Consider the following 56505-nt stretch of genomic DNA (forward strand, 5'->3'; position numbering starts at 1 on the left):
ATCCGCGCGCCGGGGAGGGGCCGGCGCGCGGATCGCCGGACGACGCGACGGCGGCTTGGCCTGATTTCGGGGCATTTACGGCACCTTACTGCAAGTCCGCCCCGGAGCCTGCCGCTGGCGGCGGGTCTCGGGGCGCCGGTCCGTTTGCGCCGCCGCGCGGCCGCCGCCCTAGGCACGGGCGCACGCCCGGATCGGCGCTTACCGGTCCTGCGGCAATCCGCGGGCGCGAAGCTCGCGTGCGTCGCGCGCATCGCGCGCGGCCTCCAGCCGCGACACCGAGGCGGCGACCCGCCGCGCGATTTCGGGGTCGGGCACGCCCTCGCCGCGCAGCCGCGCGACGACCGCCTTGCCCCTCGCGTCCAGCGGTTGCGTGAACACAAGCCCGTCGAGCGCGTCGTAAGGGACCGCCGCACACGCGGCCAGCGCTTCCATCCGCCGGGCATGTCCCGGCTCGGCCGCGAGACGCCTCAACTGCGCCGCATGCCATGCGCGCCCGTTGCGGTGCAGCGCCGCGAGCGCGGGGTCGCGCAGGTAGCGGGCCACGCGGTCGCGCACCGCGGGCAGATGCCCCAGAAGGTCCCCGCGCTCGGTCTCGTTGCGGTCGAAGATGCCGAAATAGACGGCATCGTACTTGTCGTGCTTGGCGTTCACGTTGCCCCTGAGCTGGCGCAGCAGGAACGCCTCGCGGCTCTTGACCGCGAAGTGGGCCAGTTCCACGAGGGAGTAGCCCAGCGTCACAGCGGACGAACGCCACATGCCCTCCATGAATTGCCGCGTCATCGGACGGCCCGACCCGTTGACCCAGTCGAACGCGGCGAGGCGGGCCGCCCGCGCGGGGTCCGTCCCTGCGCCCTTCAGCGTCGGGCGATGGATGCCGAGCCGCATGTCCGAGAACGGCCGGAACAGCGTCTTGACGCCCCAGCCCCTGCGGAAGTCGTCGGGCGCGCCGCGCGTGTAGCTTTCGAGGACGAGGCCGGGATCCCAGTCGGTCAGGCCGCACGACCCCATGATCCGCCACGTGATCACGATGCCCTCCGTCCCCTCGGGGACCGCCGCGATCAGGTCGGGCAGGCGGCGCCCGCCGACCTTCACCGACACGAACTCGTCCGCGTCCAGCACCATGAGCCAGTCGGTCTCGAGGACCGCGCGGTCCTTCTGCGCGGCCTTGAGTGCGCTGGGCTGCGGCTTGCCGCCAGGCGGCACGGGATTGTCCCGCCGCAGGACCGGGACGCCGATGCGGGCCAGCCGGTCGAGCATCGCGTCCGTGCCGTCCCGGCAATCGTTGGTATAGACCACGATCCGGTCGAAGCCCACGACCTCCTGGAAGGCGATCCATTCCAGAAGCGAAGGCGCCTCGTCGCGCATCATCGTGAGCGCTGTGATCCGCTGGCCCATGCCGGGATAGAAGCCCGAAGCGTCTTCGCCCGCAAGAGAGGCGCGGGCGCGGCGGCTCACTCCTCGAGGGCGGCGCCCGGGTCGATGCCGATCTCCCGGCACATCCTCCAGGTGTAGGAGTTCTCGAGCGGCGCGTGCTTTCGCCACCACGGCCGCGTGCCGTTGGTGTAGAGATGCACCGACACCGTCGCCTCCGTGAACCATCCCTCCACGCGCCCGTGCGGGTCGTAGAACACGTCGTTGAGCTGGAACGGCACGGGATAGAGCGTGTCCGGCGCCATCGCGCGGTCCGCGTCGCCGGTGCGGCGGGCGAACCATGTGAAGGCCTGCGGCCCGAAGGCCGTGCGCTCGGTGCGGTAGATGCGGACGGCATGGGGCAGGGCCGGGTCCTGCCGCCCGATCTTGCGGCACTGGTTCCTGTTCCACCAGGGCGGCACCTCGGGGAGGTTCTCGTAGTAGTCGAGAAGCATGGCGACGAGCTCGCAATCCCGCGGCAGGCCGACGACCCCGCAGTTCAGCGCCCCGCGCATCCCGTGGCCCGCGAAGATCCACTCCCATTCGTCGGGGAAGGGCGCGTGGCAGAATGCGTCGCAGTCGATCCAGATCGCGCCTGTGGCCCTTATCATCCGGTAGCGGAACACGTTCGAGAGGTAGGAGGCGGATGTCTGCGCGACGAGATCCATCGGTATGTCCATGATCTCGGAGGCGGGCCGGAGGTCCACGCCCTCGGGCGCGTTGGCGACCTCGCCCGTGCAGTAGAGCGTCACGGGATGGCCGTGTCGCAGGTGCGAGGCGAGGCAGAGCTGGTTGAGGTAGTGGAGCCGGTCGCCGATCCAGAGCGAGGCGACGGGGCGGCGGTCGTGGGCCATGCGGGGCTCCGCGGTGAGTGGGGCGGCGCGTCCGATCTGGCGCGCGGCCAACGCTCGGGCGAGCTTCGTCCATTTTCGGTGGCGTGACAATCGCGTCGCGGGCGTGCGCGCCTCCGGCGGGGCGTATTTGGGGAAAGATGAAGGAGCTGCGGTCCTCGTCAGGTCCCGCGGTCGAATTGCAGGCTGCCCGCGCCGGCGCGGTCCGTCGCCTCGCGGAAACCCGCCTCGTGCAGGACGGGGGCGTAGGCCGCGCGCAGGGCGCGCGCGCCGGCGGCCGAGGCGAAGGGCAGGACGACGCGGGCCAGTGGCGACAGGTCCTGCGCGGCGAGGGCCGGGGGCGGCACCGCCTCGGGACGGGCGAGCCGAAGGACCGTGGGGCGGAATGCGGCGATCAGGGCGGCGAGCCCCGGCGCCCCGGCCCCGCCGCCGTTGGGGGGACCCAGCGGGTCGGCGGTGAGGCGCAGGCGCGGGCCGTCGGCGACCCCGGCCCGTTCGGCGACGCGCCGGGCGAGGGGGATCAGGCCGGGGCGGTCGTCCTGTGCCAGAACGAGGAGCCCGTCGACCTCGGCGAGCGCGCGCAGGGGAATGAAGGCGAGCCCGGTGCCGATGTCGAGAAGGCGCGCGCCCGGCTCGAGATAGGCCGCGATGTTGCGGGCGTGGCGGCGCTCGAAGCGGCCTACGCGGATGGCCTCGAGCGCCGTGGGTTCCAGCACGCGCGGGTCGGCGGGCAGGTCGATGCCCTGGTTGCGCACCCAGTCCGCGATCTCGCCCGGAGCGGTTCCGGGCGGCGCGGGGGCGGGTGGTGCAGGGTTGTGGGGGTGTGGGACGTGGCGGCCCCCTTCGGTCGTGTCCGCGGGCGTGGCGGCCTTCCGTTCGACGCGGGCCATCCGCGCCGCGATGCGGGCCGGGTCGCGGGCCTTGGGCGGGCGCGCGTCGACCTGTTCGATGGGCGTCCTCGACGCGGCGAGGAGGCTTTCGCGGAGCGCCGCGTGGCCGCGGGTCCGCCGCATCGCGGCCAGCCGCACCTCGACACGGGCCTGCGCGGCCTCGTGGAGATCGGCAAGGATCGGGTCGGCGAGGAGGGCCGTCATGACCTCGCGGCGGCGCGGGGCGTGGCGCAGGATGCCGCGATCCTCGGCCTCGTTGCGGTCCTGAAGGGCCCAGTAGGCGGCGTCGTACTTGTCCTTCTTGGCGTTGACGTTGCCCCGCGCCTTGCGCAGGGCGTAGGCGTCGGCGGACTTGAGCGCGTAGTGGTTCATCTGCGCCCAGTCATGGCCGACCGTGCGCCGGATCGAGCGCCATCCGCGGAACCTGAAATACGGCTCCATCGGCCGGCCCGAGCCGTTCAGCCACTTCACGCTGTCGGGGAAGCCTGTGGCGAGCCACTTGTTGCGGATCGAGGGGCGGTGGATGCCGAGCTTCCAGTAGGCGGGATCGAAGCGGAACAGCGTCTTGACCCCCCAGCCCTTGTTCCAGTCGAGGGGCGCGGCCCGGACGAACTGCTCGGTCACGGGCGCGCGGGACCAGTCGGCGATGCCCGACGAGCCGAAGATGCGCCATGTGAGCACGATGCCGTTCGCGCCCTCGGCGACGACGGCGTCGAGCAGGCCGTCGAGCGTGCCCGAGGGGTGGTTGATACACAGGAACTCGTCCGCGTCGCACAGCAGCAGCCAGTCCGAGCGCGCAACGAGAGGGTCGTCCTGCGCGTGGCGGATGGCGGAGGGCTGGGGCTTCATCCCGGCGGGGATCGTGTTGTCGCGGTGATGCGCGAGGCCGAGCTCCTGCAACCGGCGCAGCATCTCGACCGTGCCATCCGTGCAGTCGTTCGTGTAGACGAGGATGTCGGTGAAGCCGACGGCGATGTGGTGGGCGACCCATTCGAGGAGGTAGGGCGCCTCGTCCTTCATCATCGAGACGACCATGACGCGCCCGTGCCGGGAGGCGGGCGCGAGACGGGAAAGGAGGCTATCGTGCTGCACCTGCCCTGCGGGCCCCCGGGGTTCCAAGTTTCACCCGTTCGATAGCACGGCGGCCGGGGCCGCGGCCAGAACCGGCGCCGGTCCCGCCGCGAGCGTGGGCGCGGATGCGTATTTTGGGAAAGATGAAGCCCGGACGATCAGAGCAGGCTGTCGGGCAGCTTCTGTTCGGCGGCGGTGTTGGCGCGGCGGAAGATCAGGGTGACGAGCGTCGAGGTCAGGACGATGAAGAGCGAGTAGAGCGCGCCGACGGCCATGATGCCCTGCTGCTCGGGGCCCGAGAAGGTGAGCGCGATGATCGCGATGGCGAGCGGCCCGTTCTGGATGCCCGTCTCCAGCGCGACGGTGCGCGCGTTCCTGGGATGGAGGCTGAGCGCACGCGCGAAGGCGTAGCCGATGGCGATGCCGAAGACGCCGAGCATGATGGCCACGAAGTAGGTCGCGGGCGTGGTCGTCAGCAGGAACTGCCAGTTCCGGGGGACCCACGAAATCGCGATGAAGGCGATGAAGAAGAGCGCGAGGGCCGATCCCATGAATTCGGTCACCGCGCCCACGTTGGCGTTGATCCGGCGCAGGCCCATGCCTATCGCCACCGGCACCAGCAGGATCAGGAGGGTGATGACGATGTTCTCGCGCGGGATCGTGAGGTCGAGCGCGGAGGCGTAGATCAGAAGCACGATCGGGATCAGGACGACGCCGAACACGGTGGAGGTCACGGTCATCAGGACCGAGAGCGCGAGGTTGCCCTTGGAGAAGTAGGTGAAGATGTTGGAGGTCGTGCCGCCCGGCATGCAGGACATGATGAGAAGTCCGACGGCGATGGGATCCGGCAGGTCGAGGGTGATCGCCATGACGAAGCCGATCAGGGGCATGAAGCCGTATTGCGAGATCACCCCGATGGCGAGGCCGTAGGGGCGCCTGAGCGCCAGCCAGAAGTCGCGCGGCGTGAGCGAGGCGCCCATGCCCAGCATGATGACGAAGATCATGAGCGCGAGGAGCGCCTGTTCGAAGGCCCCGACCATCGCGCGCTACTCCGCCGCCTGCCGGGCGGGCGCCTGCGCGAGCTCGGCCGCGCGTAGGTCCTTGCGGAGGATCTTGCCCACGTTCGACTTGGGCAGCTCGTCGCGGAACTCGACCCGTCTGGGGATCTTGTAGGCGGTCAGGTGCTCCTTGCAGTGCGCGCGGATGTCGGCCTCGGTCAGGCTGCGGTCGCGGAGGACGACGAAGGCCTTGACCGCCTCGCCGCTGCTGTCGTCGGGCACGCCGATGACCGCGCTTTCGAGGATGCCGGGATGGGTGGCGAGGCAGTCCTCGACCTCGTTGGGGTAGACGTTGAAGCCCGAAACGACGACCATGTCCTTCTTGCGGTCGACGATGCGGATGTATCCGTCCGCGTCCATCACGCCGATGTCGCCGGTCAGGAACCAGTCGCCGCGCATCACCTTCGCGGTCTCGTCGGGGCGGCGCCAGTAGCCCTTCATAACCTGCGGGCCGCGGGCCGCGATCTCGCCGGGTTCGCCGTGGGGCACGGGCGCGCCGTCCTCGCCGAGGCAGGCGACGTCGGTGGAGGGCAGCGGCACGCCGATGGAGCCCGACCGCGTCTTGCCGAGCGGGTTGAAGGTCAGGACCGGCGAGGTCTCCGTCAGGCCGTAGCCCTGCAGGAGGGGCCTGCCGGTGATCTCTTCCCAGCGCTCGGCCACCGCGGACTGGAGCGCCATGCCGCCCGCCGAGGCGAATTTCAGGTGCCGGGGCGGCGTGTCGAGGAACCATGGCTCGTGCGCCAGCCCGTTGAAGAGCGTGTTGACCCCGCTCATCCATGTGACGGGGTAGTTCTCGAAGGCGCGGCGCAGGTTGCCGAGCGGCCTGGGGTTCGGGATCAGGAGGTTGCGCCCGCCAAGCGCCCAGAACCCCAGCAGGTTCACCGTGAAGGCGAGGATGTGGTAGAGCGGCAGCGCCGTCAGCGCGACCTCGCGGCCCTTCTCCAGGCCCTCGATCAGCTCGAATGTCTGTTCCATGTTCAGGATCAGGTTGCCGTGCGTCAGCATCGCGCCCTTGGCGACGCCGGTGGTGCCGCCGGTGTATTGCAGCACGGCGACGTCGTCGGGCCCGAGCGAGGCGCTGTAGTCCGAGACCTCGACGTGATCCCGGCTCCGGTGCGCGCGCCCGGCGGCGATGGCGTCGGGCAGGCGGATATGGGCGGTCTCGATCGGCGAGACCGAGCGGTCCCAGTAGCGCTGGACGAGGCCCACGATGCCGCGCGGCATCCGGGGGAAGAACTCGGCCACGCGGGTGACGATGACGTTGGGGATCGGGTGGCCGCGGGTGGCGGCGGGAATCTTGTCGGCGAACATGTCGACGGTGATCAGCGCATGTGGCGCGGCGTCCTCGAACTGCTTGCCCATCTCGTCGGCGGTATAGAGCGGGTTGACGTTGACCAGCACGCATCCCGCCTTGAAGACGGCGAAGGCCGCGACCGGGAAGGACAGGCAGTTGGGCATCTGCAGGGCGACCCGGTCGCCGGCGGACAGGCCCGCCACCTCGCGCAGGTAGATCGCAAGCGCATCCGACATCTCGTCGACCTGCGCGAAGCTGAGCGTGCCGTTCATGCCGTTGGGCAGCACGCAGGTGAAGGCCGGGCTGGCGCGGTAGGTCTCGGCGATCCCGCCGATCAGGTCCGGCAGGATGCGATGGCTCGCGCTTTCGATCACGGGCCGGACGTGCGGACCGTAGAACGCCGTCCAAGGACGTGTTGTATCGGACATGAGGTTCCTCCCTCGAACGCTCACGAAACTCCCTGACGCGCGAGCTTACCCGAAACTTCGCGTCACGGAAGCCGGACGTTGCGGAAGCGTCGGGGTGCGGCGTTCGGCGGCGGCGCGGTTTGCGGTGTCGCCCGGCGGCCGGCGGCCGGGCTCAGCTGCCGCGATAGGTCGAAAAGCCGTAGGGCGACAGCAGAAGCGGCACGTGATAATGCGCCTCGCGCGCCATTCCGAAGCGGATCGGCACAACGTCGAGAAACAGCGGCTCCTCTCCCGCCGTCCCCGTGGCCCGCAGGTAGTCGCCGGCCTCGAATACCAGCTCGTAGGTGCCGGTGCGGAACCTCTCGCGCGGCAGGATCGGCGCGTCGGTGCGGCCGTCGTCGTTGGTGACGGCCTCCGCCAGCGTCTCGCGCACCGTGCCCTCCAGCCGGTGAAGCGTGATGCGCAGGCCCGCCGCAGGACAGCCGCGCGCCGTATCGAGGACATGCGTCGTGAGAAATCCGGCCATTTCTGCCTCCCTGATGCGCGGCAACACTTCCCCAGCCACAAGGCGCTTGCAAGCCCCCGGAGGCTTGGCCAAGTCTCGGGGCGCCGCAGCAGGAGGCGCCGGACATGACACGCTACCCCCGAGACATGACGGGCCACGGCCCGACCCCGCCCGACCCGCAATGGCCGGGAGGCGCGCGGATCGCCGTTCAGGTCGTGGTGAACTACGAGGAGGGGGGCGAGAACAACATCCTGCACGGCGATTTGGCGTCCGAGGCGTTCCTGTCGGAGATCGTCGGCGCCTCCGCCTGGCCGGGGCAGCGCCACTGGAACATGGAATCGATCTACGAATACGGCGCGCGGGCGGGGTTCTGGCGGCTGCATGCCATGCTGAAGGACCTGCCGGTGACCGTCTACGGCGTCGCGACCGCGCTTGCGCGCGCGCCCGAGCAGGTCGCGGCGATGAAGCGGGCCGGCTGGGAGATCGCGTCCCACGGGTTGAAATGGGTCGAGTACAAGGACTTCGCCGTGGAGGACGAGCGCGCCCACATGCGCGAGGCGATCCGCCTCCACCAGGAAGTCGTCGGTGAGCGCCCGCGCGGCTGGTATACCGGCCGCTGCTCGGCCGACACCGTGCGCCTCGTCGCGGAGGAGGGTGGCTTCGCCTACGCCGCGGACGCCTACGCCGACGATCTGCCCTACTGGATGCGCTTCGGCGACAGGGACCAGCTGGTCGTTCCCTACACGCTCGACGCCAACGACATGCGCTTCGCCACGCCGCAGGGCTTCAACTCGGGCGACCAGTTCGAGACCTACCTGCGCGACAGCTTCGACACGCTCTATGCCGAAGGCGCCGCCGGCGCGCCCAAGATGCTGTCGATCGGCCTGCATTGCCGCCTCGCGGGGCGCCCCGGCCGCGCCGCGGCGCTGAAGCGCGCGCTCGATCACATGGCCGCGCATGACGGCGTGTGGTTCGCCACCCGCCTGCAGATCGCCGAGCACTGGGCCGCGACCCATCCCCCGAAATCCGCGCCGCGCCCCTCGGAGATGGACCTCGCCGCCTTCGTGGCGGAGTTCGGCGGCATCTTCGAGCATTCCCCGTGGATCGCCGAGCGCGCCCACGCTCTGGAGCTGGGCCCGACCCACGACACCGCGCTCGGCGTCCATTCCGCGCTCGCCCGCGCCTTCCGCTCGGCCACGCCCGAGGAGCGCCTCGGCGTCCTGCGCGCCCACCCCGATCTTGCCGGCAAGCTGGCCGCCGCGCGTCGCCTGACTGCCGAAAGCACCGCCGAGCAGGCCTCCGCCGGCCTCGACGCCCTGACCGACGCCGAGCGCGCCGAGTTCACTGCCCTGAACGACGCATACACGGCGAAATTCGGCTTTCCCTTCATCATCGCCGTGCGCGACCACGACAGGCAGGCGATCCTCGAGGCCTTCCGCCGCCGCCTCGGCCAATCCGCCGAGGCCGAGTTCGCCGAGGCCTGCGCCCAGGTCGAACGCATCGCCGAGCTGCGCCTTGAGGACAGGTTGCCATGAGCCGGGAGATCCACGTCGAGCCGCTGAACCCCGAGGCCTTCGCGCCCTTCGGCGACGTGCTGGAGGCCGAGGGCGAACCGGATCGGGTCATCAATGGCGGGCTCTGCGGCCGCTTCCACGACCGCGCCGCGCTCGACTTCTCGGATGGGCGCGCGGGCATCAGCCTGTTCCGCTCCGAGGCGCGCGTCCTGCCGTGGCGCCTGGAGATGGTCGAACGCCATCCCGATGGGTCTCAGGCCTTCCTGCCCATGACCGCCGATCCGTTCCTCGTCGTGGTCGCCCCGGATGCGGGCGGCGCGCCGGGCCGCCCGCGCGCGTTCCGCACGGTGCCGGGGCAGGGGGTCAACTTCCACCGCAACACCTGGCATGGCGTCCTGACGCCCCTCTCGCCGCCGGGACTATTCGCGGTCGTCGACCGCATCGGGCCGGGCCCCAACCTGCAGGAGCACTGGTTCGACGAGCCATGGCTCGTGACGGAGCGCTGAGCCCGGCGCTTCATCCTTGCCCTTAAACTCCCGCCGGAGGCTCCCGTCCCCGGCCCCGGGGCGTCTTTCGCCCGCCCGGTCCGCTCTCAGACCGGCACGACCGTCGCAAGCCCCCGGTCCACGGCCGTCTCGACGATCGCGGCGGCAACGGCGAGGTCCTGAAGCCCGACGCCTGTCCCGTCGAACAGCGTGATCTCGTCGGCCGAGGTCCGGCCCGGGTGCGTCCCGCCGATCACCGCGCCGATCTGGGTGATGTCGCCCTCGGCCAGGAGGCCGGCCGCGACCGCGTGCTGCGCTTCGCCGATCGACACCGATTGCGCGACCTCGTCGCAGAATACCGTCGCGCGCCCGAGCAGCGCCGCCTCGACCTCCTGCTTGCCCTTGGTGTCGGTGCCCATGCAGGCGACATGGGTGCCGGGGCTCACATGATCGGCCATCAGCGTCGGCGCGAAGCTCGACGTGATGGTGATGATGACGTCGGCCTCCGAAAGGCCCGGCAATTCCACCGCCTCGAAGGGCACGCCCATCTCCCCGGCCACGCGCCCGAGGTTGGGCAGCATCTCGGGGTGCATGTTCCAGCCGATCACCTTCTCGAAGGCGTGCGTCTCGAGCGCGGCGCGCAGCTGGAAGCCCGCCTGGTGGCCCGCGCCGATCATGCCCAGCACCTTGGCGTCCTTCCGTGCGAGATGCCGGATCGACACAGACGAGGCCGCCGCGGTTCGAAGCGCCGTCAGCAGGTTGCCGCCGACCATCGCGCGCACGCGCCCGGTGTCGGGATCGAACAGGAACACCGTGGACTGGTGGTTGATGATGCCTCTCCGCTCGAGGTTGTGGGGCCAGTAGCCCCCGGCCTTCAGGCCGAGCACGCCGCCCGCCCGGTCGAAGCCGCCCTTGAACCCGTAAAGCGCGTCCTCGTGTCCGATGGCCTCGCGCACGACGGGGAAGTTGTAGGCCTCGCCCCGCGCCATGGCGGCGAAGACGGACTCGACCGCCGCGAAGGCGGACCTGCGCGTCAGGAGGTCGGCGATCATGCTTTCGGGCACGATCGCCAGTTCGTTTGCGGGCGCTGCGGTGCCGTCCGCCATCAGTAGGCCTTTCCGCGCGCCGAGACCGGCCAGAGCGTCTCGACCACGCCGCCGCGGACGCCGACATACCAGTCGTGGACGTTGCAGGTCGGGTCGCAATGGCCGGGAACGAGGCGCAGCTTGTCATTCACTTTCAGAACGCCGTCAGGGTCAGAAACCACGCCGTGCTCGTCCGAGCATTTCACATATTGAACATCCGTCCGCCCGAAGATCACAGGCAGGCCGCTGTCGACGGACTGCGCCTTGAGGCCGGCGTCGACGATGGCCTTATCGGCCTTGAAGTGGCTCATGACGCTTGTCAGGATGAACAGCGCGTTCTCCCATTCGCCCTGGTCGATGCGCTTGCCGTCGCGGTCGAGGATGCGGCCGTAATCGGCGTCCATGAACGCGTAGGACCCGCACTGGAGCTCGTTGTAGACGCCGGAATTGGACTCGAAGTAATACGAGCCCGTGCCGCCGCCGCCGACGATGTCGCACTCCAGCCCTTCGGACTTCAGCGTGTCCACCGCGTCCTTCACCATGGCGACCGCGACGTCGATCTTGGCCTTGCGGTCGTCGTAGCTGTCCATGTGCTGCATCGCGCCCTGGTAGGCCTGGATGCCCGCGAACTTCAGGCCGGGGGCCGCGTCGATCGCCCTTGCGATCTCGACCACCGCGGGCGTCGTGGTGACGCCGCAGCGGCCCGCGCCGCAGTCGATCTCGACGAGGCATTCGATCTGCGTGCCGTGGCGCTGGGCGGCCTCGGACAGGTCCGCCACGTTCGCCACGTCGTCCACGCAGCAGATGGTGCGCGCGCCGAGCTTGGGCATCCGCGCGAGGCGGTCGATCTTGGCGGGGTCGCGGACCTGGTTCGACACCAGCACGTCCTTGATCCCGGCGCGGGCGAAGACCTCGGCCTCCGACACTTTCTGGCAGCAGACGCCGCAAGCGCCGCCGAGGTCGATCTGCAGAAGCGCGACGTCGACCGACTTGTGCATCTTGCCGTGCACGCGGTGGCGCATTCCGTGGGCGCGGGCGTAGTCGCCCATCTTCTTCACGTTGCGCTCCAGCGCGTCGAGGTCGAGGATCAGGCAGGGCGTCTGGATCTCGGCTTCGGGCATTCCGGGCGCGGCGGGGATGTCGAAGCCGACTTCGAGGCCTTCGAGGTTGGTGATGTCTTTCATGGTCTTGTCTCCGAGTTGTGCGGGTGCGGCGGGACGCGGCCCGCCGGAATGTTCGATGCCGAGGCGCTCAGGCCATCCAGGGCAGCTTGTCGAGGTCGACGTTTCCGCCGGTGATGATCACGCCCACGCGCTTGCCCCGGAACACGTCGGGGTTCTTGAGGATCGTGGCCAGCGGGACCGCGCAGGACGGCTCCATCACGATCTTCATGCGCGCCCATGTCAGCTTCATCGCCTCGACGATCTCGTCCTCGCTGGCCGTCAGGATGTCGGTGACGTGGTTCGACACGAAATGCCACGTCCGCTCCTTCAGGGGCACCTTCAGGCCGTCGGCGATCGTCACCGGGGCGTCGTCGGCGATGATATGGCCGGCCTTGAAGCTGCGGTAGGCGTCGTCTGCCTGCTCGGGTTCGGCGGCGTAGATCTCGATCCCGGGGGCGATGTTGGACAGCGTCAGGCAGCAGCCCGACACCATGCCGCCGCCGCCGATGGGCGCGATCACGGCGTCGAGCCCATCGACCTGGTCCAGCAGCTCGCGCGAGCATGTCGCCTGGCCCGCGATGACGCGCGGATCGTTGTAGGGGTGGACGAAATCGGCGCCCGTCGCCGCGTGCACCTCGGCGAAGACGGCCTCGCGGCTCGTGGTCGATGGCTCGCATTCGGTGATGATGCCGCCGTAGCCGCGCACGGCCGCCTTCTTGGCCTCGGGTGCGGTGCGCGGCATCACGACGTGGCAGGGGATGCCGCGGCGGCCCGCGGCATAGGACAGCGACAGCGCGTGGTTGCCGCTGGAATGGGTGGCCACGCCCCTGGATGCCGCCTCGTCGGAGAGGCCGAAGACGGCGTTGGTGGCGCCGCGCACCTTGAAGGCGCCGGCCTTCTGGAAGTTCTCGCACTTGAAGAACAGCCGGGCTCCGGTCAGCTCGTCCATGAAACGCGAGGTCAGGACGGGCGTGCGGTGGATGTGCGGCGTGATGCGGTCATGCGCGGCGAGAACGTCGTCCCAGTCCGGGAGGTCCAGTGCGCCGTCGGCGGTCGTATCCTTCATGTCCTCACCTTTCGTTCGGGTTTCATTCGGCCGCCAGCGCGATGGAGGGCGCCGTGCTGCGATAGACGTCCTGCGCCGCCGCGACGCCCGATCCGAGCTTCACGTCGAGGCCGAGGTCGGCCATGGCCATCTCGGCCGTCGCGATCCCGCTGAGCGCGAGGACGTCGGTGAGCATCCCCAGATGCCCGATGCGGAACACCTTGCCCGCGACCTCGCCCAGCCCGACGCCGAAGGCGACGCCGTAGGTCTCTGCGGCATGGGTGACGATGCGCGTGGCGTCGAACCCCTCGGGCGTGCGGATCGCGCTGACCGAGTTTGACCGGAGTTCGGGCCGGGCCGCGCAAAGCGTCAGGCCCCAGGCGTCGACGGCGGCCCTTATGCCGTCCGCGATGCGCGCGTGGCGGGCGAAGACGGCCTCCAGCCCTTCGTCGAGCAGCATCCCGGTGCTGACCTTCAGGCCGTTCAGCAGGCCCACGGCGGGCGTATAGGGATAGCCGTTCGCGGCGTAGCTGCGCGCCATGTCGCGGATGTCGTAGAAGCAGCGCGGCAGGCCGCCGGTCGCGGTCGCGGCCATCGCCTTCGACGAGAAGCCGGTGATGGCGAGGCCCGCGGGCAGCATGAAGCCCTTCTGCGAGCCGGTGACGGCGACGTCCACGCCCCATGCGTCGAACTCGAACGGCATCGAGGCGATGGACGAGACGCCATCGACGAACATCAGCGCCGGGTGTCCCGCCGCGTCCATCACCAGGCGCACCGCGGCGATGTCCGACACGACGCCGGTCGCAGTCTCGTTGTGGGTCGCGAGGACCGCCTTGATGCGGTGGCCCGCATCCTTCGAGAGGATCTCCTCGAACCGGTCGGCGGGGATGCCTTCACCCCACGGCACCTCGACCACCTCGACCGTCAGGCCGTGGCGCTGGCACATGTCGATCCATCGGTGGCTGAACATGCCGTTGCGCGCCGCGAGGACGGTGTCGCCCGGCGACAGGGTGTTGGTGATCGCGACTTCCCAGCCGCCGGTCCCGGTGGCGGGAAAGACGAAGACCTCGGCCGTCTCCGACTTCAGGACGCGCCGAACGCCGTCCAGCGCCGGCCGGAGGATGTCGGCGAACATCGAGGACCTGTGGTCGAGCGTCGGCATGTCGCAGGCGCGCCTGAGGCTTTCCGGCATGTTGGTCGGTCCCGGAATGAAAACCGGATTCTGGAGGCTCATGGCCGTCTCCTTCCCTTGCTGCACGGACATTACGGGCGCACCCGCACGGCGGCAATTTTTTTGAAAGCATTTTTCAAAAGTATTGGTTCCCGAGAGACTTTAATGATAACAGTGTCTTAGAATTTTTCGCCAGTTGAAAGAGTTTTTCACTGCGCTGCAGCATCAGGGAGCGACCGAAGATGCCCGAAGACGCGACGCCCGAATCCCCGCGCCGGGCGAGGGGCCGGCCCAAGGCCTGGTCCGACCGCACCGAACAGAACACGATCAAGTCTCTCGACCGCGCGATGGAGGTGTTCGAACATCTCTCGACCACGGCCGGCGCCACCCTGTCCGAACTTGCCGCAGACACCGGCCAGGCGCCGGCGACGGCCTACCGCATCCTCGTGACGCTTCAGGCGCGCGGATTGGTGGAGTTCGACCCCGGCCCGCAGCTTTGGCACATCGGGCCCCGCGCCTTCCTGATCGGGGCGCGCTACCTGCGCCGCACCTCGCTGGTGGAGCGCGCGCGGCCTGTCCTGCGCCACTTGATGGAACGGACGGGCGAGACCGCGAACCTCGGGATCGCGCGCGAGGGCGATGTCCTTTTCGTCAGCCAGGTCGAGACCCATGCCTCGATCCGCGCCTTCTTCCCGCCCGGAACCCTGTCGCCGATGCACGCATCGGGCATCGGCAAGGCGATCCTCGCCAACATGCCCTCCGAACGGCGCGCGCAGTTGTTCCGCATGGGAGAGCCCGTGCGCTTCACGCCGCGCACGCTGGTCGCGCCCGACCTGCTCGAGGCGGACCTGGCCGAGACGCGCGCGCGCGGCTTCGCCATCGACGACGAGGAAAAAACCGAGGGAATGCGCTGCATCGCGGCCCCGGTCTTCGACCTGCATGGCGAGGTCGTGGCGGGCATCTCGGTGTCCGGGCCCTCGGCCCGCGTGACCCATGCCGAGATCGGGCGGCTGGCCGAAGCCGTATGCGAGGCAGCGCGCGCGCTGTCCGCGGTCCTCGGCGCGCGCCCAGACGAAGGCTAAGGCGCGCGCCGCTCAAAGGCCGTCCGAGACGTCCTTCACCGCCTCCATCGAGACATGGGTTGAGGTGCCGGCGACGTGGGGCAGGGTCGAGATCACCTCTCCCAGCACGCGGCGGTAATCCTCGATATTCGCGCTGCGCACCTTCAGAAGGTAGTCGAAACCGCCCGCGATCATGTGGCACTCCTCGATCTCGGGCACCGACTGGACAGCCTTGTTGAACGCCCCGAGAGCCGCCTCGCGCGTCGCGGAAAGCCGGACCTGGACGAAGCTGACGTGGCTGCGCCCGAGGCGCACGGCGTCGAGAACGGCGCGGTAGCCGCGGATGTATCCCGCCGCCTCCAGCTTCTTCATCCTGACCTGGCAGGGCGTCTTGGAAAGCCCCACGCGCCCGGCAAGCTCGGTCACGGGGATGCGGCCCTCGCGCGACAGGACGGCGAGAATCCTGTGGTCGTAGGCGTCAAGTGAACCGGATTTGGCGGTATCTGGCGGCAAAATATCTGTCCAAAGTCCAAAAATACGTCTCATCTCCTACATTAACAGATAATTACGGGCAACCTGACCATTCAGGAAGTGGTAGGATTGGCCCATGAACGATCTCAGCCTCATGACCCCCGACCTTGCGTTGCACCGCGCCGCCGTGCGCGCACGCCACGTTGCGCCCGAGGCCGAGGTTCTCTCGGCGCTGGCCGACCCCGCGCCGATGACGCCCGAGCTGCGACAGGCCGCGACGCTGCGCGCCGCCACGCTGGTCGACCGGATGCGCGGCGGGTCGCGGCCCGGCCTGATGGAGGTCTTCCTTGCCGAATACGGCCTCTCGACCGAGGAGGGGATCGCGCTCATGTGCCTTGCCGAGGCGCTTTTGCGGGTCCCTGACGCCGAGACGGTCGACGACCTGATCGAGGACAAGATCGCGCCCTCCGACTGGGGCACGCATCTGGGACGCTCCTCGTCCTCGCTGGTGAACGCCTCGACATGGGCGCTCATGCTGACCGGCCGCGTCCTGCGCGATGGCCGGCAGCAGGGTGTCGCCCGGACGCTGCGCGGCGCCGTCAAGCGTCTGGGCGAGCCGGTGATCCGTACCGCGGTGCGCCGGGCGATGCGCGAGATGGGCAACCAGTTCGTCCTCGGCGAGGATATCGGCGCGGCGATGTCGCGGGCCGAGGCGCAGGAGGCGCGCGGCTACGCCTATTCCTACGACATGCTGGGCGAGGCGGCGCTGACGGCGGCGGACGCGCGGGCGTTCTTCCTGTCCTACTCGGAGGCGATCGCGGCGATCGCGCGGGCATCGGGCAGCGGCGATGTCGCCGACAATCCCGGTATCTCGATCAAGCTTTCCGCGCTGCATCCCCGCTACGAGGAAGCGCAGCGCGAACGCGTGATGGCGGAACTGGTGCCCCGCGTCCGCGAGCTCGCGCGCGCCGCGCGCGCCGCGAACATGGGCCTGAGCATCGACGCGGAAGAGGCCGACAGGCTGGAGATCTCGCTCGACGTGATCGAGGCCGTCGCGCGCGACCCCGAACTTGCGGGGTGGGACGGGTTCGGCGTGGTCATCCAGGCCTATTCCCGCCGCGCCGCGCCGGTGATCGACTGGGTCCACGCGCTGGCCGAAAGCCTCGGACGCCGCTTCATGGTGCGCCTCGTCAAGGGCGCCTACTGGGACACCGAGATCAAGCGCGCGCAGGTCGAGGGGCTGCCCGATTTTCCCGTCTTCACCCGGAAGGCCGCCACGGACGTCTCCTACATCTCCTGCGCGCGCAGGCTTCTTGGCATGACGCCGCGGATCTATCCGCAATTCGCCACCCACAACGCCCACACCGTCGCCGCGATCCTCGAGATGGCCGGTGACGACCGCAGAAGCTTCGAGTTCCAGCGCCTGCACGGCATGGGCGAGGCGCTGCACGACATGGTGAAGGCGGACGAGGGCACCCGCTGCCGCATCTACGCCCCGGTCGGCGCGCATCGCGACCTTCTGGCCTACCTCGTGCGCCGCCTGCTGGAGAACGGCGCGAACAGCTCCTTCGTGAACCAGGTGCTCGACGGAAGCGTGCCGTCCCGCACCGTGGCCGCCGATCCCTTCGAGGCCGAGGGCCTCGGCCGCGCGCATCCCGCCGTGAAGGCGCCAGCCGACCTCTACGCGCCCGAGCGGACGAATTCGCGCGGGTGGGACCTGCACGACCCGGTGACGCTCGAGGCGCTGGAGACCGCGCGCGCCCCGTTCCGCGACACGCGCTGGACCGCAGGCCCCGTCCTCGCAATCGAGCCGGGGCAGGGCGCGTCGGAGGCCGTGCGCAACCCCGCCGACCCCGAGGATCTCGTGGGGCAGGTCACGCAGACGGCCCCCGAGGATGTCGCCCGCGCCGCGCGCGCCGCACGGCCCTGGGACGCGGACGCCGCAGCCCGCGCCGCGGCGCTGACACGCGCCGCCGACCTCTACGAGGCCCACGCGCCCGAGCTTTTCGCCATCGTCGCCCGCGAGGCCGGCAAGACCCCGAAGGACGCCGTCGCGGAAGTGCGCGAGGCGGTGGACTTCCTGCGCTATTACGCCGCCCGCGCGACCGAGGTGGCCGACCCGCCGCAGGGCGTCTTCACCTGCATCAGCCCGTGGAACTTTCCGCTGGCGATCTTCACAGGCCAGATCGTGGCCGCCCTCGCCGCCGGCAACGCGGTGCTCGCCAAGCCCGCCGAGGCGACGCCGCTCGTCGCGGCGCGCGCCGTCGCGCTTTTGCACGAGGCGGGCGTGCCCCTGGCCGCGCTGCAGTTCCTTCCCGGTACGGGGTCGGGCATCGGCCGCGCGCTCACCTCGGACCCGGCGGTGGCCGGCGTCGCCTTCACCGGCTCGACCGGGACCGCTCAGGCCATCCACCGGGCAATGGCCGACACCCTCGACCCCGGCGCGCCGCTGATCGCCGAGACCGGCGGGATCAACGCCATGATCGTCGACAGCACGGCGTTGCCCGAACAGGCGGTGCGCGACATCGTCGCCTCGGCCTTCCAGTCCGCGGGCCAGCGCTGCTCGGCGCTGAGGATCCTCTACCTGCAGGAGGACATCGCCCCGGCCTTCCTCAGGATGCTGTTCGGCGCGATGGACGAACTGCGTCTCGGCGATCCGTGGGACCACGCGACCGACGTCGGCCCCGTCATCGACGCGGCCGCCCGCGACGGCATCCGCGCCCATGTCGAGGCGGCGCGGGCCGAGGGCCGCGTGATGCATGAACTCCCAGCCCCCGCTCAGGGCCATTTCGTGGCCCCTGTCGTCCTGCGCGTCTCGGGCATGGCCGAGATGGAGCGCGAGGTCTTCGGGCCGGTCCTGCACGTCGCGACCTACCGCGCGGACCGAACGCTTGCCGTGGTCGACGCCGTGAACGCGGCCGGCTACGGCCTGACCTTCGGCCTGCACACGCGCATCGACACGCGTGTCGAAGAGGTGCGGGCCGCCATCCGCGCCGGCAACGTCTACGTCAACCGAAACCAGATCGGCGCGGTCGTCGGCAGCCAGCCCTTCGGCGGCTGCGGGCTGTCGGGCACCGGGCCCAAGGCGGGCGGCCCGCTCTACGTGCCGCGCTTCTGCAAGCCCCGGCAGGGCCGGGGCGAGGCCGCCGAGGGGGCTCCGCTCTCCGCCGCGGACCTGACGCGCCGGATCGCCGCCCTGCCACCGGTCGATGCAGCCTCCGAGCCGGTCAGCCTTCCGGGCCCCACGGGCGAATCGAACCGCTACTCGACCGTGCCGCGCAGCGTCGTCCTGTGCCTCGGGCCGGGGCGCTCCGCCGCGCTCGACCAGGCCCGGCAGGCGCGCGCCGTGGGCTGCTCGGCGCTTGCCGTCGCGCCGGGCCTCTCCGGGGACGAGGGCCTTGACGGCACCCTCGATCCCGCGGCGCTCAGGGACCTTGGCGGCATCGAGGCCGTCGCGTGGTGGGGCGGGACGCCCGGCGCGCAGGATCTGCGCCGCGCGCTCGCCGGGCGCGACGGGCCGATCCTGCCGCTGATCACGGCCGCCGATCTCGCGCCCTTCTGCGTGACCGAGCGGCACCTGTGCATCGACACCACGGCCTCGGGCGGCAACGCGAGCCTTCTGGCCCGCGCGGGCTGACCGCGGGGAACGGGCGTTGCGGCGAAGCCTGCCGCCCTCCTTCATCCTTGCCGAAAAACTCCCGCCGGAGGCACCAGCGGCGGCAAGGGGCCCCCGGCCCCGCGCCGCCGCATGCGCGCCACCCGCCGCGCGCGTCCCCGCCCGCGATCACATCGTGTAGTTCAGTCCCAGGCGCCCGCCATCGACGTAGATCGTCTCGCCCGTGACGTAGCTCGACTTCTGCGAGCACAGGAAAGCGACCACGTCGCCGATCTCGCGCGGGGTGCCGACACGGCCGAGCGGCGTGCGCGACAGGACCCGCTGCAGGGCTTCGGGGTTCGCGTTGACGCCCGCCATCATCGCGGTGTCGATCGAGCCTGGGCCGACGGCGTTCACCCGGATCCCGTGCGGCGCAAGCGCGATCGCGGCCGCCTTCGTCAGCTGCATCACTCCGCCCTTCGAGGCGCAATAGGCCGGGATCGCCGGGATCGCGAGCTGCGCGTTGATCGAGGACATGTTGACGATCGCGCCCTGCATGCCGTTTTCGACCATGGTCCGCGCCGCCCGCTGGAGCGCCACGAACGTCCCGCGCAGGTTGACCGCGATGACCTTGTCGAAGGTCTCGAGGTCGTAGCTCAGGAAATCGCCGGGCATGGCGATGCCCGCGTTGTTGACCAGCGCCGAAACCGGACCGTGGTCCGCCTCGATCCGGTCGAACATCGCAAGGACCGCTTCGGCGTCGGCCATGTCGCAGGCGATGCCCGCCGCCGCGCCCAGCCGTGCCGCGGCCTCGGCCACGCCGTCCCCGTCGATGTCGGAGAGGATCACCTCGAACCCGTCCTCCTTCAGCGCCTCGGCGCAGGCCAGCCCGATGCCCTGCGCTCCCCCGGTCACAAGGGCCAGTTTCGCTTGTTCCATGTCTCGCTCCCGTTTTCGGTCTTCGTCGTCATGCTTGCCCGCGCGCCTCCGTCGCCAGCGCCCGCGCCCGCGGGGCTTAGACCCTCGCGCGGCCCCGTGCCAGCCTCGCCAGCTGCCGCTAGAGCGCCTTCACGATCTGGTTGGCCGCGAAGGCCGTCCTGAAAAGGCGCGCGCGCAGGTCCGTCGCCGGAACGTTGCGCACCCCGCTCATCGGAAGTGGCAGGTCCGCGGGGTCCATCCCGGTCAGAAGCTCCGCCATCGCCCTGCCGAAGACGGTCCCCGTCGTGATCCCGCGCCCGTTGTAGCCGATGGGGGTATAGAGGTTTTGGGCCAACTGGTGGATGCGCGGCAGGTGGTCCGGCGTCAGGGCGATCTCGCCGTGCCACGCTTCCTCGAAGGTGATCTCGCCAAGGTGCGGAAACAGCCGCCTCAGGCGCTTTTCAGCCCAGCGGCGCGACAGGCCGTCGCGGGCGTCGCCCATGACGCGGCCCATGGACCCCACGACAAGCCGCCCCGCGGCGTCCCGGCGCAGGCTCGACATGATCTTCGCGGTATCCCACAGGCCCTGGCGGCCGGGCAGGATCGTGGCGCCCTCCGCGCCCAGCGGCGCCGTGGCGAACTGGAAATACGGGATCGTCGTGAACACGTTCCGCAGGCCAGGCCACAGCTCGTCCGTGTAGGCGTTGGTCCCGAGGACGACGGCCCGCGCCCGGACCGTTCCGCGGTCCGTCTCCACGATCCACTGCGCGCCGTCGGGCCTGAGGGCGGTGACGCGCACCCCGGTCGCGATCCGCGCGCCCGCCCCGCGCGCCGCGCGCGCAAGGCCGCGGACGTAGCCCATCGGGTTCACCGTTCCTGCGCGGCGGTCCAGAAGCCCGCCCGCGAAGGCGCGTGTGCCCGTCAGCTCGGCGACCTGCTCGCGGTCCAGCATCTCGACCGGCGCACCCAGGCGCGACCATTCGGCGTGCCGTCCGACAAGGCCCTTCAGGCCCGATGCGGCGTGGGCGGCGTGGATCGTGCCCTCGCGCGTCGCCTCGCAGCGGATCTGGTGGCGCTCGATCAGGCTGAAGACGTATTCGGGCGCGGCCCCGAAGCGTTCGACGAAGCGCGGCCCGTAGGTCGGCCCAAGCGCGGCGCGCACCGCGCCCGGAGGGTGCCAGACGCCGGCGTTCACGAGGCCCGCGTTCCGCCCCGAGCCGCCATGGCCGATGCGGCGCGCCTCGAGCACGAGGCAGTCGAGACCCTTCCCGGCGCCGTGCAGCGCGGTCGAAAGGCCGGTATACCCGCCCCCCACGATGGCCACGTCCGCCGTGGCGTCGCCCGGAAGGGGTGCCTCGTGATCGGGTTCCTCCGCCGAGCGGTCCCACAGGGACACCTTCGTTCCGTCCGTCATGCCGACCCCGCTTCGCGGCCGCCGAAGGACGCCGCGCGCCGCGATGGTGCACCGCGCCCCCCGCGCCGTCAATTTCCGTGGCGGCCCCGGGCGATAACGTCGCGTTGCCGCCGACGTTGGGCATGGCCCGACGGCGTTCCGGCGCATAAGCTCGGGGCGACACCAGACAGACCCGAGGGAGGGACGCCATGAGCCTGACACTGGATTTCACCGGCAAGACCGTGGTGGTCGTCGGCGGCACGAGCGGGATAAATCGCGGCATCGCCGAATTGTTCGCCCGGCACGGCGCGCGCGTCGCCGTCGCTTCGCGCAAGCAGGAGAAGGTGACAGACACCGTCGCGGCGCTCGAGGCGCTCGGGGCCGAGGCCATGGGCTTCGCCGCCGACGTGCGCGACCCCGCCGCGGTCGAGGAGGGCCTCGGCCGCGTGCACGAGGCATGGGGCGACTTCGACGTCCTCGTGTCGGGCGCTGCCGGGAACTTTCCGGCCAGCGTCAGGGGCATGTCGGTCAACGCCTTCCGCAGCGTGGTGGAGATCGACCTGATGGGCACGCTCCACGTCATGAAGGCGAGCTACGCCTACCTCAGGAAGCCGGGCGCGAGCGTCGTCAACATCTCGGCGCCGCAGGCCTTCCTGCCGATGTACGGACAGGCGCATGTCTCGGCGGCGAAGGCGGGCGTGGACATGATCACCCGCTCGCTCGCGATCGAATGGGGCGGCGACGGCATCCGGGTGAACTCGGTCGTGCCGGGCCCGATCGAGGGCACCGAAGGCATGGCGCGCCTTGCGCCGGGACCCGAGGCGCTGGGCAAGGTCCGGGCCTCGGTGCCGCTCAACCGGCTCGGCACGCCCGACGACATCGGTCATGCGTGCATGTTCCTCGGCTCGGACATGGGCGCCTACGTCAGCGGCGCGATCCTGCCGGTGGACGGCGGCTGGAGCCAAACGGGCTGCGGGGGCATGGGCATGTTCCTGGGCAAGCTGGTGCAGCAGATGGAGGGAGACTGACCCCTGCGCCCCGCCCCGGCGGGGCGGGCGGTCCGCCGCTGAAATTGGGCGCTGCCGCGCCGCCGGCGTGACGCCCGCATCTCAGGGAAGGCCCGCGAGGATATACGAAAGGATAGTCGATCTAGACCGATGCGCGCTCAAATCTGACGGGAATTCGGCATATTCATGAAGGGACGAAAGGATTGTCCCATGAATTTTTCCCGATGCGCGCAAATTGACCGGATCTGGCGGCGGCCCGCTGGCGGCGATCTTCTGCTGAACGTGCCCGCCCGCGAGCCCGCGCCCGCGACGGCTCCCCTGTTCGCGATCCTCTCGATCATTCTTGTCGCGCTGCTGGTCGCAGGGCTCTGAGGCTTCCGCTCCGAGCGCGGGGCCCGGTCCTAGAGCGCCCCGAGCGACGAAAGCGTCCACAAGGCGAAGTCCGAAATCACCCGGCCGGCGGCGTCGTCGAAGGCTGCCGCGAGGTCGAGGTCCGACAGCGACGCGGCCACGGCGTTCGCGGCGAAGGTGCGGGACGCCACGATCTCCACACCGCGCTCGCGCACGATGCGCGCGACCATCCGCACCTCCACGCGCGCCGTCTCGCCCTCGGGTCCGAGGACGGCCTGGAAATCCACGAGTTCGGTGACGATGGCGAAGTCGCCGCCCGGTCCCAGCGGCTGCCGTCCGACGTACTGGAAGGCTTCCGTCGCATCCAGCGCGCGCAGCATGAGGGTCTGCACGACCTGCGGCGCGGGCGCGCTCCAGCGGACGCCGGGCAGGTATTGCGCCTGGAACGGGCCGGGCTGGATCAGGATGCGGTCCGTGGCCAGCGCGCCCCCGGTCGAGGGCTCCTCCACGATGATGTCGCGGCGCAGCGGGCGGCCCGGCCGCACGGGCAGGTCGCCGGGCGTCTCGAGCACGATGACCTCGAGCGGCGTCGCCGCGTCCCCCAGCGCCGAGATCGCGCTGCAGGACGCCAGCATCGGGAGGACGGCCGCCACGGTGGCGGCGCGCACCATGCGGGCCGGGGTCATGCGGATCTGCGGCAACGCAACCTCACCTTCTGAATTCCGGCACGTCCCGGTCCAGCAGGAACTGGGTGGGACTGCGTTCGATCTGCCGGGTGAGCCGATCGAGGTTTCCGATCAGCGCCCGGGTTTCCTGCGCCAGCTGCGAGAACAGCGGCAGCGCGCTCGTCGTGAAGTCCTGAACACCGGGGGCCGAGCTGTCAACAAGCGCCCCGAGCCGGACGAAGGCCTGCGAGGCGGCTTCGCTGGCGGCGCGCACCTCCGACGAGATCGCGGGCAGGTCGTCCGAGACCTCGCCCACCGCCTCGTTCAGGCCCCGCACGGTCGTCTCGAGCTCGGCGATCAGGCCGGGCACGTCCTCGTTGATGACGCGGTCGGCGCCGGTGAAGGCGCTTTCGGCTGCCGCGAGCGTGCGCTCGCCCGTCTCGAGCGCGCCATTGATGGCCGACAGCGTCTGGTTGGCGTTGGCGAAGGTCTCCGTCACCTGCGTCATGGTCGTGCTGGCCGTCGTGACGAGCCCCGAGACATCGCCGCTCGCCTCGGTCAGGTCGGAGCCCACGGTCTCGATTACCGCGCGCGCGTTCTCGACCGCCGCCGTCACGTCGTCGAGGACGGCGGGCAGGTCCGTCTCGGCAGCGGTGCGGATCGCCGCGATGGCCTGCGTCGCGTCGGCCACGGCCACGCGCGTCTCGGCAAGAAGCGGCGCGCCTTCCTGCACGATCAGCCCGTCGATCCGCGTCGCCGCCGCCTCGACCGAGACCGCGGCCTCGTCCAGCGTCGCGATCAGCGCATCGACCTGCTGCAGGGTCGTCTCGGCCTCGCGCAGGCGCGCGGTGGCGGTCGTGCCGGTTTCTTCCAGCGCGGCCAGCATCGCGCCGGTGTCGTCGCCGATCCGGGTCACTTCGCCGCGCAGCGCGGCAAGCGTGTCCTGCATCTGCGTCGTCGTCCGCGACAGGTCCTCGCCGATATAGCGCTGCGCCTCGCTGACCATGGCCTGGACCGCGCTTACCGTCCCCGATCCGTTCTGCACGATCACCGTCGCCTCCTCGGCGAGGCTGTCGATGGAATTCAGCGTCTCGTCTGCCGACGCGAGAACGATATTCATCTCCGCCGTCAGCGCGTCGAGCGTGGTGTTGAAGCGGTTGATCTGCTGGGCGAATTCGTCGACCGTGTCGGCCACCCCGGAAAACGCCTCGAGGGTCGAGGCGAAGGTTTCGGACGCCTCCTCGGCGTTGACGATGATGCGTTCGATCCGGGCCGAGTTCTCGCCGGTGAAGATGCCGCCGATCTCGCGCACCACGCGCAGCGTCTCCTCGACGAGGGCCGGGGCGTCCTCGGTCAGTGTCTGGAGCGTGGAGCGCCCGGCCTCGATCTCGGGGATCGGCCGGTCGCTCGCCGACTGCAGAAGCGGCGCGTCGGGCGAGCCTGGGCCGATGCCGACATAGGACACGCCGGTGACGCCGAGGGATTCGATCGTCGCGACGCTGTCGGTGCGCACCGGCGTCTCGGCGTCGACCTCGACCCGCACGGTGATCGTGCCGTCGCGGTCGGGAGACAGCCGCACGTCCACCACTTGTCCCACCGGCAGGCCGCTGAAACGCACGTCGGAGGCGTTGCTGAGGCCCGAGACGGACGAGAAGCGGATATCGTAATAGGCGAACTGCCGGTCCAGCTCGACGCGGGCGAACCACAGGAAGAAGCCGAGGATCCCCAGGAAGCCAGCAAGAGCGAAGACGCCGATCAGGATGTAGTTTGCTCTGGTTTCCACCTAGACGTCTTCCTTCGCGGTGCCGTCCGGTGTCCCGCCCGGTGCGGCGTCAAGTGCGGCCCTCGCGCGGGGGCCGTGGAAATAGGACCGCACCCACGGGTGATCGACCGAGAGCATGTCGCGCATCGTTCCGGTGACAAGCACCTTGCGCTCGGCGAGCACGGCGATGCGGTCGCAGACCGCGTGCAGGGTGTCGAGGTCGTGCGTGACCAGAAAGACCGTTAGGCCAAGCGACCGGCTGAGTCCACGGATCAGCTGATCGAATTCGGCCGCGCCGATCGGGTCCAGGCCAGCAGTCGGCTCGTCGAGGAACACGATCTCGGGGTCGAGGGCGAGCGCGCGGGCGAGGCCGGCGCGCTTGCGCATTCCCCCCGAAAGCTCGGAGGGATACTTGTCGCCCGCGAGGTAGGGCAGGCCCACCATCGAGATCTTGAGGTCGGCCAGCTCACGCGCGATGCCGGGGTCGAGGCCCGGCACGCCCTTCATCGGAACCTCCACGTTCTCGCGCACCGTGAGCGACGAGAACAGCGCCCCATCCTGGAACATGACGCCCCAGCGCGCCTCGATCGCCGCGCGGGTGTCCTGGTCGGCGGTGAAGACATCCGCGCCCAGCACGCGCACGCTGCCGGCGGCGGGCGCCTGCAGGCCCGCGATGGTGCGCAGCAGGACCGACTTGCCCGTGCCCGATCCGCCCACCACGCCGAGGATCTCGCCCCGGTGGACGTCGAGATCGAGGTTGTCATGCACGACATGCGAACCGAACTGGTTGCGCACGCCGCGCAGCTCGATGACCGTCTCGCCCGCGCGGTCGCCTTGCGCGTCGGCCGGCCGCATCGCGTCCTTGCCGTGGTCCTGCGCCATCCTCAGACCCCCAGCTCGGCGAAGAAGATCGAGAACAGCGCATCCGCCACGATCACCGCGAAGATCGCCGCGACGACGGATTTCGAGGTCTGCTGGCCCAGCGATTCCGCGTTGCTTTTCACCTGCATCCCGGCGCGGCAGCCCACGACGCCGATGATCAGCGCGAAGACCGGCGCCTTCACGAGGCCGACCATGAGATGCGAGGCGTCCGTCCCCTCGATCAGCCGGGTGCGGAACATCGCGGGCGAGATGCCGAGCTCGATCCACGACATGAGCGCCCCGCCGAACAACCCCGCCACGTTCGCGATCAGGCCCAGGATCGGCAGCATCAGGAACAGCGCGAGGATACGTGGCACGAAAAGGACCATCCCCGGGTCGAGGCCGAGCGTGCGCATCGCGTCGATCTCCTCGCGCATCTTCATCGAGCCGATGGCTGCCGTGAAGGCCGAGGCGGTGCGGCCGGCCACGATGATCGCCGTCAGAAGAATGCCCAGCTCGCGCAGCACCGAGACCGCGATCAGGTCCACGACGAAGACCTCGGCGCCGAACTGGCGGAGTTGAACCGCGCCCTGGAAGGCGAGAACGACGCCGATCAGGAAAGCCATCAGCGCCACGATCGGCACAGCCTTCACGCCGACCTCCTGGCAGTGATGCACCAGCGACGTCATCCGGAACTCGCGCGGGTGCGTCAGGCTTCGCGACAGGCGCGACAGGAACAGCCCGAGATAGCCCGCAAAGCCCAGCACCGCGCCGGTGCCGCCGGCCACGGCGCGGCCCATCCGCTCGATCCGGTCGGCCAGTGTCACGTGCGCCTCGGGCGCGGTCTCGGGCTTGGGCATGGCGTCGGTCACACTGCGCAGGATCGCCCGCATCTCGGGCGTCGCTTCGCGGATATCGAGCTGCCCGCCCGCCGCCTCCGCGCGCTGCTCGAGGCTCGCCAGGGACCAGGCGCCCGCGGTGTCGAGCCTCGTGACGCCGCCCAGATCGACCGAGAGGCGCGAGGAGGGATCGAGGTGGCGGAGCCGCGCCTCCAGCGCGCTGACGGTGCGGATCGTGCAGGCGCCGGCCAGGACTACCGACGCCGGGTCCGACGACGTTTCGATCTGGAGGCTGGCGCCGTCTCCTGAGGTCATCGCCGGGTTCCCCGCTTCGCCGCCGACCGGACGTGGCGGCACCGCGAGATGTCTTTTAAAGGAGTATCCCGGCAGACACAAAGCCTGCCCCCGAGGGAGATCATTCGTCCCGAGAAGCCGCGCCCGTCAGGGCAACGCCGGCACCCTCATCTGTGACGCGTGGCCTTCGCCGGCCGTCAGCTGCAGAATTCGTAACCCGGGTTCTGGCTGTTCGAGGCGCCATTGCCCGTCTGGTTTTCGTTCGGTGCGCAGGGACTGTCCGTGAGGGTCCTGCCCACGTCGAGCGTCTCGAGGGTTGGCGTCTGCCATTTGCCCTTCGTCGTCTTCGCAATCCGTTCGATCATCAAATTCCCCCTTCCAAATATATTTGGCGTCGATAACATTTTTTTTAACTGCTTGGCTGAATTGTCAAGAAAACAGGTATGGCGAAGGGTTCCGTACTTTCGTCAGCGGTTCGGCGGCTTGTGCCGTTCGTGCAAATGGTGGATTCGCATGGCGCCATAAATCTCGGCAAATTTCAGAAGGTTGGCGTCATCCATCCCGGACGGACTTTCCCGGATCGCCCGGCCGAGGTCGGGCGCGCGAAACCAGCTTTCGGCAAGATGGAGATCGCCGCTTTCAAGCTCGTGCTTCAGGATTTCCCAGCATTCGCGCTTGAAACGGGCCCTGTTTCGCTGATTCGCCGGATCGTCGGGACTGAGGCCGAAGGTGAAGAGGTCCCGGAACGCCCGCGTCGCGAGAAACCGGAACTGCCCGTCACCGAACAGCGACGTGGCCGGAAGCCCGAGGATGAATTCGAGCAGCCGGCGATCGGTCAGCGGGTATCGGTAGACGACCTGCGACCGCGCGGCCCAGGCGTCCCAGGTCCGCATCCGCTCGCCGAGGTGTCCGTATTCCAGATGCCGGATCATGAAGTCCTTGGGATCGTGTCCCATCGGGAAAGACGCCGAGGCCTCGCGCACCGCCCCGGCGTGGCGGCGTCGCAGGCCGGGGGAGATGAAGCACCGCTCGGCATGGATCAGGGCGAAGGGCGACCAGAACCTCGCAAGCGGTTCGGGCAGGTTGGGCGCGATGCCCGATCTCCAGAGCACCTTCATGACCCGCGCCGGATGCCTGCCGCGCGCATGCCTCACAAGGACGCGCCAGGCACGCGGAAGCTGGCCGGTCCGCAGCAGATGCGCGAGATAGCCGAGCCCGCCGGCCGACAGGGCCTCGTCGCCGCCCCAGCCCGAGAGAATGACCCTTACCTCCCTCGACCGCGCGTCTTGCAGCGTCTCCAATTCCTCCATCAGGTTGGACGGGCCGTCCAGTTCCATCGGGCCCGAGATGAACCGGCGCAGGTCATCGCCCCGCACCGATCCGAAATGGCAGTCGAGGCCATCGGCGCGCGCCATCCGGTCGATCAGGCGGCGTTCGTCGCCCTCACCCATGTCGGGATCGTGCGCCGAGACGGGCGGAGCCCACGAATACGTCCTGAGCGACCTGCCATCCTTGGCCAATTCCTGTGCGGCGAGCCGCGTGACGAGCGTGGAGTCGAGGCCCCCGCTCAGGTGCGAGGCGACGGGAAAGTCCGTATCGACGCGACAGCGCACGGCTTCGGTGACGAGCGCGCGGAGCTGTTCCTCGCACGCGGCTTGTCCGCCGGGGTCGCGCTCCTCGATGTCGCGGGGCCTCCACCAGCGATATTCGGCGGTCTCCTCGGCGCCAAGCGTCAGCGTCGTTCCGGGTCCGGTGAAATGGATGTCGGCCCAGAAGCATCTGGGAAGCGGCCGGCCGGGATCGCAGAGGAACCGCGCCACGATCTCTTCGTCGATGCTCCACGACAAGTCTGGAAAGGCCACGAGCGCCCTGATGCTGCTGGAAAAGACGAGCGACCGCCCCTTTCTGGCCCAGTAGAGCGGCCGGGTGCCGACGTGGTCCTGAACGAGGTGAAGCCGACGCGGGCCGCCGTCCCAGACCGCGAGGGCGAAGTCGCCCACGATGCGCTTCGGGCTGTCGCGGCCCCAGCGATGCCATGCGGCGAGCATCAGCTCGGCATCGGACGCCGCGTGCGCCTGCGCCGGGGCGAGGCCGAGCGCCGCCTCGAGGCCCTGCCGGTCGTCGAGGATGGCGTCGGAAAGGAGGTGCTGCCCACCGGCCGAGGCGCGCTGCGAGCGGCCGGCCTCGCGCCGCGACACGGGCAGATGCACCCATGCCAGCGCCACATTCCCCAGAAGGTTCAGACCGGGCGCGGGCGCGCCCTTGGGGGCGAGCGCGGTCATGGCCGCCCGGAACGACCTTTCGTCGACCGGCGCGCCGTCGAACTCTACCCGCCCCAGAATGGCGCTCATCCGGTTCACCCTTGCAACGTATGTCCCGCTCGAAGCGCAACGAACGCATCAACTGCCCCGTGTGGCAAGTGCGAGGGCCCGCTGGCCGATAGGGAAGCCTCGTTCGAGAGTGCCGAGGGTAGGCCAGCGGAACCAGCAAACGCCGTGACGAGACGGGCATGGAATGGACGACGGCATAGTGGGGCGTGTGTCCCACTCTGTGTCACACCCGGCCGTTTTGCCGCAAAGCCTATGATTCAGAAGGAAATGGAGGCGAGTACCGGAATCGAACCGGTGTGCACGGATTTGCAATCCGCTGCGTAACCACTCCGCCAACTCGCCAGCGATGAGCAGGCCTAAGGTTTCGCGGATGGCCCGTCAAGGTGCTATCGCCCGGCCGCCATCGCGGCCCGGCGGTGGGGCGGGTGGTGCGACCGTGTGGGAGTTCCGACGCGTGGGGGAGGCGCCGTTGCGGGTCGGCGCGGGATGCCTGCTGCACTTCTCGCCGAGGTTCCGCGAGGCGCCGTCCGTCCTGGTCCGCGCGGCCTGGCCGTACTGGAATTAACCAATTATTTACCAAACTCATGGGAGCAATTCATTATTCAGGAATGAAAGGAGCGCGGCCTTGTCAATTCTCTTCGAGACGATGTCGAAACCGGCCAGCGTGGATTTCGACGGCATTCCGGACGACAAGGCGCGGTTCTCGACCTATGCGTTCTACCTTCCGCAGTACCACCCGATCCCCGAGAACGACGAATGGTGGGGCAAGGGCTTCACTGAATGGACCAACACGGCCAAGGCGCGGCCCCTGTTTCGCGGGCATTACCAGCCGCGCATTCCCGCGGATCTCGGCTGCTACGATCTGCGGGTTCCCGAAACGCGGATCGCGCAGGCGGAATTGGCGCGGGCCTACGGAATAGACGGGTTTTGCTATTACCATTACTGGTTCGCGGGGCGCCGCATCCTCGAACGGCCGCTGCGGGAGGTGCTTGAAAGCGGCGAGCCCGATTTTCCGTTCATGGTGTGCTGGGCGAACCAGACCTGGTCCGGCATCTGGCACGGCGAGCCCGACCGCGTGCTGATCGAGCAGACCTACCCCGGCGAGGACGACCATCGCCGCCATTTCGAGGCGCTTCTGCCGCTGTTTCTAGACCGCCGTTACGCGACGGTGGAGGGCCGTCCGATCTTCGTGATCTATCGCCCGCAGGAGATACCCCAGGCGCGTCGGGTCTTCGCGCTGTGGCGCGAGATGGCGCAGGCGGCGGGCTTGCCGGGCCTGCACCTCGTGGGCGCCCGGATGCTGCACGACCGCTGGACGCTCGAGGAACTGGATCTGGACGCCTCGGTCGATCACAGGCTTCCGCCGTTGCGTCCGCATGGCGGATCCCCCCGCCGGCCGCGCAGCTGGAAGCCGAAGCGATGGCTCCGCACGAAATACCAGAAGTATGCGGGACTTCCGACGATCTACGACTATTCCGAGGTGATCGACGGTCTCATCTCGCGGGAGGGGCCTTCGGCGCGGAATTATTCGCCGCGGCTGAGCTTTGCTCCGAGGACCAGCGTGTTGGCGATCCCGCGGCGGTTCAGCATCGCCTTCCCGGCCATCCCGAGCATGAGGCAGGTAAAGCGCCCGCCCACGGTCCGGTTGACCGCCTCGATCGCCCAGCGCACGTCGCGCAGCATCTGCAGGTCCCCGTGCATCGGCAGCCCCCGGCGGTGACGCGATGGCCGCGCACGCCTGGCTCCATGTCGGGCCGGTGATCCTTCTGGGCGGCGAGGGTCGCGCGGGCTACGCGCCGGTGGCAAGCTATCACAGCGAATGACCGCCCGGCGCCCGCCGCGAGACCGTAATGCCGCAGCCCCGCCGATAGGGGCGCGATCTCGGCCTGGTGCAGTTGCGCCGTCCCCGGTCCTGTGCCAAGAAGAATCCAACGAGAACTAGACGAACCGGTTCAGTTTCATGGCGGACTTCGCGAAACAGCGTCTGACGATGGTCGACACGCAGGTGCGTCCGTCCGACGTCACCAATTTCCCAATCATCGACGCCATGCTCGCGGTGCCGCGCGAGGAATTCGTGCCCAACGCGCGCCGCGAGCTTGCCTATGTCGGCGGCCCGCTGGAGATCGCGCCGGGGCGGGCCCTGCTCGACCCGCGCACGATCGCCAAGATGCTCGACGCGGGCAACCTGCGGCCCGGCGATGCGGTGCTCGAGATCGGCTGCGGCCTCGGCTACACCACGGCGCTCCTTGCCCACATCGTGGACGCGGTCGTTGCCGTCGAGGAGGACGAGGCCCTCGCAGCCGAGGCCGAGGCCACGCTCGGTGCACAGGGCATCGACAACGCCGCGATCGTGACCGGTCCGCTGGCCGAGGGCCACGCCAAGGCCGGTCCATACGACGCGATAATGATTTTCGGCGGGGTGGAGGAGCTTCCTCCGGCGCTGATCGACCAGGTCAAGGATGGCGGGCGCATCGTCGCCATCTTCATGAACGGGCAGAACGGCGAAGCCATGGAAGGGCTGAAGTCGGACGGCAGGATGAGCTGGCGCATGGCCTTCAACGCGACGGCAGACATCCTTCCGGGCTTCGCGCGCGCGGAAAGCTTCACGTTCTGATCAAGGCCTCCCGGCGGTCCGCCGGGCAAAGCAGGGCCATCCACGGCAGGATCATGGGTGGCGGCATCGCACGATCGCAGACGCTTCGGGGAGTGATCCATGGCTGGAATTTTCGACCGACTGACGCGAAGTGCCGCCCTGTGCGCCGCCGTCGCGCTGGGATCGATCGCGGGCGCGCCCGGCGCGCGCGCCGACGGCCTGCGTGAGGCGATGGCGGAGGCCTACGCCAACTCCCCCGTGCTCGACCAGCAACGCTACCTTCTGCGGATCGAGGACGAGGGCGTGGCGCAGGCCGTCGCGCAACTGCGTCCGACGCTAAGCTTCGTCGCCAATGCCGACCGCGACCTCGTCAACGACACCACCACATCAACGGCCAGCCTCGTGGCGGAATGGGTGCTGTATTCGGGAGGCAGCCGCCGGCTGGCGCTCGAGGCGGCGCAGGCCACGGTGCGCGCTGCGCGCGAGGGCCTTGTCTCGGTGGAGCAGCAGGTTCTGCTCGATGCCGTGCGCGCCTACCTTTCCGTCTGGAGCGACCTTCAGGTCGTGAACGTGCGCGAGGCGAACGTGCGCGTCGTGACGCAGCAGCTTCGCGCCGCCCGCGACCGCTTCGAGGTCGGCGAGGATACGCGCACCGACGTCGCGCAGGCCGAGGCGCGGCTGGCGCAGGCCCGTTCCGCGCTCGCCGCCGCGCGTGGCCAGCTCGAGATCAGCCGCGAGCTTTTCGCGCTCGCCATCGGGCGCTACCCCGGCAGCCTCGCGGGGCCCGGCGCGCTTCCGGGCCTTCCGCGCTCGGAGGCCGAGGCAGACGCGCTCGCGCGGCAGAACACGCCCGGCATCCTGCGCCTTCAGTTCGAGGTTCAGGCCACCGACCTGTCGGTGGAGCGCGCCCGCGCCGCCTACCGCCCGACCATCAGCCTCGATGGCGCCGTGTCCAACACCTTCGAATCGCCGCAGTTCGGCCGCGAGGGCGAAAGCGCCTCCATCGGCCTCACGCTGCGCCAGCCGATCTACCGCGGCGGCCAACTCGCCTCGCTCGAGCGGCAGGCGCTTGCGCAATCCGCGGCGGTGCGCGCCTCGCTCAACCAGCAGACCCGCATTGCCATCCAGACGATGGGCAACGCATGGGCGCAGCTTCGGATCGCGAACGCGCAGATCCAGGCCGCCGACCAGCAGATCTCGGCGGCCGAGCTCGCTTTCGAGGGCGTGCGCGAAGAGGCGTCCCTTGGCGCGCGCACAACGCTCGACGTGCTCGACGCCGAACAGGACGTCCTCGATGCGAGAATCAGCCGGATCGAGGCGCAGGCGAACCTCTACCTCGCCGCCTATTCGATCCTCTCCGCCGGCGGCCTTCTGACCGTCCGTCACCTCGATCTGGACGTTCCGGGCTACGATCCGTCGGTCTACTACGACCTCGTGGACGACGCGCCCACGAGCGTGCCGAGCGTTCAGGGCCAGCGTCTCGACAGTGTCCTTGGCCGGATCGGGCGGGACTGAGCCGCCGCGCCGCCGCCGCCAGGTCCCGCCCCGGTGCTCCGGGCGCGGCGTCCGTCCTTTGTGGACGCTTTAAGCGCGGTTTAGCCAACCTGTCGTTCAATCCGTTGTGCCGCAGCTGTCCTGCCGCTATCGTCGCGTCGTCTGGGACAACGAGAACGGTCCTGCTGGGTAGGGGCTGCACCGTCCGGAGGTTTCTCCGGACCGTCTGACGTATGGGCCTCGTTGCGGGCCGATTGAGGAGTGAGCGTGATGTCCGATCCGGCGAAATCCGTTGGGGATATCGACGACGTGCTGTCGTCGATCCGGCGTCTTGTGTCCGAACAGCCGAGCGGTCAGCCGCGCGCCGCCCGCCCGCCCGCCCACGCGCGCGGCGCCGGCGACAAGCTGGTGCTGACACCGGCGCTCCGGGTTTCGGACGGCGACGAGGCCGCGCGGGACGACGCCGCGCGGGACGGGGACGCGCGGGACGGAAACGTGCCGGCCGACGCCTCCGCGGTGCCGAACGACGAGATCGCGTGGCAGGGCGCGTCGCCGGATAACGAGGCCGATGCCCGTGAGGCCGTCGCGTCCGGCCCGGAGGCGATGGATGCCTTCCTTGCCCCCGACATGTCCGACCCCGACACGTCCGCCCCCGACATGTCCGACCCCGAGACGTCCACCCCCGGACAGGCCTCCGCCGACACGGACGACTTGGCGCAAGACGTGTCCACCGAGGCGTCGCACGAGCATGACGCGACGGCCGAGGCCGACCCGCCGGATCACATGGATGCCGACGAGGCGTCGTCCGACCATGACATGACCGTCGCGGCAGTAACCTCCGCGATCGGAGGGGATGCAGGCGAGCCCGAGGCCGAAACGCCCGAGGCAGTCATCCATGATGGGGCAGGGGCCGAGGACGAGCACGATGCCTCGCCGGACTTCGCCGCCCTCGTGGCGGATGCCGGCCCTGTCGATTCGGACCCTGCTCATACCGACCCCGCCGATGTCGCCGCCGCCGATCCAGCCGCCGGCGAGGCGCGCGAGGCGGACGCCCCCGAGGCGGACGAGCCTCGCCTCGAGGCCGCGTTGCAGGAGATTGCCGCGCTCTCGGAAGCCGGGGCCGCAGCCGACGCCGATGCCGCCGGGGACGTGGATGAGGCCGTTTCGGCCGAGGCCACACAGGCCGAACGTCCCGTCGGCTCCGACGGCTGGCGCCCGGAAATGCGCCTTCTAGATTGGGACAGTCTTCACGCGGATGGCGAGGGCGCGAATGGCGCGCCCATCTCCTCCTCGTCCGAATTCGAGCCCGATACCGGCGACGCAGACTGGCCGGATGCCGGCGCCGACCGTGCGCTTCTGGACCTCGCCGCCGTTCGTGAGGCCGCTGGCAGCTTGCCCGGCGCACCGGAAGACGGCGGCGCATCGGGCACCGGGGGCGCTGCCCCCATCTTCTCGCTGCGGTCGGGCGACGATGTGCCGCCGGTGAAAGAGGACGACGAGGCGCGCGATGGCGATCAGCCTCCCGCTGACCCGCAAAGCGCGGAGAGCCCGGCGCTTCCCGAGGCCGAGGCGGCTGCCGATGCTCCCGCCGCTGAGGATGCCGAGGCGTCCATCGCGCAGGATGCGTCCGTGACCTTGGATGACGCAGACGAGACCGAGGCCGACGGCGGACCCGCGCGGGAATGGCGCGGCGACGACGAGATCGAGGCGTCCGGCGTCGCAGCCGCGGCCGGGACCGCCGACGATGCCGACGATCTCGAGGAGCAGGGCGGCAATGCGTTCTCGCCCGCCTACGACCCCGACGAGGCCACGGACCTGCCCGAGCCTCGCGCAGCCGGAGACGAGGCCGAGGATGGCAGGGACGAGGTCGCGGAGGCCGCGCGCCCGACTGCCGCCGGCGATGACCCGGTGTCCTCCGCGGTTTCCGAGGGGCTGCAGGACGCCGCCCTGCGCCTCGCTGGGATCATGTCGGTGGTGCAGGCGGCGGAGGACGCCGCCGCGCCGGACCGCGCCGAGGCCGATGACGGCGGCGACGCGCTGGGCCTGGACCTCGCCGGCGAGGAGGAGGAGGATTTCCTCGACGAGGACACCTTGCGCCGCATCGTGGCCGAGGTCGTGCGCGAGGAACTGCAGGGGGCGCTCGGCGAGCGCATCACCCGCAACGTCCGCAAGCTCGTCCGTCGCGAGATCCGCCTGATCCTCGCCGCAGACGAGCTCGACTGACCGAAGGCGCATGTCGCCGCCCATATCCCCGGCCCGCCGCTTGAAATGGCGGGCCGGGCGCCCAGAGTCTGTCCATGTTCCCGATCCGCGATCATAACCCCTCCGACCGCACGCCCTTCGTGACCTGGGCGCTGATCGTGCTGAACACGGTCGTTTTCCTCAGCTACTTTCCGTCGCTCTCTGGCAGCGAAAGGCTGCTGCTCGCCTTCTACGACCAGTGGGCGCTGGTGCCCGCCGAGACGGTCAAGGGCATCGACACCTACACCATCCTCACCTCGATGTTCCTGCACGGCGGCTGGATGCACCTGATCGGGAACATGCTGTTCCTCTTCATCTTCGGCGACAACCTCGAGGACCGCCTCGGCCACCTCGGCTTCCTTCTGTTCTACCTCGCCTCGGGGCTGGCGGCGGCGGCGGGACAGATCCTCGCCGATCCGGTCTCGTCCGTTCCCATGGTGGGCGCTTCGGGCGCGATCGCGGGCGTCATGGGGGGCTATCTCCTGATGTTCCCGAGGGCGCGGATCGACGTTCTGGTGATCATCGTCTTCCTGATCAGGATCTTCACCATTCCCGCGTGGCTCATGCTCGGTATCTGGTTCGGCCTGCAGCTGGTGAACGGGCTTTCGATGGATGTCGCGGGCGGCGGCGTCGCCTACTGGGCTCATGCGGGGGGCTTCGTCGCGGGCCTCGTGCTCATGCTGCCGGTCTTCCTCAGACGTGGCGGACCGGCCTATTGGGCCAGCACCCACGGCAAGCCCCCCCATGAAGAGGTGGAATACGTCGTGTCCCGCCCCCGCCGCAGCTCGATCCCGAGGGTGCGGCGCGTGCGTTCCACCCGCACGGCGGACCGTCCGCTCGCCGACCTGAGCCGCGTTCCGCGCACCGGGCAACGGCGCGGGCCGCGCACGCCGTGGACGGGCGGGCGCGACTGAAACGCCTTGGCGCGGCCACCCCGGAAACGGAGGTCGCGCAGGCGCGCGGTTGTCGCGTACTTGCCGACGGGCCGCAAAACGGTGCGGCGAGTCGGTCTGCGCTCGAGTCGGCCGGAACGCGCCGAAGCTTGTGGCAAAATCGTGAAAAACGGTTGATCGCTGCACGGCGGCACCTAGATATGGCGTTGAAGCGGGGCGCGGAACACCGTGTCTCGTGCGGATTCTTGCCGAGCTATGCGCGCAGCGAATACCACAAGTGCAAAAAACGCATCACAGTAGTGCCCGGAAATTGGGCATAAGAAGCGCCACGCCGGAAAACGCAAGAGCAAAAGAATAAAGGACGACGAAATGCGAGATTTCGTTGATGGCACCGCCTTCAACTTCGAACAGGGACAACGTGCGCGGAAGCTTTTCGCGGCGGTGGTTCTGGCCGCGCTCGACGATGCGATCGCGGATGACAAGAAATACGGCAACGGCCCCGAGCAGATCGCCCGCTGGGCCCGGTCGCGCGATGGCCGTGAGGTGCTGAGCTGCGCCGGGATCGACCCCAACGAGCGCGTGGTCGAGGGTCTCATGACGTTCGTCGCCGCAGGCGTCCGCACCTCCGTGGCGCTCAGCCGCGAAGAGAGCGAGCGCCGCAACCAGGCTGAGGCCGAAGCGGCCTGAGCCACCCGTGGACATCGCTGCCACAGAGAAACGCGCCGCATGGCGCGTTTTTCTTTGGGGGGTCAGGCGGGCGGCAGGACCCGCTCCAGCGCGGGGTTGGGAAAGCGCCGCGGCAGGGTGATCGCCCAGAACGCCTCGTGCAGGTCGGGCAGCCGCAGCGCCTCGACCAGAAGGCCGCTTTCCAGTTCGTCCTGCACCACGATCGGCGGCACGAGGCCAAGGCCCGCGTCCTCGCGCACCAGTAGCCGGAGCATCGCCATGTCGTCGGCCTCGGCGGCGATGCGGGGCGTCAGGCCCTCCCGCGCCACGAGGCGGTCGAAGTCCGCGCGCACGGCGCTTCCCTCGGCAGGCAGGACCAGCGGGGCGGCCGCGATCAGGCCGCCGAGCCCCGCGCCTGGCGGGATGCGGTGCGGATGGCCCACAAGGCCGACGGCCTGGTCGTCGATCCGCCGCTCCTGCCACGGTGTCGCCGCGTCGTGGCGAGGCGGCGCGTTGGTCAGGACCACGTCGAGGCGAAGCGCCTCCAGCTCGGCCAGAAGCTCCGAGATCGAGCCCGAGCGCAGCACCACCGAAACCTCGGGATCCTGCACCAGCGGACGCAGGAAATTGAGCTGGAAGTTCCGCGACAGCGTGGCGAGCGCGCCGACCCGCACGACCTGCCGTGCGCCCGCGCGCCCCGCAAGCGTCTCCACAAGCTCGTCTCCGGCGGCAAAGGCCCGCTCGGCGCAGTCGAAGGCGATGCGCCCCGCCTCGGTCAGCGCCATGGCCCGTCCACGCCGCTCGAACAGCGAATGCCCCAGCCGCGCCTCCAGCGCCTTGATCTGCGTCGAGACGGCGGATTGCGCCACGCCCAGTTTCTCGGCGGCGCGGGTGAGGTTCCCCTCGGCGGCGACCGCGCGGAACGCGCGGAGATGGGTGTAGTTCAACAGGCTCATATGTTCTGTTTATGCGAACGAAAGCCTATGAACAATATATTTCACTTGGGTAAACCCGAGGGCTACCTCGTCTGGGACATCAACGCCCCCTCGAAAGGGACCCCGGATCATGTCCTTGCTTGCCTACATCCTGCCCCTCGCGCTGTTCGCGGCCGCGCTCATCTCCCACGCGGGACCGGGGCTGCGGCCCCGCCGCACGCTCGCCATCGTCGAGGGCGCCTCGGTCGCGGCCTTCGCCGGCGGCGTCCTCTTCGCCACGCTCACGGCGTCCCACGGGGCGGTCTCCTCGGCGCTGCTCGGCGCGGGCGGGGTCGGGTTTCAGATCCGGGCAGATGCGCTGTCGGCCGTGATGGTCGTCCTCGTCTCCTTCGTCGGCTGGGTCGTCATCCGCTACGCGCGCACCTACATGGACGGCGACGCGCGGCAGGGCACCTTCATGGGCGACCTCTCCCTGACGCTGGGCTTCGTGCTGTTGCTGGTGACGTCGGGCAATATCGGCCAGCTGGTCATCGCATGGATCGGCACCAGCCTTTCCCTCCACCGGCTGCTCCTGTTCTACGGCGACCGGCCCGTGGCGCGGCTGGCGGCGCTCAAGAAGTTCATCTTCGCGCGGACGGGCGACGTCTTCATGTTGGCGGCGGCCATCCTTCTCGTGCGCGGCTTCGGAACCGGCGACATCGCGGCGATGGCCTCGGGGCTTCAGGCGGGGTCCTTGCCCGTCGGCGCGGGCTGGGCGGCCTTCTGCCTCGCGGTCGCGGCGCTGCTGAAGTCGGCGCAGTTCCCGACCCATGGCTGGCTGACCGAGGTGATGGACGCCCCCACGCCGGTTTCGGCGCTGCTCCATGCGGGGGTCATCAATGCCGGCGGGTTCCTCGTGATCCGCTTCTCGGATCTCTTCGTCGCCGCGCCCGGCTTCGCGATGGGTTTGCTCGCGGTGATGGGCGGGCTTACCGCCGCGCTGGCCTCGCTCGTGATGCTGACGCAGACGGCGGTGAAGACCTCGCTCGCCTGGAGCACGATCGCGCAGATGGGCTTCATGCTGCTGCAATGCGGCCTCGGGGCATTTCCCGCGGCGCTTCTGCACATCGTGGCGCATTCGCTCTACAAGGCGCACGCCTTCCTCGGCTCGGGCGCGGTGGTGGACCTCGCCCGCGCGAAGCTCGGGCATCGGCTGGCCCCGGTCCGCCCGCAGGATGCGGCCCTCTCGGTGATGGTCGCGCTTGCGGCGGTGGGGCTGACCGGCTGGGCCTTCGGCGTCACGCTCGAGACCAAGCCCGCCCTCGTGGTCCTCGCGTCGGTCCTCGTCCTCGGTCTCGCCCACCTTGTCGCGCTGTCCATGGGGCAGGGCGCGCGCGGGCCGCTGGTGATCCGGGCGAGCCTCGCGTCCTTCGGCCTAGCCGCGATCTACTTCGCGCTCCAGCTCGGGGCCGAGGCGCTCACGGCGGGCGCGCTGCCCGCGACGGGCGCCGTCGGCACCGGCCAGCAGGTCGTGATGGGCCTCGTCCTCGTCGTCTTCGTCGCAACCGCGGCGGTGCAGGTCCTCGCACCCGTGCGGCTGGCGCAGGGCCGCTGGCGGCCGCTCGCCCTGCACCTGCGCAGCGGTCTCTACGTCACGCCCGTCCTCAACCGCCTCATCGCGCCCAGGCTCGCCTGAACCCCGGAGGGAATTCCCATGACCATGCTGTCCGATGTCAAACCCGCCGTCATCCAAGCCGACGCCCTTGCCGCGGCCGACCGGGCGGGCCGCCTCGTGGCCCCGCTCTGGCCGCTGTCCTCCTTCGTGGCGGTGAACCCCTTTCTCGGCTTCGCGGACCGTCCCTTCGAGGCCGCGATGACCGATGTGGCCCGGCTTTCGGGGGCGCGGATGACGCTTGCGGCGACCGAGTACGTCGCCGCGATCGACGCGGGCCGGATCACCGCCGAGGATCTCGAGGCGGCGGCCGCCCTGCACCCCGGCGTGGCCCGCGACGGCCGCGCCCTCGACGCGGCCGCGCGGAACGCGGGCGAGCATCGCGCCGATCCGCTGCCGACGCTGGCGGACCTTGCCAATGCCACCGATGGCGAGGCATGGCCCCAGCGTGTCGCGGCCCATGTGGCCGATGTCGCCTCCCGCCATTTCGACGCGGGGCAGGGCGCATGGTCCACCGCGCGGGCCGATGGATCGCTGTGGGCGGCGTGGCGCGCGGACGCGGCCCATGACCTGAGCCTCGCCGCCATGGGGCTGCCGCAGGCGCGCGCGCGCATCGCGGGCCTGCCCGAGACGACAGGCGCGACGCTTGAATTCCTGGCCGGCGCGCTGGAGCTTTCGGGCCCCGCGCTCGAGACATGGTTCGCGCGGCTTCTCTACACCGTGCAGGGCTGGGCGGGTCATGCGCGCTACAGGCTCTGGCAGGCGGAACTGGCCGGCACGACCGACGACGCCCTGACGGACCTTCTGGCCATCCGGGCGGTCTGCGACTGGCTGTGCCGCGACCTCGTCCCGGCGGACGCCTGGGAGGGCGCGAAGCGGGACTACGCCGCCACGGCCGCGCCGCAGAAGGACGCGGCCCTTCTTGCCGCGCTTCAGACCGCCTACGAGAACGGCTGGCGCACCCAGGCATTTGCGGCCATCGGGACGGAGGCGCCCGCGTCCGGCGCGCGCCCGCCGGTTCAGGCCGCGTTCTGCATCGACGTGCGTTCGGAGGTGTTCCGGCGCGCGTTCGAGACCGCCATGCCGGGGGCCGAAACGCTGGGCTTCGCGGGGTTCTTCGGGGCCGCCGTCTCCTACCTGCCGCTCGGTGCGGCGGCGGAGACGGCGCGCTGTCCCGTGCTTCTGTCTTCCTCCGGCTGCGCGCGGGAGGAGGGATCCGAGGCGCTGGCCGAGACCCGCGCGGAGCGGATCGCGGCGACGTCGATCTGGGCGCGCTTCAAGCAGGCGGCGGTGTCGAGCTTCGGCTACGTCGAGACCATGGGCCTCGCCTATGCTCCCCGCCTCGCGGCTCAAAGCCTCAAGGCCAGCACCGCGCTCTCCCCGCGCCACCCCGGCCTGACCCGCGACGAGGCGGCGGGTCTCGCGCCGTCGCTCGACGTGATCCCGGAGGCCGCGCGCGTCGGAACCGCCGCGACGATTCTCAAGGCGATGTCGCTGACCGGCCCCTTCGCGCGTCTGGTGGTCCTTGCAGGGCACGGCGGCACGTCGCTCAACAATCCGCACAATGCGGGCCTGGATTGCGGCGCCTGCGGCGGTCATGACGGCGAGGTCAACGCGCGGCTGGTGGCGCGGCTTCTGAACGACCCCGAGGTGCGTGCAGGCCTGCCCGAGCACGGCATCGAGGTGCCTTCTGACACGGTGTTCGTCCCCGCTCTGCACGACACGACGACGGACGGCGTCACGCTTTTCGACACGAAGCCCTTCCTCGAGACCCATGCCGGGGACCTCGCCGCCCTGAAGCGTGGCTTCGCGGCCGCGGGACGGATCGCGAGGGCCGAGCGCGCGGCGCTTCTCAACCTCGATCCGGAGGCGCGGGTGGACGAGGCCGTGCAGTCGCGGGCGCGCGACTGGGCGCAGACCCGTCCCGAATGGGCCCTCGCGGGCTGCGCGGCCTTCATCGCGGCCCCCCGCCACCGCACGCGGGGCGTCGACCTAGGCGGGCGCGCCTTCCTGCACAGCTACGGCTGGGAGGCGGACGCGAAGAACGGCTACCCGGTGCTGGAACTGATCCTGACCGCGCCCCTCGTGGTCGCAAGCTGGATCAACCTGCAATACTACGGCTCGACCGTGGACAACGCCGTCTTCGGCGCGGGCAACAAGGTGCTGCACAACGTGTCGGGCCTGACCGGCGTCATCGAGGGATCGTCGGGCGACCTGCGGCCGGGCCTTCCCATGCAGTCGGTCCACGACGGCGAGCGCTTCATCCACGAGCCGATGCGCCTGACCGCCATGGTCGAGGCCCCGGCCGCCGCGATGTCAGACATCATCTCGAGGCACGAAGGGCTCGCCGCCCTGCTCGACAACGGATGGGTCGGCCTTTTCCGCATGGACGAGACGGGCAAGGTCGCCGAGCGTTACGTCCCCGGCGGCGGCTGGGCGCCGGTCGGCCCCGAGGTCGAGGCTCGCGTGGCGCGCGTGGCGTGATCCCTGCCCGCCCCCTCGCCGGCGTCCTGCGCCGGCGAGGGAGGCCATTGGCGTCGCTGTTCGGTCGCGGGCATGGGCAAGGCTGGGCACGCGCCCGCGGTTTGCGCGGCTTCGCATCGCCGCCCCGTGCCTCCTTCCGGACTGTCGCATGGTGCGGGCGGGGGGACTCGAACCCCCACGGCACGAAGGCCCACGGATTTTAAGTCCGATATGTCTACCAGTTCCATCACGCCCGCAGCCCGACCGGGCTACAGCGCGGCCGCGCGGAATTCAATCTGCGCCGTGCGGAGGCTTGGGTCGGAGGATAAGGACGGAGGTTTCGGTGCGGTTGGCTGCGTGCCCTTGTCGTCGCAGGGTTGGGGGAGGGCACGCAGCCGGGTCGTCACCGCAAGTAACAGAATGCCGCCGGACGATGTCCTTGGGCCCGTCCTTTATCCTCGGGATTGCTTAACGGATCGTTAAGCGCAGCGACGGCGGGTGCGGCCCGACCTTGCGTCAGATCAAGGCGTGACCGGCGCGGCGCGTGCATCCTTGGGGCGAGCGCGCATATTGCCCGGGGAGGCCGCCATGACGCGGAACCTTCGAGACCTCGTGACGGTATCGCCGCCCACCTTCGACCGCACGTCCTTCACCGGCGTCGACCGCAGGCTGGGCTCGGCCCATACGCCCTTCGACCGCAGCTGGCTGATGGCCCGCTTCGACGAGGGGCTGCAGATACGGATGTTGCCGCCTCCCCAGTCGGGGATCGTGCTTTTCCAGCCCGGACGCCTGTCGTGGCGGCCAATCGACGGGCTCGACGACACGCTCGTGGTGCACGATCTCCGGGTGCGACGCGGTCCGGGCGCGCGGGTCGCCGCCGCCCGGCTCTGGGCCGGGGTGGAGGACTTCGCGCGCTACTACGGCTTCTCCGTGGTGCTGGGGCTGCTCGGGCTCGAGGACGGCCTGATCGACCCGGCCTTCGCACCGGGCCGCGGCTGGGTCGGCGTCGACGTGGGGCCGGGCGGCGCGCAGCTCTCGGCGCTTTTCCTGCAGGGTCCGGCGCCTCTCCCCAGCTTTCCGCGGGACTGGCTGGCCCGCGCCGCGAGCCTCGGTCCGGGCGCCGTGATCCAGACCACCGGCGAGAGCCAGGCGCTCGAGACGCGGGCGGCGCGGCTCTGCACGCGGGCGGCCGAACGCGGGATGCGGATCCGGCGTCAGCGTCCGTCGAACCCGGACGAGGCGCGCGCCCGCGCGGTGAGCCCCGGCGCGACGTTCTCCTTCGTGCTGGACGGCAGACGGATCGGCGGCGCCGAGATGCCGGATGCCGCGATCCTTGAATGCGTGGCCGCTCAGAGACCCTCGTAGGCGCAGATCGCATGGACGGACATGCCCATGTCCTCCAGCTTCCGGCGACCGCCCAGATCCGGCAGGTCGATCACGAAGGCGCAGCCCACGACCTCGCCGCCCAGCCGCTCGATCAGCCGGATCCCGGCCTCCGCCGTGCCGCCGGTCGCCAGAAGGTCGTCCACGACGAGAACCCTTTGCCCCGCCTCGACCGCGTCGTCGTGCATCTCGACCACGGCCTGCCCGTATTCCAGCTGGTATTCCTGCTCGATCGTCGCCGCCGGCAGCTTGCCCTTCTTGCGGATCGGCACGAAGCCCTTGGACAACTGGTGCGCCACCGCCCCGCCGAGGATGAAGCCGCGCGCCTCCAGCCCGGCGACGAGGTCGATGCGCTGCCCCACGAAGGGCGCGAGAAGCTGGTCCACCGCGAGGCGGAAACCGCGCGGATCCTGGAACAGCGTCGTCACGTCGCGAAAAAGGATGCCCTCGTGCGGGAAATCCGGGATCGTGCGGACGTAGTCGCGGACAGTCTTGGTGTCGAGCATGGGGCGGGGGCCTTTCGGGATGCCTTCGGGGCGATGAATGGGCGCGCGCTCAATGGCGCGGATAGTGGCGTCGCAGCGCCGCGGCGTCCTGGCCGCGCAGCCGCGTGACCGAATTGCCGGTCTCCGAGAAGATGGAATCCTCGTAGGCGGGCGACAGCACGTCGGTGACGAGGCCCATGGACTGCACCAGTTCCTCCAGCACGACCGACGCGATCTCGCGCCGCTGGATATCGGCGGATATCGCGATCGCCGCGCCGGTGATCACGCCCGCGCGCGAGCGCAGCGCGACGCGCCCGATGGCGATCTCCGACCCGTCGAGTTCGGGGACGCTGGTGCCGCTGATCTCGCCGCCCTGCGGCGTGTCGATCAGGTAGAAGGGCACGTCGAAGGGCGCTTCGAAGGCCCGCTCGAGATAAAGATGGGCGCCGGCTGCGTTCACCTCGGCGATCGCCCGGTCGATCGCCTGGTCCACGATGTCCAGGCGGTAGCTCGCGAAGGTCCCGGCGATCTGGGCGATGCCGACCCGAAGCCGCAGGCGCCGCTCCACCGGCCAGCGGATGAACGGCTTGGCGCAGTCGCCGCCGGGCGGCGCGGCGCAGGCGACCATGCGGTAGAAGGCCTCGTCGGACACGAAATCCGGCACGGCGACGTATTCCTGCGCCGCGCCCTCGCGGGGAAGGCACAGCGACAGAAGCGAAAGCATGATCGCCCGGAACAGCATGACGAACCTGATGGCAAGACCCAAGGCCGGGATCAAGTTTCCATTGCGCGCCGCGCGCGTGCTGTGGCCGGCAGGGCGCGCGGTCACGCGCCCCGCTCGGCCAGGCTTTCGGACAGGAACGCCAGCACCGCCTGCCGCATCCGCGGCGTCTCGACGTGCCCCGTGTCGTCCTCGACCATCACCGCAAGGCGCCGGGACGCGCCCGCCGCCGCATAGGCCGCCCGGAGCCTCGCGAGCGCCGGGTCCAGCGCGGCGGGCGGCGTCAGCGGGTCGCGCCGCCCCGCGCCGACGAATTGCGGGCGCGGCGCGATCATGGCCGCGACGTCGCCCATGTCGCCCTCCGCCAGAAGGCCCGGGACGGTCATGTAGGCCCCGTGCAGATCATGCGCGCCCGCTTCGATCAGCGGGCCCATGTCGGCGAAGGCGCACAGATGCGCGACCGCCGCCACCCGGTCGTCCAGTGCGGCGAGCCAGTAGGCATGGGTCGCCCCCATCGACAGCCCCAGCGCCCCGATCCGCCCCGCGTCCACCTGCGGGTCCGAGGCGAGCGCGTCGATCCCGGCGCCAAGCTCCTCCAGCATCCGTCCCAGAAGCGTTCCGCCCCGCCAGTGTGCGGCCTTGGCCATTGCGCTCTCGGAGCCCTCCGCCCGCCGCGCGCCGTGGCCCGGCATGTCGAGACAGAGAACGACGAAGCCGAGCGCGGCCAGCACGGGGCCGTAGGGGCCGCAGGGCAGGGCGGGCCGGCCCTCCGTCAGCTCGCGCCACCCGATGCTCCAGTCGTTGCCATGGGCGTGGCAATAGAGGATCGCGGGACGCCGCCCCGCCGCCCTCGGGCGCAGGCAGGTGGCAGGACGGGCCGTGCCTGCGGGCCCCAGTTGCAGCTCTTCCTGGCGGAAGGCCTCCGTGTCGCGCACCTCCAGCACCTCGCGCCGGTGCGCGCGGTCGCCTCGCCCCCAGCTCCCCAGGAGCCTGCCAAGCGCGTCCCGCTCCAGCGCCAGGGCCTCAGCCGTCCCGTCCGAGCGCCCGTCCCGCCACGGCCGACAGCTTCTCGACCATTGCGGGGTCGCGCAGTCCGGGCGCGGTCAGGATCGCCGTGTCGAGGACGCGGTCGCAGCCATGCGGGCATGCCGCGCGCGCGCCTGCCAGCCGTACGGGCAGCCCCGCCACCATGGCGCGTCCCTTGTCCGCGTTGGCGGTCATCGTGGCGACGATCTGGGCGATGTCGACCTCGCCATGCTGCGGATGCCAGCTGTCGTAGTCCGTCACCATCGCGACCGACGCGTAGCAGAGCTCGGCCTCGCGGGCGAGCTTGGCCTCGGGCATGTTGGTCATGCCGATCACGTCGCAGCCCCAGACGTCGCGGTAGAGCTTCGATTCCGCCAGCGAGGAGAACTGCGGCCCCTCCATCGCCAGGTAGGTTCCGCCCTCGTGCACCCTGACGCCCGCCGCCCGCGCCGCCTCGGCGCAGGCCGAGGACAGGCGCGCGCAGGTGGGATGCGCGACCGAGACATGCGCGACGAGGCCCTGCCCGAAAAAGCTCTTCTCGCGGCCGAAGGTGCGGTCGATGAACTGGTCCACGATCACGAAGTCTCCCGGCGCCATCTCCTCGCGGAACGATCCGCACGCCGAGACCGAGACGACATCCGTCACCTCCAGCCGCTTCAGTGCGTCGATGTTGGCGCGGTAGGGGACGGAGGTCGGCGAATGCACATGCCCCCGCCCGTGACGCGGCAGGAACGCCATCGCGACGCCGTCCAGCTCGCCTGTCAGGATCTGGTCCGAAGGCCGGCCGAACGGGCTCTCGACATCGACCCATTCCGCCCGGTCCAGCCCGCCGATCTGGTAGACGCCCGATCCCCCGATCACGCCGATCATGGTGCCCATGCCTGTCTTCCCCAGCTTCTCGCGCGCGCCCAGCAAGAGCACCCCGGTCCCCGTCACGCAACCCCTGCGGCCCGGCGGCGATCCCGCGTCCGGGGGCCGAGGTGCCGGCCCCGCGCCTCTCCCATGGTCTTCATCTTTCCCCAAATACGCAGATCCCGCCCCTCGGCGCCCCGCGCAGGCGGCGGTTCACTCGCCCGGACGCTTCAGGCTGAACGTCTCCCGGATGACCGAGTAGTCGCGGTATCCCAGCCGCGTCAGCGGGTTGAACGACAGCACGTCGAACATCCCGTCCTTCAGGCAGTCCTCGCGGATATGCACGCCCGTGACCTCGCCGAAGACGGCGAAGTTGGCCTCGCCCTCCAGATTCACGATCTGCGTCATCCGGCACTCCAGGCTGGCCGGCGCGCCGCTCACGCGCGAGCAGGCGACGGTCTCGCACTCCGCCCGCGCGATGCCTGCAAGCTCGAACTCGTCGGTCTCGCGGGGCCAAGGGCCGGAGGTGCGGTTCATCACGTCGCGCATCGCGTATTCCACGACGTTGACGCAGAATACGCCCGTCTCGCGAATGTTGGCCACGCTGTCCTTGGTGTCGCCCCGGTCCTCCTTGGCGGAGGTCGAGGCGAACATGACCTGCGGCGGCACGTAGGCGACCGCGTTGAAGAACGAATAGGGCGCGAGGTTCTCGGACCCGTCCGCCCCCCGCGTGGAGATCCAGCCGATCGGCCGCGGCGTGACGATGGCGTTGAACGGGTTGTGCGGCAGGCCGTGTCCGTCGGCCGGTCGGTAGAACATCGCGTCTGTGCCTCCTGTGGTTTGGCAAAGGGGTAGCTGCGTGTTAGTCCCGACGCCAGAGGCAAGGGCAAGAATTCCCACAGGCAGGCGGCGGGACGACCGGTGTACGAATTTCTCCGCGAGGACCCCAGGGACAGGTGGGAGGTCGAAGCGCTCTTCGACCTGTGCTTCGCGCCTGGCCGCGAGGCGCTGTCCTCCTATCGGCTGCGCGAGGGCGTGCCGCCCGTGCGCGACCTGTGCATCGTGGCGCGCGACGAGCTCGACATTCTTGCCGGCGCGATCCGCTTCTGGCCGGTGCGGGTGGGCCGCCACGAGGCGCTCCTGCTGGGTCCCGTCGCGGTGCACCCGACGCGGCAGGGCGAGGGCTTGGGCGGCGCGCTCATCCGCGAGGGGCTCGCCCGCGCCGAGGCCGCCCGCTGGCCGCGCACGATGCTTGTGGGCGACGCGCCCTATTACGGACGCTTCGGCTTCGTGCGCCTCGAAGGCGTCGAGATGCCGCCGCCGACGAACCCCGACCGCGTGCTCGGCATCGGTGCCTGGGAGGGGGTTTCGGGCCGCGTCACGCCCTGGGCCCACTAGCCCCTCAGGCGGGCGCGGATCATCTCGCTCGCCTTCTCGGCGATCATCGTCACGGGGGCATGGGTGTTGCCGCTGGTGATCGAGGGCATGACCGAGGCGTCGGCCACGGACAGGCCGCCGATCCCGTTCACCGTCAGCTCCGGCGACACCACCGCGTCCGCGTCGCTGCCCATCCGTGCGGTCGAGACGGGGTGGAAGATCGTGGTCGAGATGTCGCCCGCCGCCTTCAGAAGCGCCTCCTCGCCGTCGATCTCGGGACCGGGCCTGATCTCGCGGGGGCGGAAGCCCGACATGCGGCACGTCGTCATCAGCGCGCGGGCGTGGCGAATGGAGGCGACGGCGACATGGCGGTCGGCAGGCGCCGAAAGGTAGTTTGGTCGGATGGCGGGCGCCCTCCACGGTTCGGGGCTGGCGAGGTGCACCGACCCGCGGCTTTCGGGGCGCAGGTTGCAGACCGAGACGGTGAGCGCGGGAAACCGGTGCAGCGGCTGCCCGAAGGCGTCGAGCGACAGGGGCTGGACGTGATACTCGATGTTGGGCGTCTCGTGTTCGGGCGAGGAGCGCGTGAAGATGCCGAACTGCGAGGGCGCCATGGCCAGCGGCCCCGACCGCTTCAGCGCGTAGTCGAGGCCGATCCTGACCTTGCCCCACGGGCTTGCATACCAGTCGTTCAGCGTGCGCGCGCCGTCGATCCGCCAGACCGTGCGGATCTGGAGGTGATCGGCAAGGTTCTCGCCCACGCCGGGCGTGTCCTGCACCACGTCGATCCCGAGCGATTGCAGGAGGCCGCCCTGGCCGATGCCCGAAAGTTCGAGGATCTTGGGCGTGCCGATCGCCCCCGCCGACAGCACCACCTCGCCTGCGGCCCTGGCATGGAAGGCGGCCCCGTCCTGCCGGAACACCACGCCCGTGACGCGGCGGCCCTCCAGCGTCAGGCGCGCGACCTCGGCGCCGGTGACGATCCGCAGGTTCGGCCGCCTGCGCGCCGGGTCGAGGAAGGCCTTGCGCGCGTTCCAGCGCCATCCGCCCTTCTGGTTGACCTCGAAATACCCCGCGCCCTCGTTGTCGCCCCGGTTGAAGTCGTCGGTGCGCGGGATGCCGAGTTCTTCGGCGGCCTCGGCCACCGCATCGAGGATCGGCCATGACAGCCTCTGCCGCTCGACGCGCAGTTCGCCGTCGCCGCCATGCGCCTCGTCCGCGCCGCCGTGATACCCTTCGGAGCGCCTGAAATAGGGCAGGACGTCCTCCCAGCCCCAGCCGGGATTGCCCATCTGGCGCCACAGGTCGTAGTCGCGCGCCTGCCCGCGCATGTAGATCATTCCGTTGATCGACGAGCAGCCGCCCAGCACCTTGCCGCGCGGGTAGTTCAGCGCGCGCCCGTTCAGTCCCGGCTCGGCCTCTGTCTTGAGGCACCAGTCGAGCGATGGATCGCCCATCGCATAGAGGTATCCGACCGGCACATGCACCCACAGGCGGTTGTCGCTGCCGCCGGCTTCGAGCAGCAGGACCCTGAGCGTGGGATCGGCCGAAAGCCGGTTGGCCAGGACGCAGCCCGCCGAGCCCGCGCCCACGACGATGACGTCCCATTCGCCGAAGTCCATGTTCATCGTCTTTTCGTCTCCCCCTCGGCGACGTGCGCGCGCGCGCCCGGTGCCGCCCTTCGAGGCTTAGGCAATCGGCCCCGCCCGGTCCAGCCTCAGCGCTCGGGCGGCGTCCAGTCCGCCGGCGGCGCGCGGCGCCGCAGCCGCAGCGCGAGGCCGAGGGCCACGCCCACGCCGATGGCCACCGTCAGGTCCGCGAAGACCGTCAGCACCAGCGTCAGCGCCAGAAGAAGGCGGTCCGACCGGCGTCCGGTCGTGACATGGGCGCGCCAGTGCTGCGGCTCGCTCATGTTCCACGCCGTCACCAGCAGAAGGCCGGCCAGCGCCGGCATCGCGAGATATCCCGCAAGCGGCGCTGCGGCCCACATGACGCCAAGGATCGTCAGGGCGTGGAAGATCCCCGCAAGCGGCGTGCGCCCGCCCGCGCGCACGTTCGTGGCGGTCCGCGCGATGGCGCCCGTCGCGGGCAGGCCGCCCATCAGCGCCGAGCCGATGTTCGCCACGCCCTGTGCGAGGATCTCCGCGCCGGGTCTGTGCCGGCCGGCGACCATGCGGTCCGCCACCAGCGCGGACAAGAGCGATTCCACCCCTGCGAGGAACGCGATGACGAACGCGGAGGGCAGAAGCTCGAGCGCCCGCGCGACGGTGATCTCGGGCAGGGCGGGAACCGGAAGCGTCGCGGGCAGGGCCCCGAACCGGTCGCCCAGCGTGTCCACCGGAAGATCGAGGAGCGCGACCGCCGCCGAGGCCCCCGCGACGGCGAGGATCAGCCCGGGAAACCGGGGGAAGGCGCGGCGCAGCGCCACGATGGCCAGGATCGTTCCCGCGCCGACGGCGAGGCTCGGCCAGTCCAGCGTGCCGCGCGCCTCCCAGATCGCGGGCACGCGCTCCAGCGCGTCCGCGGGTGTCCCCTCGGCGAGGACGATGCCGGCTGCGTCGGGCAGCTGGCTGAGCGCGATGATCGCCGCGATCCCGATGGTGAAGCCGTTGATGACCGGCTCGGGCACCAGCGCGATAAGGCTTCCCGCGCGCAGAAATCCCGCGATCACCAGGATGACGCCAGCCATCAGCGTCGCCAGCACCAGCCCGTCGAACCCGTGCGCCGCGATGACGCCGTAGACCACGACGATGAAGGCGCCCGTCGGTCCGCCGATCTGCACCCGGCTGCCGCCAAGCGCCGAGATCAGGAAACCGCCCACGATGGCGGTGACGAGGCCCGTTGCGGGCGGCGCGCCCGATGCGATCGCGATGGCGAGGCTGAGGGGCAGGGCGACCATGGCCACCGTGACGCCCGCGACGAGATCGGCCAGAACGCTACGGGGCGTGCTTTGCGGCAGGGTGGTCAGGATCTTGGGCGTGAGCATCGCAAGAGATCGCGGTGTGGCGCGCTGCCGGGACCGCCCCTCGCATCCGTTGGCCTTCGTCCAGCCTAGCGCCGTCGCGCGCGCAGGGGCAAGGGCCGCTCAGGCGGTCCGCTTGAGCCAGTCCATCACGGCCGGCCGGACCGACTGCGCGCCGCTTGCGCGGGCCTCGTCTATGACGTTTCGCGCCTCCACGAGGTCGACGCGCCGCAACAGCGACTTGACCGGCCCGATCGAGGCTGGCCGCATCGACAGCGAGCGCAGCCCCATCGCGGCGAAGCAGACGGCCTCGACCGGCCGCCCCGCGTCCTCGCCGCAGAAGCTGACCGGGGTGCCTGTCGCCGCGCAGCGCTCCACGATCTGCTCGATGAAGGTCAGGAACGAGACGTTCAACGTGTCGTAGCGCCGCCGCACCCGCTCGTTCTCGCGGTCGGCGGCGAAGAAGAACTGCTTCAGGTCGTTGCCGCCAATCGAGATGAAATCGGCCAGCTCGAAGAAGTGCCGGGGCGCGAAGGCGAGGCTCGGCGTCTCGAGCATCGCGCCCACCTCGACCTTCTTCGGCAGGACGTGCCCGAGCGCGGCCTCGCGGTCCAGCTCGCGCATCAGATGGTCGCGGGCTCGGGTGAATTCCTCGAGCTGGGCGATGAAGGGGAACATCACCGTCAGCGGCCGTCCGTTCGCCGCCCGGATCAGCGCCTGAAGCTGCATCCGCATCACGCCGGGCTTGTCGAGGCCCACGCGGATCGCCCGCCAGCCCAGCGCCGGGTTCGGCTCTTCGGTCGGCTTCATGTAGGGCAGGACCTTGTCCGAGCCGATGTCGAGCGTGCGGAACACGACCGGCTTGCCCTTCGCCGCGTCCATGACGCGCGCATAAAGCGCGGCCAACTCGCCCCGCCGCGGCACCTTGTTGCGCGTCAGGAATTGCAGCTCGGTGCGGAACAGCCCGACGCCCTCGGCGCCCGACGAAGGCAGCGAGGGCAGGTCCGCCATCAGGCCCGCGTTCATGAAAAGCGAGATCACGGTGCCGCAGAGGGCCTGTGCGGGCTTGTCTCGGATCGAGGCGTAGCGCTCCTGCGCCTCGGCCTGCATGGCGAGCTTGTCGCGAAAGGCCGAGGCGACGGTGTCCTCGGGGCGCAGGTGCACCACGCCCTCGTCGCCGTCCACGAGGATGAAGTCGCCGTTCAGCGCCTCGGTGGTGATGCGCCTCGCGTTGATCACCAGCGGGATGGCGAGGGCGCGCGCCACGATCGCGGCATGGCTGCCGACCGAGCCTTCCTCCAGCACGACCCCCTTCAGCCGCCTGCCGTAATCCAGAAGTTCCGCAGGTCCGATGTTGCGGGCCACGAGGATCGGGTCGTCAGGAAGCTCGGCGCCGGTGTCCCGGCCCTGTCCGGTCAGCAGCCGCAGCAGCCTGTTCGACAGATCGTCGAGATCGTGAAGCCGTTCGCGCAGGTAGGCGTCGGGCACCGTTTCCATGCGCGCGCGGGCGGTCGATTGCTCCTTCTCGACGGCCGCCTCGGCCGATAGGCCGCGGCTGATGTCCTCTTCCATCCGCCGCATCCAGCCGCGCGATCGAGCGAACATCCGGTACGCCTCCAGCACCTCGCGCTGCTCGGCGTCCCCCGGCATGACGTGGGTCAGCATCCGGTCGACATTGGTGCGAAGCTCATCCACGGCGGCGCGCAGCCGCTCGAGTTCGGTCGCGGGATCCTCGGCCACGGGTTTGGTCACGACCACGCGCGGCTCGTGCAGCCAGACATGGCCCATCGCGGCGCCTTCCTGCGCGCAACCGCCGCGGATCATGACCTGCGACTTGTGCCGCTCCTTCAGCGCGGCGCCCTCGCCGATGAAGGCGCCAAGCTCCGTCATCTCGGCCAGCACCATCGCCACGACCTCGAGAGCGTAGACCTCGTCCTCGGAGAACTCGCGTTCTTCCTTGGACTGCACCACCAGAACCCCGAGCCGTTCGCCAAGGCGCATGATCGGCACGCCGAGGAAGGACGAATATCGCTCCTCGCCCGTTTCGGGCATGTAGCGGAAACCCCGCATCGACGGCGCATTGGCGGCGTTGATGGGCGTCGCGAAGCGCGCGACGCGCCCCACGAGGCCCTCGCCGATGCGCATCCGCGTGACGTGCACGGCCTCCGGTGCGAGGCCCTGCGTCGCGCAAAGCTCCAGCGTCTCGGGGTCGCGCAGAAGGTAGATCGAACAGACCTCCGAGCCCATCGAATCGGCGATGAGATGGGTGATCTTGTCCAGCCGCTCCTGTCCCTCGACAGGCTCGGCCATGACGGCCTGCAAGCGCGACAGAAGCTTGCGGCTTTCGCTTTCGCTTTGCTGGACCATTGTCCCCGTCCCGACGCGCCCGTTCTGGTGCCTGCACCGGGGGACAGGCATAGCCCGAGGTGGCGTTGCGGCGCAACGACCGATGGAGGGTCAGGGGTTCGCCATCAGCGCGCAGCGCGACAGCCGAAGCGTCTCGGCGAGGTAGGCCTCCTGCGTCCAGCCGCAGCCGCGCGTCAGATGCGCCCACACCGGCACCGACAGGAGCCCGGCAAGGAGGTCCGTCGCCGTCTCGCGCGTCAGGTCCGCCCGCAGGGCGCCATCGCGCTCGAGCGCCGCCACCGCCGCTGCGCAGCCTTGGCGCACGGCCTCCATCCGGCCGGACCACGCCGCGCGGGCCTCGGCGTCGCTGTCCTGCATCGCCATCAGGGCGCGCCCGACGGGGTAGATCACCGGGATATGTCCGCCCCACGCCCGGATGAAGGCCGCGAGCCGTACCTCGCCCGTCGCCGCGGCCCGGCTTTCGGCCAGGCTCGCGTCGATGCGGGCCTCGTCGTCGAGGTGCCGTGTCGCCGCGACGAGCAGGTCGGCCCGGTTCGGGAAATGCAGGTAGAGCGCCTGGCGCGAGAGGCCCGAGGCGCGCGCGATGTCGGACATGCGCGTCCGCTCCGGGCTGCCCGAGGCGAGAAGGTCCAGGGTCGCCCGAAGGATGCGTTCGCGGGTTTCGTCGGTTTTTCTTGACATGGCGTAAAGTGACTCGTATTTGACGCCGTGTCAACTTGACATGGTGTCAAGAAATCACTGGAAAGGACAGCAACATGAATGTCATCGTCTTCGGGGCCACCGGTACCGTGGGCCGCCTTGCGGTCTCCGAATTGCTCGCCGCGGGCCATGCCGTCACCGCGTTCGCCCGCCGGCCCGAAAAGCCCGGTCTCGAGCATCCCGCCCTCGAGTTCCGCGCGGGCGACGCGCTGAACCGTGGCGACGTCGCGGAGGCCGTGAAAGGGCAGGACGCGGTGCTCGTGCTTCTGGGTGCGGGCGCGTCGCGCCGGTCGCGGATCCGTTCGGAGGGCACCCTCAACATCATCCGCGCGATGCACGAACACGGTCCACGCCGCCTGATCGTGCAATCCACGCTCGGCGCCCGCGAAAGCTGGGACACGCTGAACTTCTGGTGGAAGCGCGTGATGTTCGGCCTGCTGCTCGCGCCGGTGTTCCGCGACCACGAACTGCAGGAACGGCTGGTGGAGGCAAGCGGCCTCGACTGGACCATCGTGCGCCCCGGCGCCTTCACCGACGCGCCCACGCGCCGTCCGGTGATCGAGGACGTGCCGCCGACAGCGCGCGGCCTCGACCTCAGGATCCGCCGCGCCGACCTCGCGCGGTTTCTCGGACGGCAGGTCGTGGACCGCACCTATCTCAACCGCGCCGTCGGTCTTTCGAGCTGAGGGGAGGGAAACAGGATGGACATCCTTCTCACCGCCGCTGGCTTCCTGATGGCGCTTGTCGCGGGCGTCTTCCTCAGCTTCTCGGACTTCGTGATGCGCGGTCTCGTGCTGGCGCGGGACGGCGGCGGCGCGGCGGGCATGGTCGGGCTCAACCGAACCGTCTACCGCTCGGTCTTCATGGCGCTCCTGATCGGGTTCGTGCCGGGCTCGGTGCTTTTGTCGCTGGCCGCGATGACGGTCCTGGACGGGGCGGCGACGCTCTGGACGCTTGCCGGCACGGGCGCCTATCTCGCGGGGGTCATGGCTGTGACGGGCCTCGGAAACGTGCCGATGAACCAGCGGCTCGACCGGCTGTCGGACGCGGGCGGCGCGGCCGGCTACTGGCCCGCATATGCGCGGCGGTGGACGCGGCTGAACCACGTCCGGACCCTCGCCTCGGGCCTCGCCGCGACGGCGTGGCTCACGGCCGGGTCGCTCGCATGAGAATGCGCGACGATCGCGATGCGCCGGGTGCCTGACAGGATCCCGGCGCGTCGCCCCGTGTCAGTCGCGCCGTGTCAGTCGCCCCGTGTCAGTCGCCCCGTGTCAGTCGCCCGGCGTCAGTCCCACAGGGCGTCGGCGAAGACGTGGCGGACCAGCCCCTCGCGCGAAAGGCCGCGCCGCGCGAGCGCCTCGTCGTCGAGGGCGCTGAGGCGCCGAAGGCGGTCGAGCCTCGCCTGCGCCCGGCTCGCGCGTCCGAGGGCGCGCAACGCGGCGCGCAGGCTGTCCGCCACACGGCCCATGGGGGCCGCGCCGCGAAATCCGGAAACGTGTGTCGTCATGGAAACCTCGCAAGGGATCTGCGCCGGTTTCCTCCCTCGGCCGGCAAGATGGTCCCGGGGCCTTGGCGCGTGAAGGCCCGGATCGCGCAACGCCACCTTGCGCGCCGCGCATGGCCGCGTCAGGCGGCCCGGTCCAGCCCGAACGCGTCGTGGAGCGCCTGCACCGCCAGTTCCATGTATTTCCGGTCGATCAGCACGCTCACCTTGATCTCGGAGGTGGTGATCACCTTGATGTTGATCCCCTCGTCCCGCAGGGTCTGGAACATCCGCGCCGCGACGCCGGCGTGGCTGCGCATCCCGATGCCCACGATCGAGACCTTGGCCACGTCCGTGTCGGCGACCACGCCGGCAAAGTCGATCTCGCCCTTCTCCCGCGCCTCGGCCAGCGCGGCCTGGGCGCGCTTCACCTCGGCGATCGGGCAGGAGAAGGTCATGTCGGTCATGCCCCCGTCCGAAATGTTCTGCACGATCATGTCCACGTTCACGCCCGCCTCCGCGAGCGGTCCGAAGATCGCCGCCGCGATGCCCGGGCGGTCCTCCACGTCCGTCAGCGTCAGCTTCGCCTCGTCGCGCGAATAGGCCACACCGGCCACGGCATTGCTTTCCACGATATCCTCCTCGGGGCAGACCAGCGTGCCTGCCTCCTCGCCTGGTTCCTCGAAGCTCGACAGCACGCGAAGCTTCACGTTGTAGC

General features: G+C 70.2%; 49 protein-coding genes, 2 tRNA genes and 1 pseudogene (1 of these 52 only partly in view). 18 read left to right on the forward strand and 34 right to left on the reverse strand.

Annotation, left to right across the window (positions count from 1 at the left end):
- Nucleotides 1-198: 198 nt before the first annotated feature.
- From P6F26_RS08590 to uraH, 6 genes are all read right to left on the reverse strand, one after another.
- Complete coding sequence (locus tag P6F26_RS08590; RefSeq protein ID WP_278028268.1) at nucleotides 199-1455, reverse strand: glycosyltransferase family 2 protein; 1257 nt, start codon at nucleotides 1453-1455, stop codon at nucleotides 199-201.
- A complete protein-coding gene (locus tag P6F26_RS08595; RefSeq protein WP_278028269.1) occupies nucleotides 1452-2264 on the reverse strand; it encodes a hypothetical protein in 813 nt (270 codons plus the stop codon). Before P6F26_RS08595 ends, P6F26_RS08590 begins: the two co-directional genes overlap by 4 nt.
- A gap of 158 nt (nucleotides 2265-2422) precedes the next feature.
- Nucleotides 2423-4243 (reverse strand): glycosyltransferase family 2 protein, encoded by a 1821-nt coding sequence (locus P6F26_RS08600; protein WP_278028270.1) that lies wholly within the window; start codon nucleotides 4241-4243, stop codon nucleotides 2423-2425.
- 137 nt (nucleotides 4244-4380) lie between these two features.
- A complete protein-coding gene (locus tag P6F26_RS08605) occupies nucleotides 4381-5262 on the reverse strand; it encodes a bile acid:sodium symporter family protein (RefSeq protein ID WP_278028271.1) in 882 nt (293 codons plus the stop codon).
- 6 nt (nucleotides 5263-5268) lie between these two features.
- Complete coding sequence (locus P6F26_RS08610) at nucleotides 5269-7002, reverse strand: AMP-binding protein (RefSeq protein ID WP_278028272.1); 1734 nt, start codon at nucleotides 7000-7002, stop codon at nucleotides 5269-5271.
- Between the two features lie 151 nt (nucleotides 7003-7153).
- A complete protein-coding gene (gene uraH / locus P6F26_RS08615; RefSeq protein WP_278028273.1) occupies nucleotides 7154-7507 on the reverse strand; it encodes a hydroxyisourate hydrolase in 354 nt (117 codons plus the stop codon).
- Nucleotides 7508-7611: 104 nt separating this feature from the next.
- Between uraH and puuE the strand changes: the two genes are divergently transcribed.
- Together puuE and P6F26_RS08625 are read left to right on the forward strand one after the other, a co-directional pair.
- A complete protein-coding gene (puuE, locus tag P6F26_RS08620; protein WP_278028274.1) occupies nucleotides 7612-9021 on the forward strand; it encodes an allantoinase PuuE in 1410 nt (469 codons plus the stop codon).
- Nucleotides 9018-9506, forward strand: a complete 489-nt coding sequence (locus tag P6F26_RS08625) for an ureidoglycolate lyase (RefSeq protein WP_278028275.1) — start codon at nucleotides 9018-9020, stop codon at nucleotides 9504-9506. Before puuE ends, P6F26_RS08625 begins: the two co-directional genes overlap by 4 nt.
- Nucleotides 9507-9592: 86 nt before the next feature.
- On the opposite strand, the gene bhcD is transcribed toward P6F26_RS08625, so the two are convergent.
- From bhcD to bhcA, 4 genes are all read right to left on the reverse strand, one after another.
- Nucleotides 9593-10558, reverse strand: a complete 966-nt coding sequence (bhcD, locus tag P6F26_RS08630) for an iminosuccinate reductase BhcD (protein WP_278028377.1) — start codon at nucleotides 10556-10558, stop codon at nucleotides 9593-9595.
- Between the two features lie 32 nt (nucleotides 10559-10590).
- Nucleotides 10591-11754 (reverse strand): 3-hydroxy-D-aspartate aldolase BhcC, encoded by a 1164-nt coding sequence (gene bhcC / locus P6F26_RS08635; protein WP_278028276.1) that lies wholly within the window; start codon nucleotides 11752-11754, stop codon nucleotides 10591-10593.
- 67 nt (nucleotides 11755-11821) lie between these two features.
- Nucleotides 11822-12799: a beta-hydroxyaspartate dehydratase BhcB gene (gene bhcB / locus P6F26_RS08640; RefSeq protein ID WP_278028277.1), complete on the reverse strand. Its 978-nt coding sequence runs from the start codon at nucleotides 12797-12799 to the stop codon at nucleotides 11822-11824.
- 22 nt (nucleotides 12800-12821) lie between these two features.
- Nucleotides 12822-14012 (reverse strand): L-aspartate--glyoxylate aminotransferase BhcA, encoded by a 1191-nt coding sequence (bhcA, locus tag P6F26_RS08645; protein WP_278028278.1) that lies wholly within the window; start codon nucleotides 14010-14012, stop codon nucleotides 12822-12824.
- Between the two features lie 179 nt (nucleotides 14013-14191).
- Here bhcA and bhcR point away from each other — a divergent pair, with 179 nt between their 5' ends.
- Nucleotides 14192-15031, forward strand: a complete 840-nt coding sequence (bhcR, locus tag P6F26_RS08650; RefSeq protein ID WP_278028279.1) for an HTH-type transcriptional regulator BhcR — start codon at nucleotides 14192-14194, stop codon at nucleotides 15029-15031.
- 12 nt (nucleotides 15032-15043) lie between these two features.
- Here the strand turns inward: bhcR and P6F26_RS08655 are convergent, their stop codons facing one another.
- Nucleotides 15044-15523, reverse strand: coding sequence for an Lrp/AsnC family transcriptional regulator (locus tag P6F26_RS08655; protein ID WP_278028280.1), 480 nt, complete (start codon nucleotides 15521-15523; stop codon nucleotides 15044-15046).
- Nucleotides 15524-15617: 94 nt separating this feature from the next.
- Here P6F26_RS08655 and putA point away from each other — a divergent pair, with 94 nt between their 5' ends.
- Entirely contained in the window at nucleotides 15618-19118 is a 3501-nt protein-coding gene (gene putA / locus P6F26_RS08660; protein WP_278028281.1) for a bifunctional proline dehydrogenase/L-glutamate gamma-semialdehyde dehydrogenase PutA, read from the forward strand.
- 147 nt (nucleotides 19119-19265) lie between these two features.
- Here putA and P6F26_RS08665 read toward each other — a convergent pair whose 3' ends face one another.
- Nucleotides 19266-20015, reverse strand: coding sequence for an SDR family NAD(P)-dependent oxidoreductase (locus P6F26_RS08665; RefSeq protein ID WP_278028282.1), 750 nt, complete (start codon nucleotides 20013-20015; stop codon nucleotides 19266-19268).
- A 118-nt stretch (nucleotides 20016-20133) separates the two neighbouring features.
- The gene (locus P6F26_RS08670) at nucleotides 20134-21408 is read right to left on the reverse strand and encodes an NAD(P)/FAD-dependent oxidoreductase (RefSeq protein WP_278028283.1); all 1275 of its coding nucleotides are present in this window, start codon (nucleotides 21406-21408) and stop codon (nucleotides 20134-20136) included.
- 188 nt (nucleotides 21409-21596) lie between these two features.
- Between P6F26_RS08670 and P6F26_RS08675 the strand changes: the two genes are divergently transcribed.
- Together P6F26_RS08675 and P6F26_RS08680 are read left to right on the forward strand one after the other, a co-directional pair.
- Complete coding sequence (locus P6F26_RS08675; RefSeq protein WP_278028284.1) at nucleotides 21597-22415, forward strand: SDR family oxidoreductase; 819 nt, start codon at nucleotides 21597-21599, stop codon at nucleotides 22413-22415.
- A 189-nt stretch (nucleotides 22416-22604) separates the two neighbouring features.
- On the forward strand, nucleotides 22605-22766 hold the full coding sequence (locus P6F26_RS08680; protein WP_278028285.1) for a hypothetical protein: 162 nt from the start codon (nucleotides 22605-22607) through the stop codon (nucleotides 22764-22766).
- Nucleotides 22767-22795: 29 nt separating this feature from the next.
- Here the strand turns inward: P6F26_RS08680 and P6F26_RS08685 are convergent, their stop codons facing one another.
- From P6F26_RS08685 to P6F26_RS08715, 7 genes are all read right to left on the reverse strand, one after another.
- Complete coding sequence (locus tag P6F26_RS08685) at nucleotides 22796-23431, reverse strand: ABC-type transport auxiliary lipoprotein family protein (protein ID WP_278028286.1); 636 nt, start codon at nucleotides 23429-23431, stop codon at nucleotides 22796-22798.
- A 22-nt stretch (nucleotides 23432-23453) separates the two neighbouring features.
- A complete protein-coding gene (locus tag P6F26_RS08690) occupies nucleotides 23454-25193 on the reverse strand; it encodes an MlaD family protein (protein ID WP_278028287.1) in 1740 nt (579 codons plus the stop codon).
- Entirely contained in the window at nucleotides 25194-26027 is an 834-nt protein-coding gene (locus P6F26_RS08695; RefSeq protein WP_278028378.1) for an ABC transporter ATP-binding protein, read from the reverse strand.
- A gap of 29 nt (nucleotides 26028-26056) precedes the next feature.
- The gene (locus tag P6F26_RS08700; protein WP_278028288.1) at nucleotides 26057-27187 is read right to left on the reverse strand and encodes an ABC transporter permease; all 1131 of its coding nucleotides are present in this window, start codon (nucleotides 27185-27187) and stop codon (nucleotides 26057-26059) included.
- Nucleotides 27188-27363: 176 nt separating this feature from the next.
- Nucleotides 27364-27531: a hypothetical protein gene (locus P6F26_RS08705; protein ID WP_278028289.1), complete on the reverse strand. Its 168-nt coding sequence runs from the start codon at nucleotides 27529-27531 to the stop codon at nucleotides 27364-27366.
- A 102-nt stretch (nucleotides 27532-27633) separates the two neighbouring features.
- Nucleotides 27634-29517, reverse strand: coding sequence for an asparagine synthetase B family protein (locus tag P6F26_RS08710; RefSeq protein ID WP_278028290.1), 1884 nt, complete (start codon nucleotides 29515-29517; stop codon nucleotides 27634-27636).
- Between the two features lie 247 nt (nucleotides 29518-29764).
- A tRNA-Cys gene (locus tag P6F26_RS08715) sits at nucleotides 29765-29838 on the reverse strand.
- A gap of 304 nt (nucleotides 29839-30142) precedes the next feature.
- Here P6F26_RS08715 and P6F26_RS08720 point away from each other — a divergent pair.
- Nucleotides 30143-31012 (forward strand): annotated as a pseudogene (locus P6F26_RS08720) (glycosyltransferase WbsX family protein); the annotation flags it as partial.
- A gap of 8 nt (nucleotides 31013-31020) precedes the next feature.
- On the opposite strand, the gene P6F26_RS19680 reads toward P6F26_RS08720, so the two are convergent.
- Nucleotides 31021-31197, reverse strand: a complete 177-nt coding sequence (locus P6F26_RS19680) for a lasso peptide biosynthesis protein (protein ID WP_430736732.1) — start codon at nucleotides 31195-31197, stop codon at nucleotides 31021-31023.
- Nucleotides 31198-31456: 259 nt separating this feature from the next.
- On the opposite strand from P6F26_RS19680, the gene P6F26_RS08725 reads away from it, so the two are divergent.
- The 5 genes from P6F26_RS08725 to P6F26_RS08745 all read left to right on the forward strand — a co-directional run bounded on the left by P6F26_RS08725 (nucleotide 31457) and on the right by P6F26_RS08745 (nucleotide 37404).
- Nucleotides 31457-32110 carry a protein-L-isoaspartate O-methyltransferase family protein gene (locus P6F26_RS08725; RefSeq protein ID WP_278028292.1) on the forward strand — a complete coding sequence of 218 codons (654 nt, stop codon included), beginning with the start codon at nucleotides 31457-31459 and terminating at the stop codon, nucleotides 32108-32110.
- 99 nt (nucleotides 32111-32209) lie between these two features.
- Nucleotides 32210-33604 carry a TolC family outer membrane protein gene (locus P6F26_RS08730; RefSeq protein WP_278028293.1) on the forward strand — a complete coding sequence of 465 codons (1395 nt, stop codon included), beginning with the start codon at nucleotides 32210-32212 and terminating at the stop codon, nucleotides 33602-33604.
- 249 nt (nucleotides 33605-33853) lie between these two features.
- Nucleotides 33854-35806: a hypothetical protein gene (locus P6F26_RS08735; RefSeq protein ID WP_278028294.1), complete on the forward strand. Its 1953-nt coding sequence runs from the start codon at nucleotides 33854-33856 to the stop codon at nucleotides 35804-35806.
- A gap of 74 nt (nucleotides 35807-35880) precedes the next feature.
- Nucleotides 35881-36738: a rhomboid family intramembrane serine protease gene (locus tag P6F26_RS08740; protein WP_278028295.1), complete on the forward strand. Its 858-nt coding sequence runs from the start codon at nucleotides 35881-35883 to the stop codon at nucleotides 36736-36738.
- A 348-nt stretch (nucleotides 36739-37086) separates the two neighbouring features.
- Complete coding sequence (locus P6F26_RS08745; RefSeq protein WP_278028296.1) at nucleotides 37087-37404, forward strand: DUF6280 family protein; 318 nt, start codon at nucleotides 37087-37089, stop codon at nucleotides 37402-37404.
- Nucleotides 37405-37466: 62 nt separating this feature from the next.
- On the opposite strand, the gene P6F26_RS08750 is transcribed toward P6F26_RS08745, so the two are convergent.
- Nucleotides 37467-38339 carry a LysR family transcriptional regulator gene (locus P6F26_RS08750; protein ID WP_278028297.1) on the reverse strand — a complete coding sequence of 291 codons (873 nt, stop codon included), beginning with the start codon at nucleotides 38337-38339 and terminating at the stop codon, nucleotides 37467-37469.
- A 109-nt stretch (nucleotides 38340-38448) separates the two neighbouring features.
- Between P6F26_RS08750 and P6F26_RS08755 the strand changes: the two genes are divergently transcribed.
- Nucleotides 38449-39993 carry a proton-conducting transporter transmembrane domain-containing protein gene (locus P6F26_RS08755; RefSeq protein ID WP_278028298.1) on the forward strand — a complete coding sequence of 515 codons (1545 nt, stop codon included), beginning with the start codon at nucleotides 38449-38451 and terminating at the stop codon, nucleotides 39991-39993.
- An 18-nt stretch (nucleotides 39994-40011) separates the two neighbouring features.
- Entirely contained in the window at nucleotides 40012-42453 is a 2442-nt protein-coding gene (locus tag P6F26_RS08760; protein ID WP_278028299.1) for a YbcC family protein, read from the forward strand.
- Nucleotides 42454-42602: 149 nt separating this feature from the next.
- Here the strand turns inward: P6F26_RS08760 and P6F26_RS08765 are convergent.
- A tRNA-Leu gene (locus tag P6F26_RS08765) sits at nucleotides 42603-42689 on the reverse strand.
- A gap of 331 nt (nucleotides 42690-43020) precedes the next feature.
- Here P6F26_RS08765 and P6F26_RS08770 point away from each other — a divergent pair.
- On the forward strand, nucleotides 43021-43797 hold the full coding sequence (locus tag P6F26_RS08770) for a hypothetical protein (RefSeq protein ID WP_278028300.1): 777 nt from the start codon (nucleotides 43021-43023) through the stop codon (nucleotides 43795-43797).
- Here P6F26_RS08770 and P6F26_RS08775 read toward each other — a convergent pair.
- The 5 genes from P6F26_RS08775 to P6F26_RS08795 all read right to left on the reverse strand — a co-directional run bounded on the left by P6F26_RS08775 (nucleotide 43782) and on the right by P6F26_RS08795 (nucleotide 47718).
- Nucleotides 43782-44321, reverse strand: a complete 540-nt coding sequence (locus P6F26_RS08775) for an adenine phosphoribosyltransferase (protein WP_278028301.1) — start codon at nucleotides 44319-44321, stop codon at nucleotides 43782-43784. The two genes, P6F26_RS08770 and P6F26_RS08775, sit on opposite strands and share 16 nt — an antisense overlap.
- 49 nt (nucleotides 44322-44370) lie before the next feature.
- Entirely contained in the window at nucleotides 44371-45066 is a 696-nt protein-coding gene (locus P6F26_RS08780; RefSeq protein ID WP_278028302.1) for a DUF2927 domain-containing protein, read from the reverse strand.
- A 59-nt stretch (nucleotides 45067-45125) separates the two neighbouring features.
- Entirely contained in the window at nucleotides 45126-45956 is an 831-nt protein-coding gene (locus P6F26_RS08785) for an alpha/beta hydrolase family protein (protein ID WP_278028303.1), read from the reverse strand.
- An 88-nt stretch (nucleotides 45957-46044) separates the two neighbouring features.
- The gene (locus P6F26_RS08790; protein WP_278028379.1) at nucleotides 46045-46926 is read right to left on the reverse strand and encodes an S-methyl-5'-thioadenosine phosphorylase; all 882 of its coding nucleotides are present in this window, start codon (nucleotides 46924-46926) and stop codon (nucleotides 46045-46047) included.
- Nucleotides 46927-47112: 186 nt separating this feature from the next.
- Nucleotides 47113-47718 carry a flavin reductase family protein gene (locus tag P6F26_RS08795; RefSeq protein ID WP_278028304.1) on the reverse strand — a complete coding sequence of 202 codons (606 nt, stop codon included), beginning with the start codon at nucleotides 47716-47718 and terminating at the stop codon, nucleotides 47113-47115.
- A gap of 102 nt (nucleotides 47719-47820) precedes the next feature.
- On the opposite strand from P6F26_RS08795, the gene P6F26_RS08800 reads away from it, so the two are divergent.
- Nucleotides 47821-48297 carry a GNAT family N-acetyltransferase gene (locus tag P6F26_RS08800; RefSeq protein WP_278028305.1) on the forward strand — a complete coding sequence of 159 codons (477 nt, stop codon included), beginning with the start codon at nucleotides 47821-47823 and terminating at the stop codon, nucleotides 48295-48297.
- Here the strand turns inward: P6F26_RS08800 and P6F26_RS08805 are convergent.
- From P6F26_RS08805 to P6F26_RS08820, 4 genes are all read right to left on the reverse strand, one after another.
- Nucleotides 48294-49904 carry a GMC family oxidoreductase gene (locus P6F26_RS08805; RefSeq protein ID WP_278028306.1) on the reverse strand — a complete coding sequence of 537 codons (1611 nt, stop codon included), beginning with the start codon at nucleotides 49902-49904 and terminating at the stop codon, nucleotides 48294-48296. The genes P6F26_RS08800 and P6F26_RS08805 overlap by 4 nt on opposite strands.
- 89 nt (nucleotides 49905-49993) lie before the next feature.
- Nucleotides 49994-51262 carry a SulP family inorganic anion transporter gene (locus tag P6F26_RS08810; protein ID WP_278028307.1) on the reverse strand — a complete coding sequence of 423 codons (1269 nt, stop codon included), beginning with the start codon at nucleotides 51260-51262 and terminating at the stop codon, nucleotides 49994-49996.
- Nucleotides 51263-51361: 99 nt separating this feature from the next.
- Nucleotides 51362-53605, reverse strand: coding sequence for a phosphoenolpyruvate--protein phosphotransferase (gene ptsP, locus P6F26_RS08815; protein ID WP_278028308.1), 2244 nt, complete (start codon nucleotides 53603-53605; stop codon nucleotides 51362-51364).
- 90 nt (nucleotides 53606-53695) lie between these two features.
- Complete coding sequence (locus P6F26_RS08820) at nucleotides 53696-54286, reverse strand: TetR/AcrR family transcriptional regulator (protein ID WP_278028309.1); 591 nt, start codon at nucleotides 54284-54286, stop codon at nucleotides 53696-53698.
- Between the two features lie 74 nt (nucleotides 54287-54360).
- Between P6F26_RS08820 and P6F26_RS08825 the strand changes: the two genes are divergently transcribed.
- Together P6F26_RS08825 and P6F26_RS08830 are read left to right on the forward strand one after the other, a co-directional pair.
- The gene (locus P6F26_RS08825) at nucleotides 54361-54990 is read left to right on the forward strand and encodes an NAD(P)-dependent oxidoreductase (RefSeq protein WP_278028310.1); all 630 of its coding nucleotides are present in this window, start codon (nucleotides 54361-54363) and stop codon (nucleotides 54988-54990) included.
- A gap of 15 nt (nucleotides 54991-55005) precedes the next feature.
- Entirely contained in the window at nucleotides 55006-55473 is a 468-nt protein-coding gene (locus P6F26_RS08830) for an anthrone oxygenase family protein (protein ID WP_278028311.1), read from the forward strand.
- A gap of 116 nt (nucleotides 55474-55589) precedes the next feature.
- Here P6F26_RS08830 and P6F26_RS08835 read toward each other — a convergent pair whose 3' ends face one another.
- Entirely contained in the window at nucleotides 55590-55811 is a 222-nt protein-coding gene (locus P6F26_RS08835; RefSeq protein ID WP_278028312.1) for a DUF1127 domain-containing protein, read from the reverse strand.
- Between the two features lie 119 nt (nucleotides 55812-55930).
- Nucleotides 55931-56505 carry the 3' portion of an aspartate kinase gene (locus tag P6F26_RS08840; protein WP_278028313.1) on the reverse strand. It continues 664 nt past the right edge of the window, so only the last 575 of its 1239 coding nucleotides appear in the window; the start codon falls outside the window, past its right edge; the stop codon is at nucleotides 55931-55933.

This window comes from Roseicyclus salinarum (genome assembly GCF_029624655.1).
GTDB lineage: Bacteria > Pseudomonadota > Alphaproteobacteria > Rhodobacterales > Rhodobacteraceae > Roseibacterium > Roseibacterium salinarum.

Excerpts from the sequence above, each read along its gene's own strand:
- P6F26_RS08595 (WP_278028269.1), bottom strand. The coding sequence starts at position 2,264 with ATGGCCCACGACCGCCGCCCCGTCGCCTCGCTCTGGATCGGCGACCGG.
- P6F26_RS08605 (WP_278028271.1), bottom strand. The coding sequence starts at position 5,262 with ATGGTCGGGGCCTTCGAACAGGCGCTCCTCGCGCTCATGATCTTCGTC.
- P6F26_RS08610 (WP_278028272.1), bottom strand. The coding sequence starts at position 7,002 with ATGTCCGATACAACACGTCCTTGGACGGCGTTCTACGGTCCGCACGTC.
- uraH (WP_278028273.1), bottom strand. The coding sequence starts at position 7,507 with ATGGCCGGATTTCTCACGACGCATGTCCTCGATACGGCGCGCGGCTGT.
- puuE (WP_278028274.1), top strand. The coding sequence starts at position 7,612 with ATGACACGCTACCCCCGAGACATGACGGGCCACGGCCCGACCCCGCCC.
- P6F26_RS08625 (WP_278028275.1), top strand. The coding sequence starts at position 9,018 with ATGAGCCGGGAGATCCACGTCGAGCCGCTGAACCCCGAGGCCTTCGCG.
- bhcC (WP_278028276.1), bottom strand. The coding sequence starts at position 11,754 with ATGAAAGACATCACCAACCTCGAAGGCCTCGAAGTCGGCTTCGACATC.
- bhcB (WP_278028277.1), bottom strand. The coding sequence starts at position 12,799 with ATGAAGGATACGACCGCCGACGGCGCACTGGACCTCCCGGACTGGGAC.
- bhcA (WP_278028278.1), bottom strand. The coding sequence starts at position 14,012 with ATGAGCCTCCAGAATCCGGTTTTCATTCCGGGACCGACCAACATGCCG.
- bhcR (WP_278028279.1), top strand. The coding sequence starts at position 14,192 with ATGCCCGAAGACGCGACGCCCGAATCCCCGCGCCGGGCGAGGGGCCGG.
- putA (WP_278028281.1), top strand. The coding sequence starts at position 15,618 with ATGAACGATCTCAGCCTCATGACCCCCGACCTTGCGTTGCACCGCGCC.
- P6F26_RS08665 (WP_278028282.1), bottom strand. The coding sequence starts at position 20,015 with ATGGAACAAGCGAAACTGGCCCTTGTGACCGGGGGAGCGCAGGGCATC.
- P6F26_RS08670 (WP_278028283.1), bottom strand. The coding sequence starts at position 21,408 with ATGACGGACGGAACGAAGGTGTCCCTGTGGGACCGCTCGGCGGAGGAA.
- P6F26_RS08675 (WP_278028284.1), top strand. The coding sequence starts at position 21,597 with ATGAGCCTGACACTGGATTTCACCGGCAAGACCGTGGTGGTCGTCGGC.
- P6F26_RS08680 (WP_278028285.1), top strand. The coding sequence starts at position 22,605 with ATGAATTTTTCCCGATGCGCGCAAATTGACCGGATCTGGCGGCGGCCC.
- P6F26_RS08685 (WP_278028286.1), bottom strand. The coding sequence starts at position 23,431 with ATGACCCCGGCCCGCATGGTGCGCGCCGCCACCGTGGCGGCCGTCCTC.
- P6F26_RS08695 (WP_278028378.1), bottom strand. The coding sequence starts at position 26,027 with ATGCGGCCGGCCGACGCGCAAGGCGACCGCGCGGGCGAGACGGTCATC.
- P6F26_RS08700 (WP_278028288.1), bottom strand. The coding sequence starts at position 27,187 with ATGACCTCAGGAGACGGCGCCAGCCTCCAGATCGAAACGTCGTCGGAC.
- P6F26_RS08705 (WP_278028289.1), bottom strand. The coding sequence starts at position 27,531 with ATGATCGAACGGATTGCGAAGACGACGAAGGGCAAATGGCAGACGCCA.
- P6F26_RS08710 (WP_278028290.1), bottom strand. The coding sequence starts at position 29,517 with ATGAGCGCCATTCTGGGGCGGGTAGAGTTCGACGGCGCGCCGGTCGAC.
- P6F26_RS19680 (WP_430736732.1), bottom strand. The coding sequence starts at position 31,197 with ATGCACGGGGACCTGCAGATGCTGCGCGACGTGCGCTGGGCGATCGAG.
- P6F26_RS08725 (WP_278028292.1), top strand. The coding sequence starts at position 31,457 with ATGGCGGACTTCGCGAAACAGCGTCTGACGATGGTCGACACGCAGGTG.
- P6F26_RS08730 (WP_278028293.1), top strand. The coding sequence starts at position 32,210 with ATGGCTGGAATTTTCGACCGACTGACGCGAAGTGCCGCCCTGTGCGCC.
- P6F26_RS08735 (WP_278028294.1), top strand. The coding sequence starts at position 33,854 with ATGTCCGATCCGGCGAAATCCGTTGGGGATATCGACGACGTGCTGTCG.
- P6F26_RS08740 (WP_278028295.1), top strand. The coding sequence starts at position 35,881 with ATGTTCCCGATCCGCGATCATAACCCCTCCGACCGCACGCCCTTCGTG.
- P6F26_RS08745 (WP_278028296.1), top strand. The coding sequence starts at position 37,087 with ATGCGAGATTTCGTTGATGGCACCGCCTTCAACTTCGAACAGGGACAA.
- P6F26_RS08750 (WP_278028297.1), bottom strand. The coding sequence starts at position 38,339 with ATGAGCCTGTTGAACTACACCCATCTCCGCGCGTTCCGCGCGGTCGCC.
- P6F26_RS08755 (WP_278028298.1), top strand. The coding sequence starts at position 38,449 with ATGTCCTTGCTTGCCTACATCCTGCCCCTCGCGCTGTTCGCGGCCGCG.
- P6F26_RS08760 (WP_278028299.1), top strand. The coding sequence starts at position 40,012 with ATGACCATGCTGTCCGATGTCAAACCCGCCGTCATCCAAGCCGACGCC.
- P6F26_RS08770 (WP_278028300.1), top strand. The coding sequence starts at position 43,021 with ATGACGCGGAACCTTCGAGACCTCGTGACGGTATCGCCGCCCACCTTC.
- P6F26_RS08775 (WP_278028301.1), bottom strand. The coding sequence starts at position 44,321 with ATGCTCGACACCAAGACTGTCCGCGACTACGTCCGCACGATCCCGGAT.
- P6F26_RS08790 (WP_278028379.1), bottom strand. The coding sequence starts at position 46,926 with ATGGGCACCATGATCGGCGTGATCGGGGGATCGGGCGTCTACCAGATC.
- P6F26_RS08795 (WP_278028304.1), bottom strand. The coding sequence starts at position 47,718 with ATGTTCTACCGACCGGCCGACGGACACGGCCTGCCGCACAACCCGTTC.
- P6F26_RS08805 (WP_278028306.1), bottom strand. The coding sequence starts at position 49,904 with ATGAACATGGACTTCGGCGAATGGGACGTCATCGTCGTGGGCGCGGGC.
- P6F26_RS08810 (WP_278028307.1), bottom strand. The coding sequence starts at position 51,262 with ATGCTCACGCCCAAGATCCTGACCACCCTGCCGCAAAGCACGCCCCGT.
- ptsP (WP_278028308.1), bottom strand. The coding sequence starts at position 53,605 with ATGGTCCAGCAAAGCGAAAGCGAAAGCCGCAAGCTTCTGTCGCGCTTG.
- P6F26_RS08820 (WP_278028309.1), bottom strand. The coding sequence starts at position 54,286 with ATGTCAAGAAAAACCGACGAAACCCGCGAACGCATCCTTCGGGCGACC.
- P6F26_RS08825 (WP_278028310.1), top strand. The coding sequence starts at position 54,361 with ATGAATGTCATCGTCTTCGGGGCCACCGGTACCGTGGGCCGCCTTGCG.
- P6F26_RS08830 (WP_278028311.1), top strand. The coding sequence starts at position 55,006 with ATGGACATCCTTCTCACCGCCGCTGGCTTCCTGATGGCGCTTGTCGCG.
- P6F26_RS08835 (WP_278028312.1), bottom strand. The coding sequence starts at position 55,811 with ATGACGACACACGTTTCCGGATTTCGCGGCGCGGCCCCCATGGGCCGT.